This window comes from Puniceibacterium sp. IMCC21224 (assembly GCF_001038505.1).
Taxonomy (GTDB): domain Bacteria; phylum Pseudomonadota; class Alphaproteobacteria; order Rhodobacterales; family Rhodobacteraceae; genus Puniceibacterium.
In genome coordinates, this window is the sequence record NZ_LDPY01000001.1 from 3961207 (window position 1) to 4017360 (window position 56154).

The 56154-nt window shown below is 60.6% G+C and carries 52 protein-coding genes, 1 tRNA gene and 4 pseudogenes (2 of these 57 cut by a window edge); 25 read left to right on the forward strand and 32 right to left on the reverse strand.

Going from position 1 to position 56154, the window contains the following annotated elements; translation table 11 throughout:
* Window positions 1-1312, reverse strand: the 5' portion of a protein-coding gene (gene miaB, locus IMCC21224_RS18480; RefSeq protein WP_047997266.1) for a tRNA (N6-isopentenyl adenosine(37)-C2)-methylthiotransferase MiaB. The gene continues 26 nt to the left of window position 1, outside the view; 1312 of the gene's 1338 nt are visible here — the first part of the coding sequence; it begins with the start codon at window positions 1310-1312; the stop codon falls past the left edge of the window.
* Between the two features lie 112 nt (window positions 1313-1424).
* Here miaB and IMCC21224_RS18485 point away from each other — a divergent pair, with 112 nt between their 5' ends.
* Window positions 1425-2288 (forward strand): hypothetical protein, encoded by an 864-nt coding sequence (locus IMCC21224_RS18485; protein WP_047996602.1) that lies wholly within the window; start codon window positions 1425-1427, stop codon window positions 2286-2288.
* Between the two features lie 79 nt (window positions 2289-2367).
* Here the strand turns inward: IMCC21224_RS18485 and IMCC21224_RS18490 are convergent, their stop codons facing one another.
* The 3 genes from IMCC21224_RS18490 to fabA all read right to left on the reverse strand — a co-directional run bounded on the left by IMCC21224_RS18490 (window position 2368) and on the right by fabA (window position 5168).
* Complete coding sequence (locus IMCC21224_RS18490; RefSeq protein WP_047996603.1) at window positions 2368-3159, reverse strand: enoyl-ACP reductase; 792 nt, start codon at window positions 3157-3159, stop codon at window positions 2368-2370.
* A 7-nt stretch (window positions 3160-3166) separates the two neighbouring features.
* A complete protein-coding gene (fabB, locus tag IMCC21224_RS18495) occupies window positions 3167-4393 on the reverse strand; it encodes a beta-ketoacyl-ACP synthase I (RefSeq protein ID WP_047996604.1) in 1227 nt (408 codons plus the stop codon).
* A 265-nt stretch (window positions 4394-4658) separates the two neighbouring features.
* Window positions 4659-5168 (reverse strand): bifunctional 3-hydroxydecanoyl-ACP dehydratase/trans-2-decenoyl-ACP isomerase, encoded by a 510-nt coding sequence (fabA, locus tag IMCC21224_RS18500; protein WP_047996605.1) that lies wholly within the window; start codon window positions 5166-5168, stop codon window positions 4659-4661.
* Window positions 5169-5344: 176 nt separating this feature from the next.
* Between fabA and irrA the strand changes: the two genes are divergently transcribed.
* Window positions 5345-5764 carry an iron response transcriptional regulator IrrA gene (gene irrA / locus IMCC21224_RS18505; RefSeq protein WP_047996606.1) on the forward strand — a complete coding sequence of 140 codons (420 nt, stop codon included), beginning with the start codon at window positions 5345-5347 and terminating at the stop codon, window positions 5762-5764.
* Between the two features lie 6 nt (window positions 5765-5770).
* Here irrA and nagA read toward each other — a convergent pair whose 3' ends face one another.
* The 5 genes from nagA to IMCC21224_RS18530 all read right to left on the reverse strand — a co-directional run bounded on the left by nagA (window position 5771) and on the right by IMCC21224_RS18530 (window position 9072).
* Window positions 5771-6922, reverse strand: coding sequence for an N-acetylglucosamine-6-phosphate deacetylase (gene nagA / locus IMCC21224_RS18510; protein WP_047996607.1), 1152 nt, complete (start codon window positions 6920-6922; stop codon window positions 5771-5773).
* The gene (locus tag IMCC21224_RS18515; protein ID WP_082135340.1) at window positions 6885-7781 is read right to left on the reverse strand and encodes a BadF/BadG/BcrA/BcrD ATPase family protein; all 897 of its coding nucleotides are present in this window, start codon (window positions 7779-7781) and stop codon (window positions 6885-6887) included. Before IMCC21224_RS18515 ends, nagA begins: the two co-directional genes overlap by 38 nt.
* A gap of 56 nt (window positions 7782-7837) precedes the next feature.
* A tRNA-Leu gene (locus tag IMCC21224_RS18520) sits at window positions 7838-7921 on the reverse strand.
* Between the two features lie 86 nt (window positions 7922-8007).
* Window positions 8008-8565 (reverse strand): tetratricopeptide repeat protein, encoded by a 558-nt coding sequence (locus IMCC21224_RS18525; RefSeq protein ID WP_047996609.1) that lies wholly within the window; start codon window positions 8563-8565, stop codon window positions 8008-8010.
* A gap of 30 nt (window positions 8566-8595) precedes the next feature.
* Window positions 8596-9072, reverse strand: coding sequence for an Lrp/AsnC family transcriptional regulator (locus IMCC21224_RS18530; protein ID WP_082135266.1), 477 nt, complete (start codon window positions 9070-9072; stop codon window positions 8596-8598).
* Window positions 9073-9177: 105 nt separating this feature from the next.
* Here IMCC21224_RS18530 and putA point away from each other — a divergent pair, with 105 nt between their 5' ends.
* The 3 genes from putA (at window position 9178) to IMCC21224_RS18545 (ending at window position 13934) form a co-directional block, all read left to right on the forward strand.
* Window positions 9178-12603, forward strand: coding sequence for a bifunctional proline dehydrogenase/L-glutamate gamma-semialdehyde dehydrogenase PutA (putA, locus tag IMCC21224_RS18535; protein ID WP_047996611.1), 3426 nt, complete (start codon window positions 9178-9180; stop codon window positions 12601-12603).
* A 213-nt stretch (window positions 12604-12816) separates the two neighbouring features.
* A complete protein-coding gene (locus IMCC21224_RS18540) occupies window positions 12817-13563 on the forward strand; it encodes a rhomboid family intramembrane serine protease (protein ID WP_047996612.1) in 747 nt (248 codons plus the stop codon).
* Window positions 13560-13934: a GFA family protein gene (locus tag IMCC21224_RS18545; RefSeq protein WP_047996613.1), complete on the forward strand. Its 375-nt coding sequence runs from the start codon at window positions 13560-13562 to the stop codon at window positions 13932-13934. The genes IMCC21224_RS18540 and IMCC21224_RS18545 overlap by 4 nt, the downstream gene beginning before the upstream one ends.
* Window positions 13935-13960: 26 nt before the next feature.
* Here IMCC21224_RS18545 and IMCC21224_RS18550 read toward each other — a convergent pair.
* Together IMCC21224_RS18550 and IMCC21224_RS18555 are read right to left on the reverse strand one after the other, a co-directional pair.
* Window positions 13961-14751, reverse strand: a pseudogene (locus tag IMCC21224_RS18550) (inositol monophosphatase).
* An 85-nt stretch (window positions 14752-14836) separates the two neighbouring features.
* Window positions 14837-15163 carry a hypothetical protein gene (locus IMCC21224_RS18555; protein WP_047997267.1) on the reverse strand — a complete coding sequence of 109 codons (327 nt, stop codon included), beginning with the start codon at window positions 15161-15163 and terminating at the stop codon, window positions 14837-14839.
* A 394-nt stretch (window positions 15164-15557) separates the two neighbouring features.
* Here IMCC21224_RS18555 and IMCC21224_RS18560 point away from each other — a divergent pair, with 394 nt between their 5' ends.
* Entirely contained in the window at window positions 15558-16016 is a 459-nt protein-coding gene (locus IMCC21224_RS18560; protein ID WP_047996614.1) for a YHS domain-containing (seleno)protein, read from the forward strand.
* Between the two features lie 510 nt (window positions 16017-16526).
* Here the strand turns inward: IMCC21224_RS18560 and IMCC21224_RS18570 are convergent.
* Both IMCC21224_RS18570 and thyX read right to left on the reverse strand, forming a co-directional pair.
* Window positions 16527-17123 (reverse strand): DUF6338 family protein, encoded by a 597-nt coding sequence (locus IMCC21224_RS18570; protein ID WP_047996616.1) that lies wholly within the window; start codon window positions 17121-17123, stop codon window positions 16527-16529.
* Entirely contained in the window at window positions 17120-18037 is a 918-nt protein-coding gene (gene thyX / locus IMCC21224_RS18575) for an FAD-dependent thymidylate synthase (protein ID WP_047996617.1), read from the reverse strand. The genes IMCC21224_RS18570 and thyX overlap by 4 nt, the downstream gene beginning before the upstream one ends.
* 206 nt (window positions 18038-18243) lie before the next feature.
* Here thyX and IMCC21224_RS18580 point away from each other — a divergent pair, with 206 nt between their 5' ends.
* The 7 genes and pseudogenes from IMCC21224_RS18580 to IMCC21224_RS18610 form a co-directional block, all read left to right on the forward strand.
* Window positions 18244-18477 (forward strand): hypothetical protein, encoded by a 234-nt coding sequence (locus IMCC21224_RS18580; RefSeq protein WP_047996618.1) that lies wholly within the window; start codon window positions 18244-18246, stop codon window positions 18475-18477.
* Between the two features lie 134 nt (window positions 18478-18611).
* Entirely contained in the window at window positions 18612-19265 is a 654-nt protein-coding gene (locus IMCC21224_RS18585) for a hypothetical protein (RefSeq protein ID WP_047996619.1), read from the forward strand.
* Between the two features lie 3 nt (window positions 19266-19268).
* Window positions 19269-20666, forward strand: a complete 1398-nt coding sequence (locus IMCC21224_RS18590; protein ID WP_047996620.1) for a hypothetical protein — start codon at window positions 19269-19271, stop codon at window positions 20664-20666.
* 96 nt (window positions 20667-20762) lie between these two features.
* Window positions 20763-21197 (forward strand): VOC family protein, encoded by a 435-nt coding sequence (locus tag IMCC21224_RS18595; protein WP_047996621.1) that lies wholly within the window; start codon window positions 20763-20765, stop codon window positions 21195-21197.
* A 19-nt stretch (window positions 21198-21216) separates the two neighbouring features.
* The gene (locus IMCC21224_RS18600) at window positions 21217-21936 is read left to right on the forward strand and encodes a DUF1194 domain-containing protein (RefSeq protein ID WP_369796035.1); all 720 of its coding nucleotides are present in this window, start codon (window positions 21217-21219) and stop codon (window positions 21934-21936) included.
* Window positions 21933-22631, forward strand: a complete 699-nt coding sequence (locus IMCC21224_RS18605) for a DUF1194 domain-containing protein (protein ID WP_047996623.1) — start codon at window positions 21933-21935, stop codon at window positions 22629-22631. The genes IMCC21224_RS18600 and IMCC21224_RS18605 overlap by 4 nt, the downstream gene beginning before the upstream one ends.
* Window positions 22632-22880: 249 nt before the next feature.
* A pseudogene (locus tag IMCC21224_RS18610) lies at window positions 22881-23383 on the forward strand (transposase); the annotation flags it as partial.
* 71 nt (window positions 23384-23454) lie between these two features.
* Here the strand turns inward: IMCC21224_RS18610 and IMCC21224_RS18615 are convergent.
* From IMCC21224_RS18615 to IMCC21224_RS18625, 3 genes are all read right to left on the reverse strand, one after another.
* Window positions 23455-23952, reverse strand: a complete 498-nt coding sequence (locus tag IMCC21224_RS18615; protein ID WP_047996624.1) for a MarR family winged helix-turn-helix transcriptional regulator — start codon at window positions 23950-23952, stop codon at window positions 23455-23457.
* A gap of 89 nt (window positions 23953-24041) precedes the next feature.
* Complete coding sequence (locus IMCC21224_RS18620; RefSeq protein WP_047996625.1) at window positions 24042-24308, reverse strand: succinate dehydrogenase assembly factor 2; 267 nt, start codon at window positions 24306-24308, stop codon at window positions 24042-24044.
* Complete coding sequence (locus IMCC21224_RS18625) at window positions 24305-24706, reverse strand: helix-turn-helix domain-containing protein (RefSeq protein WP_047996626.1); 402 nt, start codon at window positions 24704-24706, stop codon at window positions 24305-24307. Before IMCC21224_RS18625 ends, IMCC21224_RS18620 begins: the two co-directional genes overlap by 4 nt.
* 95 nt (window positions 24707-24801) lie before the next feature.
* Here IMCC21224_RS18625 and IMCC21224_RS18630 point away from each other — a divergent pair, with 95 nt between their 5' ends.
* On the forward strand, window positions 24802-26007 hold the full coding sequence (locus IMCC21224_RS18630; protein WP_047996627.1) for a pyridoxal phosphate-dependent aminotransferase: 1206 nt from the start codon (window positions 24802-24804) through the stop codon (window positions 26005-26007).
* A gap of 18 nt (window positions 26008-26025) precedes the next feature.
* The gene (locus IMCC21224_RS18635) at window positions 26026-26427 is read left to right on the forward strand and encodes a hypothetical protein (protein WP_047996628.1); all 402 of its coding nucleotides are present in this window, start codon (window positions 26026-26028) and stop codon (window positions 26425-26427) included.
* Window positions 26428-26651: 224 nt separating this feature from the next.
* On the opposite strand, the gene IMCC21224_RS18640 is transcribed toward IMCC21224_RS18635, so the two are convergent.
* Window positions 26652-27266 (reverse strand): TetR/AcrR family transcriptional regulator, encoded by a 615-nt coding sequence (locus IMCC21224_RS18640; protein ID WP_047996629.1) that lies wholly within the window; start codon window positions 27264-27266, stop codon window positions 26652-26654.
* Window positions 27267-27362: 96 nt separating this feature from the next.
* On the opposite strand from IMCC21224_RS18640, the gene IMCC21224_RS18645 reads away from it, so the two are divergent.
* Window positions 27363-29408, forward strand: a complete 2046-nt coding sequence (locus IMCC21224_RS18645) for an NADH:flavin oxidoreductase (protein WP_047996630.1) — start codon at window positions 27363-27365, stop codon at window positions 29406-29408.
* Window positions 29409-29739: 331 nt separating this feature from the next.
* Here IMCC21224_RS18645 and IMCC21224_RS18650 read toward each other — a convergent pair whose 3' ends face one another.
* From IMCC21224_RS18650 to IMCC21224_RS18660, 3 genes are read right to left on the reverse strand one after another with little or no spacing between them, the layout of a single operon-like run.
* The gene (locus IMCC21224_RS18650; protein ID WP_047996631.1) at window positions 29740-30537 is read right to left on the reverse strand and encodes a metal ABC transporter permease; all 798 of its coding nucleotides are present in this window, start codon (window positions 30535-30537) and stop codon (window positions 29740-29742) included.
* Window positions 30537-31295 carry a metal ABC transporter ATP-binding protein gene (locus IMCC21224_RS18655; RefSeq protein WP_047996632.1) on the reverse strand — a complete coding sequence of 253 codons (759 nt, stop codon included), beginning with the start codon at window positions 31293-31295 and terminating at the stop codon, window positions 30537-30539. Before IMCC21224_RS18655 ends, IMCC21224_RS18650 begins: the two co-directional genes overlap by 1 nt.
* Complete coding sequence (locus tag IMCC21224_RS18660) at window positions 31292-31804, reverse strand: transcriptional repressor (protein WP_047996633.1); 513 nt, start codon at window positions 31802-31804, stop codon at window positions 31292-31294. The genes IMCC21224_RS18655 and IMCC21224_RS18660 overlap by 4 nt, the downstream gene beginning before the upstream one ends.
* A gap of 56 nt (window positions 31805-31860) precedes the next feature.
* On the opposite strand from IMCC21224_RS18660, the gene IMCC21224_RS18665 reads away from it, so the two are divergent.
* Window positions 31861-32829 (forward strand): zinc ABC transporter substrate-binding protein, encoded by a 969-nt coding sequence (locus IMCC21224_RS18665; RefSeq protein ID WP_047996634.1) that lies wholly within the window; start codon window positions 31861-31863, stop codon window positions 32827-32829.
* Between the two features lie 161 nt (window positions 32830-32990).
* On the opposite strand, the gene IMCC21224_RS18670 is transcribed toward IMCC21224_RS18665, so the two are convergent.
* The 5 genes and pseudogenes from IMCC21224_RS18670 to IMCC21224_RS27260 form a co-directional block, all read right to left on the reverse strand.
* Window positions 32991-33692: a FadR/GntR family transcriptional regulator gene (locus tag IMCC21224_RS18670; RefSeq protein WP_053079083.1), complete on the reverse strand. Its 702-nt coding sequence runs from the start codon at window positions 33690-33692 to the stop codon at window positions 32991-32993.
* 140 nt (window positions 33693-33832) lie between these two features.
* Window positions 33833-35359 (reverse strand): tripartite tricarboxylate transporter permease, encoded by a 1527-nt coding sequence (locus tag IMCC21224_RS18675; RefSeq protein WP_047996636.1) that lies wholly within the window; start codon window positions 35357-35359, stop codon window positions 33833-33835.
* Between the two features lie 3 nt (window positions 35360-35362).
* The gene (locus IMCC21224_RS18680; protein WP_047996637.1) at window positions 35363-35812 is read right to left on the reverse strand and encodes a tripartite tricarboxylate transporter TctB family protein; all 450 of its coding nucleotides are present in this window, start codon (window positions 35810-35812) and stop codon (window positions 35363-35365) included.
* Window positions 35813-35993: 181 nt separating this feature from the next.
* Window positions 35994-36959: a tripartite tricarboxylate transporter substrate binding protein gene (locus IMCC21224_RS18685; RefSeq protein ID WP_047996638.1), complete on the reverse strand. Its 966-nt coding sequence runs from the start codon at window positions 36957-36959 to the stop codon at window positions 35994-35996.
* 574 nt (window positions 36960-37533) lie between these two features.
* Window positions 37534-38709: pseudogene (locus IMCC21224_RS27260) on the reverse strand (aldehyde dehydrogenase (NADP(+))); the annotation flags it as partial.
* Between the two features lie 404 nt (window positions 38710-39113).
* Between IMCC21224_RS27260 and parE the strand changes: the two are divergent.
* Window positions 39114-41072, forward strand: a complete 1959-nt coding sequence (parE, locus tag IMCC21224_RS18705; RefSeq protein ID WP_047996641.1) for a DNA topoisomerase IV subunit B — start codon at window positions 39114-39116, stop codon at window positions 41070-41072.
* A 45-nt stretch (window positions 41073-41117) separates the two neighbouring features.
* On the opposite strand, the pseudogene IMCC21224_RS18710 reads toward parE, so the two are convergent.
* Window positions 41118-41453 (reverse strand): annotated as a pseudogene (locus tag IMCC21224_RS18710) (integrase core domain-containing protein); the annotation flags it as partial.
* A gap of 382 nt (window positions 41454-41835) precedes the next feature.
* On the opposite strand from IMCC21224_RS18710, the gene IMCC21224_RS18720 reads away from it, so the two are divergent.
* Window positions 41836-42923 (forward strand): IS3 family transposase gene (locus tag IMCC21224_RS18720; RefSeq protein WP_156178101.1). Its coding sequence is split into 2 segments (ribosomal slippage): window positions 41836-42097 and window positions 42097-42923, totalling 1089 coding nucleotides; the frame shifts between segments, so codons are not numbered across the junction.
* Between the two features lie 313 nt (window positions 42924-43236).
* Here IMCC21224_RS18720 and IMCC21224_RS18725 read toward each other — a convergent pair.
* The 3 genes from IMCC21224_RS18725 to IMCC21224_RS18740 all read right to left on the reverse strand — a co-directional run bounded on the left by IMCC21224_RS18725 (window position 43237) and on the right by IMCC21224_RS18740 (window position 46271).
* Complete coding sequence (locus tag IMCC21224_RS18725) at window positions 43237-44754, reverse strand: tripartite tricarboxylate transporter permease (protein ID WP_047996642.1); 1518 nt, start codon at window positions 44752-44754, stop codon at window positions 43237-43239.
* Complete coding sequence (locus IMCC21224_RS26670) at window positions 44754-45233, reverse strand: tripartite tricarboxylate transporter TctB family protein (protein ID WP_053079039.1); 480 nt, start codon at window positions 45231-45233, stop codon at window positions 44754-44756. The genes IMCC21224_RS18725 and IMCC21224_RS26670 overlap by 1 nt, the downstream gene beginning before the upstream one ends.
* A 66-nt stretch (window positions 45234-45299) precedes the next feature.
* Window positions 45300-46271: a tripartite tricarboxylate transporter substrate binding protein gene (locus IMCC21224_RS18740; protein WP_047996643.1), complete on the reverse strand. Its 972-nt coding sequence runs from the start codon at window positions 46269-46271 to the stop codon at window positions 45300-45302.
* A 203-nt stretch (window positions 46272-46474) separates the two neighbouring features.
* Between IMCC21224_RS18740 and IMCC21224_RS18745 the strand changes: the two genes are divergently transcribed.
* Window positions 46475-46792, forward strand: coding sequence for an NIPSNAP family protein (locus IMCC21224_RS18745; RefSeq protein ID WP_047996644.1), 318 nt, complete (start codon window positions 46475-46477; stop codon window positions 46790-46792).
* A 4-nt stretch (window positions 46793-46796) separates the two neighbouring features.
* On the opposite strand, the gene IMCC21224_RS18750 is transcribed toward IMCC21224_RS18745, so the two are convergent.
* Complete coding sequence (locus IMCC21224_RS18750) at window positions 46797-47693, reverse strand: dihydrodipicolinate synthase family protein (protein ID WP_047996645.1); 897 nt, start codon at window positions 47691-47693, stop codon at window positions 46797-46799.
* 74 nt (window positions 47694-47767) lie between these two features.
* Window positions 47768-48481 (reverse strand): GntR family transcriptional regulator, encoded by a 714-nt coding sequence (locus IMCC21224_RS18755; protein ID WP_082135267.1) that lies wholly within the window; start codon window positions 48479-48481, stop codon window positions 47768-47770.
* 153 nt (window positions 48482-48634) lie between these two features.
* Here IMCC21224_RS18755 and IMCC21224_RS18760 point away from each other — a divergent pair, with 153 nt between their 5' ends.
* From IMCC21224_RS18760 to IMCC21224_RS18780, 5 genes are read left to right on the forward strand one after another with little or no spacing between them, the layout of a single operon-like run.
* A complete protein-coding gene (locus IMCC21224_RS18760) occupies window positions 48635-50167 on the forward strand; it encodes an aldehyde dehydrogenase (NADP(+)) (RefSeq protein WP_047996647.1) in 1533 nt (510 codons plus the stop codon).
* A gap of 39 nt (window positions 50168-50206) precedes the next feature.
* On the forward strand, window positions 50207-51109 hold the full coding sequence (locus tag IMCC21224_RS18765; protein WP_369796051.1) for a 5-dehydro-4-deoxyglucarate dehydratase: 903 nt from the start codon (window positions 50207-50209) through the stop codon (window positions 51107-51109).
* Window positions 51109-52065, forward strand: coding sequence for a 2-hydroxyacid dehydrogenase (locus tag IMCC21224_RS18770; protein ID WP_053079040.1), 957 nt, complete (start codon window positions 51109-51111; stop codon window positions 52063-52065). The genes IMCC21224_RS18765 and IMCC21224_RS18770 overlap by 1 nt, the downstream gene beginning before the upstream one ends.
* A gap of 30 nt (window positions 52066-52095) precedes the next feature.
* Window positions 52096-53766 carry a thiamine pyrophosphate-dependent enzyme gene (locus tag IMCC21224_RS18775; RefSeq protein ID WP_047996649.1) on the forward strand — a complete coding sequence of 557 codons (1671 nt, stop codon included), beginning with the start codon at window positions 52096-52098 and terminating at the stop codon, window positions 53764-53766.
* A 3-nt stretch (window positions 53767-53769) separates the two neighbouring features.
* Window positions 53770-54762: an aldo/keto reductase gene (locus IMCC21224_RS18780; RefSeq protein WP_047996650.1), complete on the forward strand. Its 993-nt coding sequence runs from the start codon at window positions 53770-53772 to the stop codon at window positions 54760-54762.
* A 10-nt stretch (window positions 54763-54772) separates the two neighbouring features.
* Here IMCC21224_RS18780 and araD read toward each other — a convergent pair whose 3' ends face one another.
* Window positions 54773-56154, reverse strand: partial view of an L-arabinonate dehydratase gene (araD, locus tag IMCC21224_RS18785; RefSeq protein ID WP_047996651.1) — the 3' portion only. The gene runs 361 nt beyond the window's last position; 1382 of the gene's 1743 nt are visible here — the last part of the coding sequence; its start codon lies off the right edge, out of view; the stop codon is at window positions 54773-54775.

Consider the following 56154-nt stretch of genomic DNA (forward strand, 5'->3'; position numbering starts at 1 on the left):
CCGTCCCGGCCAGAGAATTTGTGCTGCTTTCGGTAATTCTGACCCGTGCCAGACGACCGGGAGAGAGGTCCGCGCCGGTCACATGTACCGCATGAAGGTATTCCGACTTGCCCACCATCTGCCCCGGCTGCCGCCCTGCACGCTCAAACAACACTGTAACGTCGCGCCCGATCATCGAGTCCTGCGTGGCCCGCTGCTGCCGCGCAACCAGAGCCTGCAACCGTTGCAGGCGCTCATCCTTGACGGCCTCATCGACTTGCGGACGTTCTGCCGCCGGGGTGCCGGGTCTGGTCGAATATTTGAAGGTGTAGGCAGAACCATAGCCCACCGCGTCGATCAAATCGAGTGTGGCCTGAAAATCGGTCTCGGTCTCTTCGGGAAAGCCGACGATAAAGTCGCCGGACATGATGATATCGGGCCGCGCCGCGCGCAGCCTGTCGATCAGCCGCAGGTAGCTGTCGGCGGTGTGTGCGCGATTCATCCGCTTGAGGATGCGGTCGCTGCCAGACTGAACCGGCAGATGCAGATACGGCATCAGCTTGGGGCAGTCGGCATGCGCCTCGATCAGATCGTCGGCCATGTCGTTGGGGTGACTGGTGGTAAAGCGGATACGCTCCAACCCGTCGACGTCGTTCAGCGCCCAGATCAGCCGCGCCAGTGACCAGTCGCCCCCCTCGCCCGCGCCATGATAGGCGTTGACGTTCTGTCCCAGCAGGGTGATCTCGCGGACACCGCGCTCGACCAGATTGCGCGCCTCTTCCAGCACCCGATTGGCCGGGCGGGACATCTCTGCACCACGGGTATAGGGTACCACGCAAAACGCGCAGAACTTGTCGCATCCCTCTTGTACTGTCAGAAAAGCGGTCGGGCCACGTTTCGACTTGGGGCGCTGACGCAGAACCTCGAATTTGTCCTCGGTCGGAAAATCGGTATCAAGCGCCCGCTTGCCGCTGCGCGCCTTGGCCTCAAGCTCGGGCAGGCGATGGTAGCTCTGCGGTCCGACCACCAGATCGACAATCGGCTGGCGGCGCATGATCTCGGCCCCCTCGGCCTGAGCGACGCAGCCTGCGACGCCGATCCTGAGATCGGGATTGGCCGCCTTTAGCACTTTGTAGCGACCCAGTTCGGAATAGATCTTTTCCGCCGCGCGTTCGCGGATATGGCAGGTGTTCAGCAGGATCATGTCAGCATCGTCGGGCGTGTCGGTTGCAACATACCCCTGCCCGCCCAAGGATTCGGCCATACGTTCGCTGTCATAGACATTCATCTGGCAGCCATACGTCTTGATGAACAGCTTTTTGGGGGCGGTCATTGGCAGCATCTCCGGCGCGGGCTTTGAATGCGGCACATAGCGCAAAAATAGCCTGTCTTGCAATGCACACAAAATTCGCCGACTCTGCACGGAACGCAGCGCAGGGAGTGATATGCGATACGCGGGACTAAGTGATTTCCTGACCAGAGGGCGTGCAGCACTGACCACGGGGCCGGTGGCGCTGATCTTTGCAGAAGATACGGTCGAGCTGGACACAACGTTGCGCCATCATCAGCAATGCGGTTTTGCCTCGGTCGTCGCCTTCCTGCACCCGGCGTTTGAACTGCCGCCGGACCTTGGCGAAACAGTGCACCGTGTCGATTATGAAATGGCTCAGGATGCCGCGCTGGAAACGGCGGTCAACGCGGTAATCGCTTCGGCATCCGGGGTTTGGTTCTATTACGGCTTTAACGCGGAATATCTGTTCTACCCGTTTTGCGAAACACGCGTCGTCGGAGAAATGCTGGCGTTTCACACCGAAGAGCGGCGCGACGCAATGCTGTGCTATGTGGTCGACCTTTACGCCGCCGATTTGCAACGCCACCCGAACGCCGTGTCTCTGGACGAGGCGTATCTAGACCGATCAGGGTATTATGCGCTCGCGCGTCCGAATCCTGGCGGCCGTCCGAAAGACCGGCAGCTGGATTTCTTTGGTGGTTTGCGCTGGCGGTACGAAGAACATGTACCCCAGGCGCGGCGCAAGATTGACCGCATTGCGCTGTTCCGGGCAAAATCGGGGTTAAAACTACGGGCAGACCACACCTTTAATGATGAGGAATACAATACCTACGCCTGCCCCTGGCACAACAATCTGACGGCGGCGGTCGCGTCCTTTCGCACATCAAAGGCGCTTAAACGAAACCCAGGATCAACTTTCGCCATCAACAGCTTCCAATGGCACAATTCGACGCGGTTCGAATGGAACTCGCGACAATTGCTCGATCTAGGCCTTATGGAAACGGGTCAGTGGTTTTGATTCTTCTCTCTCGGTTCGCGCCCAAGAGTTTTGTTAAAACTCTTAAAAAAACTTTTCCAAAAAGTTTTAGGCATTCGGCTCAGAGGTTATCGTACTGCGGCATACCCAGTACATGAAATCCGCCGTCAACGCGAATGATCTCTCCAGTCGTACAAGCCCCCGCATCGGAAATCAGATAGACTGCCGTCCCCCCCACGGCCTCGAGCGTGGCGTTGGATCGCATAGGCGCGTTGGTGTCAGTGTGTTTATAGGTCCTGCGCGCACCACCGATGGCGGCCCCTGCCAAAGTCTTCATCGGACCTGGGCTGATCGCGTTCACCCGAATACCTTCGGGACCCAGATCGTTTGCCAGATATCTGGTCGCGGATTCCAGCGCCGCCTTGGCCACCCCCATCACATTGTAATTCGGGGTGACACGATTTGATCCCATATAGCTGAGCGTGATCAGCGTGCCGCCATTCTCAACCATCAGCGGGTGCGCACGACGCGCCACGTCAACGAAGGAATAGGCAGATATATCCAGCGAGTTCTTGAAATTCGCCCGGCTGGTGTTCAGAAACCTGCCTGTCAGCTCGTTCTTGTCCGAGAAAGCGATGGCATGCACGACAAAGTCAATCGTCGGCCAGCGCGCGCCCAACTGTTCAAAGGCCGCGTCCATCGAGGCATCGTCGGTCACATCGACATCAACCATGAAGTTCGATCCGACCGAGGCCGCCAGAGGTTCAAGCCGCTTTCCAAACGCATCGCCCTGATAGGTAAAGGCCAGTTCGGCCCCTGCCCCGGCCAAAGCGCGCGCTATGCCCCAGGCGATAGAGCGTTCGTTGGCAACCCCCATGACAAGCCCGCGCTTGCCCTTCAACTGATCCGACATGATTTTGTTATCCGTGATATTTGCTGAGCAGCATCGAACCGTTGGTGCCGCCAAAGCCAAAGGAGTTGGTCATCACAGTATCCAGACCAGCGTTATCGACCCGCGTGGTGGCGATTTCTGCGGCCGCCAATGCCGGATCAAGTGTTTCAACATTGATCGACGGGGCAATGAAATCATCGCGAAGCATCAGCAGGCAATAAATCGCCTCTTGCGCACCGGTGGCCCCCTGACTGTGGCCGGTCATGGATTTGGTCGAGCTAACGGGCGGCGTCTGGCCTTCGCCGAATACCCGGCGCACGGCCTCGATTTCGCCAACATCGCCGACCGGGGTCGAGGTGCCGTGCGCATTGATGTAGCCGACTTTGCGGTCATGCAGGGTTTGCAGGGCAAGCCGCATCGCCCGCTCGCCGCCTTCGCCGCTTGGCGCCACCATATCGTGGCCGTCGGACGTGGCCGCGTAGCCTGTCACTTCGGCGTAGATCTTGGCGCCGCGCGCCTTGGCGTGCTCCAACTCTTCCAGAACCAGAATGCCACCGCCGCCACCGATCACAAAACCGTCGCGGCCCGCGTCGAACGCGCGCGACGCCTTTTCCGGGGTGTCGTTGTATTTGGACGACATTGCACCCATCGCGTCGAACAGGCAGGACAATGTCCAGTCCAGTTCCTCGCCACCACCGGCGAACATCACGTCCTGCTTGCCCATCATGATCTGTTCCGCCGCGTTGCCGATGCAATGCAGCGAGGTCGAGCAAGCCGAAGTGATGGAGTAGTTGATGCCCTTGATCTTGTAGGCCGTGCTAAGGTTGGCCGAGATCGTTGACGACATGCACTTGGGCACGGCGAATGGTCCGATCCGTTTTGGGGCGCCGGAATTCAGCACCACCTGATGCGCCATCAGCATGGCGCTGGTCGATGGTCCGCCGGACCCGGCCACAAGACCGGTACGCGGGTTCACGATGTCGGACTCTTCCAATCCCGCGTCTGCAATCGCCTGCGCCATCGCAATATGGGCATAGGCCGCCCCTGGCCCCATAAAGCGCAATGTGCGCTTTTCGACATGTTCGCTTACATCCAGCTTGATATCGCCGGCGATCTGACTGCGAAACCCGCGTTCAGCCATATCCGCATTTGCGGTGATACCGGATGTCCCGGCCTTCAACGAGGCTAAAACCTCGGAGGCGTTGTTCCCGATGCTTGAGACGATACCCAAGCCTGTGACGACGACACGGCGCATGCGCGCACTCCCCTGCAATTAGTGTTGACTGTGTATGGCATCGCGGGGGAGAGACGCAAGGTTGGCGGGATGCCGATGTCCGCGTTTTCGGCGCGGACAGTCAGGACGCGCCGGTTTGGGACCACATTGCGAGTACGGTCTTTTGCACGAAACCAGATTGATGGGGGTCTATCTGATCTTCTCGGGCGCACTACGCACAGACATCGAAACTACGCGCCCCAAAGAGGTACGGGACGGTGAAATCTGACGGCGTGGATCGGGTCGTTCAGCTTTCCGACAGCGCGACCTTCATGTCTTTGACCTGATAGATTACCTCGCCGTCCGCCTCGACGATACCGTCGGCGACGCCCATGGTCAGGCGGCGGGTCTGGATCGCCTTGGTAAAGTCGATCTTGTAAGTCAGCATTTTGCGGTCTGGCCGGACCATGCCTGTCAGCTTGACCTCGCCCACGCCCAGCGCATAGCCGCGCCCCAGCCAGCCGCGCCAGCCAAGATTAAAGCCGGTCAGCTGCCAAAGGCCATCCAGCCCCAGACAGCCCGGCATGATCGGGTTGCCAGGAAAGTGGCAGTCAAAAAACCAGAGGTCGGGCGTGATGTCGAATTCAGCCAAAACATGGCCCTTGCCGTGCAGGCCGCCGTCGCCAGAAATATCGGTGATGCGATCCATCATCAGCATCGGCGGCGCGGGCAGCTGCGCATTTCCGGGGCCAAACAGCTCTCCGCGTGCGCATTTCAGCAGGTCATCTTTGTCAAACTGGCTCGGATAGTCGGCCATATTGCCACGCCTCATGTGTTGGTTTTTCCGATCCGTCCCCGTCTAGCACTCGTGCAGCGCAGGGCGCAAGCCTGCGTATGCGGCTGTTCCGCGCACCAGGGTGTGGCAATTTCGTTTGAAATTCCAGTGGATGACGCTCTATATATATATCACACAGCAAGAGGACCGAACACAGCATGACACCGCAAGCCGCGCAACGGGGAACTGATTGGCTGGACCGCGCCGGGCTGCGGTCGACCAGGCAGCGTGTGACGCTGGCGGCTCTGCTTGTCGGGGACGGGCAGAACCGGCACGTCACGGCAGAAAGTCTGTTTGCCTCGGCCCGTGATCAGGGCACACGGGTATCGCTGGCGACGGTTTACAACACCCTAAAGGCATTCTGCGACGCCGGTCTGATGCAAGAGGTGACGGTGGATGGCTCAAAAAGCTATTTCGACACCAACACCCACGATCATCCGCATTTCTACTGGGAAGAGGACGGTCGACTGACCGATGCGCCGCTTGACCAGCTGGAAATCGCTCGGTTGCCCACCGCCCCGGACGGGGCCGAGATTGCCAGTGTCGACGTGGTGATCCGCCTGCGCCGCACGCGCTGAGCCGCCTTAACCAAGGCGCAGCGATGTGCCGCCTTGCCAGACTGCTTGCAATGCCATGTGGTCGTCCAGATGCACCAGATCGGCACCGCCGCCAACCTTGATATGCCCAAGGTCCGTACGCCCGATGGCCGCAGCAGGGGCTGCGGTTGCCATCGCCAGAGCATTGTCCAGCGGCACACCCAACCCGATCAGATTGCGCAACGCCTGCGGCAGATCCAGATCTGCCCCGGCGAGAGTCCCATCCGCCAGCGCCAAGCGACCGCCCTGCCGGAACACGCGCTGGCCGGTCAGAACGAATTCAGGCAACTCCACCCCGGCACAGGCCATCGCATCGCTGACCAAAAAGATCTGACCTGGACCGACCTTGGCACGCAGCGCCAGCAAGAGCGTCTGCCCATGCACATGGTGAAGGTCCGCGATCAGCCCCGCGTGCAGCGCACCCGCGCCCAGCGCCGCCCCCACCAACCCAGGTTCACGACTGCCCAGCGGGCTCATGGCGTTGAAAAGATGCGTGACCATGCTGGCCCCAGCGGCCACGGCGGCCGTTACCTGTGCATGACTGCAATCGCTGTGGCCCAGCGACACCACCGCCCCCGCCGAAACAAGCGCGGCAATCTGATCCGGGGTCACACTCTCGGGGGCCAGCGTCACCACCAGAGTCGGCAAATCCCGGGCGGCATCCTGCAACACAGCCAAATCCTCTGCGGCCATGGGCCGGATCAAATCGCCGTCATGGGCACCCTTGCGCGACCGCGCAAGATGCGGCCCTTCGAGGTGAAGCCCGCCAATCCCCGGCACCCCCTGATCCAGCGCAGCGCGCACCGCCCCGACTGCAGCCGCCACGCGATCGGGTGTGTCAGTGATCAGCGTCGGCAGAATTGTTGTCGCCCCCAGCCGCGCATGCGCGGAGGCCATGCAGCGCAATGTGTCCATGTCGGGCGAATCGTTGAACAACAGCCCGCCACCGCCATTGACCTGAACATCCACCAGACCGGGCGCGAGGATGCCACCATTCAGCCGGACTACTTGCGCGCCCACAAGCAGCGCCCCGGCATCGACCAGCGCGATGATCCGCGCGCCCTCGACGACAACGGCTTTGCCATCCTGCAACACGGCACCATCAAAGATCCGTGCGCCCGTCAGCACCTGTATTGTCACGCCGTAACCTCGGCGGCGAAACGTTCCGCCAGAACCAGCGCCCGTCCAGCGCGCGACCTTCGGGTTCCACCAAACTGGCCTGAATTTCGACGCCGAGATATCCAGCGTAGGCGTTGGCCACACCGCCCAGCAGGCAAAATGCCTCACCCGCACGCCAGCCCAACACCAGCAGCGCCCGCTCGATATAGGCCGCGCCGTCCTGCAGCAGCGCCACAGCCACCGCATCCTCGGCCTCGGCGGCCGCGACAACCATTGGCGCAAGACGGGCAAAATCCACCGGGCGCGCGGCCTGGGCATAGAGGATGATTTCAGACGCGCCGCCAAACGTGTCGATCACTTCGCGGGTCAGTTCGGTGGCGTCACACATGCCCTCGGACGCCCGCAGCGACTGGCGAAGCAGACTGCGCCCCATCCACGCCCCGGATGCATCGTCCCCCAGAACCAGCCCGTGACCGCCAACAAAAGCCATGCCACCCGCGCTCTGACGCGCGACAAACGATCCTGTCCCCAGTCCTGCCACCACGCCACGCCGCAGACCCAACGCACCCACGACGGCGGCTGGACGATCCTCTTGCACACGCAGCCGCGCCAGCGGAATAGCATCGGCCAGACGCGACCCCAACTCGGGCTTGATCATCCCGGCAAGGCCGAGATAGGTCGGCACCTCAGCCAACACATCCAGCCGCACACCCGCCTTGGCCGACAGCGCCTCTAGCCCCTCCCACAGGGCCGCAACCGCACCATCGAAATCACTGGTCAGGTTGGCACCCGGACCTTCGTGTTCGAGTCTCTGACCCTCCCATATTAATGCAAAACGGCAGCTTGTGCCGCCGCCATCTACAGCCAAAAGAGGTGTCATATCAGTCATCAGCGCGGTTATTGCCCGTGGCGGCCCGTTGAGCGGACCTTGTTCGCTGGTACCCGCGACCGGATTCGAACCGGTACGGCTTGCGCCTGGAGATTTTAAGTCTCCTGTGTCTACCATTCCACCACGCGGGCCAGCGCGGCGGAGCATAGTCCCCCGTCCAGCCGTGTAAAGCGGCCTTGGCCGGGTTTTCCACTTACGCCCATGCAGCGCTATTGGCTCACAGTTCCTGACCTGGTGGCGACCTCAGCAAATGCCGCTCGCTCAGCCACGGATTCAGGGCAACAGCATCGCGCAGCACCTTCTGCCCCTCGTCATCCCGGCCCATCCCCATCAGCGTCAGTGCCTTACCAGTCAACGCCGCCACATGCTGCGGATTGCGGTCGAGTGCGGCATCCAGGTCCCCCAAAGCTGCGGCAAAATCCTCGCGCAGGAAGTTGACGAACGCGCGCTGATTGTAGCCTTCGGCATAATCCGGGCAATATTCGACCAGCCGGTCAAACGCCTGTGTCGCGCGCAGAAAATCATACGAGGATCGCGCCGACATGCCATCTTCCAACATGTCCTGCGCCGGTTCGTCCGGAGCATCGGCCCACAACTGCCACATCTGGTTCGAAATCTGCCGCCCCAGCATTTCATTTTTCGCCGCCCGTGCCTGCGACAGCAGGTCAGCCGATTCGGCGTCGTGATCGGGGGATGGTGGGCACCCCTCGGCCAGCAGCGGCATTGCGCTCAGCGTCAGAACAACACCCAACAGGGTAGGAACAGCGTGTCTCATACCTCAGTCTTGGGCTGTGACGCGCATCGGTCAAGTCACATCGGCGAGACCGTCTTCCTTGACCGCCTGCATCGCAACATAGGTCGACGTGCCCGAAATAAACGGCAGGGTCGAGATTTTTTCGGCCAGCACCCGGCGGTACGAAGGCATGTCATGCGTGCGCACCTTGAGCAGATAGTCGAAATTGCCGGCGATCAGATGTGCCTGTTCGATCTCGGGCACCCGCGCGACGGCGGCGTTGAACGCAGCCAGCGCCTCTTCGCGCGTATCGGTCAACTTCACCTCAACAAAGGCGACGTGATCCAGCCCCAGCCGGATCGGGTCCAGGATGGCGCGATAGCCCCGAATTGCACCCACCTCTTCGAGCCTGCGCAGACGCGCCTGTGTCGGGGATTTTGACAGACCGATGCGCCGCGCCAATTCGGTGATACTGATGCGTCCATCCTCGCCCAGGATATCAAGAATCGCCTGATCAAACCGGTCGAGGTCCAAAATACCGCTTCGCATCGTCATTCCTCATAAAATCAGACCGAACGGCTAGTCATGCCGTTAAAATCAGTCTAAATGCCTTTAGGTTTCGGGATAAGATAGCGCATCATCCCGGAGGATACCATGCCAACAGACACTGCCCCCGATCTGCGCCAGACCATTGACGCCCTCACCTATGCCAGTGAAGGCGAGACCGTCGCCCAACTGCGCGAAACGGCGGCACTAGCCACCGGCGATCGCAAAGACATCAGCGCCAGCGCCGCGGAACTGGTGCGCGGTATCCGTGGCCACGCGAAACCCGGGTTGATGGAGGTGTTTCTGGCGGAATACGGCCTGTCGACCAACGAAGGCATCGCCCTGATGTGTCTGGCCGAGGCGCTGTTGCGCGTACCCGACGCCGAAACCATCGACGCGCTGATCGAAGACAAGATCGCGCCGTCGGACTGGGGCAAGCATATGGGGCATTCGACCTCGCCGCTGGTCAATGCCTCGACCTGGGCGCTGATGCTGACCGGCAAGGTGCTGCAAAAGGACAATCTGGGCCCCGTCGGCCACCTGCGTGGCGCGGTCAAGCGGTTGGGGGAACCGGTGATTCGTACCGCCGTCGCCCGCGCGATGAAGGAAATGGGCGCGCAGTTCGTACTGGGCGAAACCATCGAGGCCGCGATGAAACGCGCCTCGGCGATGGAGAAAAAGGGCTATACCTACAGCTATGACATGCTGGGCGAAGCGGCGCGGACCGAAGGCGATGCACGCCGCTATCACCTGTCCTATTCCCGCGCCATCAACGCCATCGCCGGTGCCGCCAAATCCGATGACATCCGCGACAATCCCGGCATCTCGGTCAAACTATCGGCCCTGCATCCCCGCTACGAAGAGACGCAGCACGGGTTGGTCATGGATCATCTGGTGCCGCGCCTGCGCACCCTGTGCCAACTGGCACGCAGTGCGGGCATCGGCCTGAATATCGACGCCGAAGAGGCCGACCGCCTGTCCCTGTCGCTCGACGTGATCGAGGCGGTATTGTCGGAACCGTCGCTTGAGGGGTGGGACGGCTTTGGCGTGGTGGTGCAGGCCTACGGCCTGCGCGCCGCCCCGGTGCTGGACTGGCTGTATGCATTGGCCGAACGACTGGACCGCAAGATCATGGTGCGTCTGGTCAAGGGCGCCTATTGGGACACCGAGATCAAGCGCGCGCAGGTGGCGGGTCTGGACGGTTTCCCGCTGTTTACCTCAAAGGCGGCGACCGATATTTCCTATATCGCCAATGCGCGCAAGCTGCTGGGCATGACCGACCGGGTCTATCCGCAATTCGCCACACACAACGCCCATACCACCGCCGCCGTGCTGCATATGGCGACCGACAAGTCAAAGTTCGAGTTCCAGCGCCTGCACGGCATGGGCGAGGCGCTGCACGATATCCTGATGACACAACACGGCACCCGCTGCCGAATTTACGCTCCGGTCGGCGCGCATCGTGACTTGCTGGCCTATCTGGTGCGGCGGCTACTGGAAAACGGTGCCAATTCATCCTTCGTGAACCAGATCGTAGACGACGAGGTGCCGCCCGAGGTGGTCGCCGCCGATCCATTCGATCAGATCAAACCGACCAACCTGCGCAAGGGCCCGGAACTGTTCGCACCCGAGCGGGTGAATTCGCGCGGCTGGGATCTGCGTCACCGCCCGACCCTGACCTCTATCGAAAAGGCCCGCGCCCCGTTTGAACAACACAGCTGGAGCGCCGGACCGCTTGTGACAATCGACACCGCTGTCGGCGACACAGAAAATGTGCCGAACCCGGCACGCCCGCTCGATATCGTCGGGCAAATCACCTGGGCCACCCCCGAAACAGTGAATGCCGCATGTCAGGCCGCCGCCCCCTGGGACGCAGACGCCGCGACGCGTGCCGCCGTTCTGAACCGCGCCGCCGATCTTTATGAACAGCATTACGGCGAACTCTTTGCTCTGCTGGCGCGCGAGGCAGGCAAGACGCTGGCCGACGCCATCGCGGAGCTGCGCGAAGCGGTGGATTTTCTGCGCTACTATGCCTTCCGCGCCGATGGTTCTGCGCCAGTTGGGATCTATGCCTGCATCAGTCCGTGGAACTTCCCGCTGGCGATTTTCACCGGGCAGGTCTCTGCCGCGCTGGCTGCGGGCAACGCTGTGCTGGCAAAACCCGCCGAACAGACGCCTTTGATTGCACATCGCGCGGTCGAGTTGCTGATCGAGGCCGGTGTTCCGCGCACTGCCCTGCAGTTGCTGCCCGGTGGCGGCGATGTTGGCGCAGCCCTGACCGCGAACCCGGCGGTTGGCGGCGTGGCCTTTACCGGGTCGACCGACACCGCACAGATCATCCACAAGTCGATGGCGAAACACCTTGTCCCCGGCGCGCCGTTCATCGCTGAAACCGGCGGACTGAACGCGATGATTGTCGACAGCACAGCGTTGCCCGAACAGGCGATCCAGGCCATTGTGGAAAGCGCGTTTCAATCGGCGGGTCAGCGGTGTTCCGCCCTGCGCTGCCTATACGTGCAAGAAGATATCGCCGAGCATTTCATCAAGATGCTGACCGGCGCGATGGATGCCCTGCGCATCGGTCGCCCGTGGGAAATCACAACCGATGTCGGTCCGGTGATTGACGCCGAGGCCAAGGCAGGCATCGCCACACATATCGCGCAGGCCGACCTGGAAGGTCGGGTGATCAAGACCTATGCCACCCCCGATAGCGGCCATTTCATCGCGCCGACCCTGATCCGCATCAACGGCATCGCCGACCTTGAACGCGAAATCTTTGGCCCGGTCCTGCACATCGCAACCTTCAAATCCGATGGCATCGATAAGGTGATCGACGCGATCAACGCCACTGGCTATGGCCTGACCTTTGGTTTGCAAACCCGGATCGACGACCGCGTGCAGCACGTGTCCGAACGCATCCATGCCGGCAACGTCTATGTCAACCGCAACCAGATCGGGGCAATCGTTGGCTCGCAACCCTTTGGCGGCGAGGGCCTGTCAGGCACCGGGCCCAAAGCTGGCGGGCCGGATTATCTGACCCGGTACCGTCGACACACCGCCCCGATCATCGACTCGGGCTGGGACGGGCCCGAGGATCTCGTCCGGTTGAAAAAAGCAGTGAAGTCGCTCAACCGCACCACACTGCCCGAGCGGATCGAGCTGCCCGGGCCAACGGGGGAATCCAACGTACTCTCGACGCTGCCGCGCCCTCCTTTGCTATGCATGGGGCCGGGCATTGACGCTGCCAATATACAAAAGGCGGCTGTCGAGGTACTGGGAGGCGTCGCGGTCACCTGCATCGGCACGTTAGAGCCCAAGGAGCTGACGGCGCTCACGGGGATCTCGGGTGCGATCTGGTGGGGCGATGCTGCGACGGGCCGCGCCTTGCGAACTGCGCTGGCAGCACGTCACGGACCGATCCTGCCGCTGATCACCGGCGCACCGGACCGCGGTCATGCCCGCGCAGAGCGGCATGTCTGCGTCGACACAACGGCGGCAGGTGGCAACGCAAAACTTCTGGCCGGAGTATCCTGACAGCAGGAGTTCCGATAGGACCGAAAGGGGGATGCAAATTCGCGCCGTCTTTCGGTTTCATGCCTCACGAAGACCGTCAGCCTTTAGATCGCCGCGTCACGACCGGAATCAGGGATATTGTCCAACTCGATCCGCCTGACATTTTCATCCCAACCACCCCCCTTGGCACACGGCGCGACTTGACGTCCCAAGCAAAAACGGCACTGTCGCGACATGTTCCCAATCCGCGATCACAACCCGTCCGGCGCCACGCCATTTGTCACCTACGCGCTGATTGCCGCCAATGTGGTGATTTTCCTGTCCTATTATCATCTCTTTTCGGATGATCGCGCGCTGGGGGCGTTCTGGTACGATTGGGCGCTGATCCCGTCTCGGATCAGCTCGGGTGAGGCGATCGGCGGCCTCATCACCTCGATGTTCCTGCACGGCGGAATCATGCACCTGCTGGGCAATATGCTGTTTCTCTATATCTTTGGTGACAATATCGAAGAAGAGCTGGGGCATGTGCGATTTGCCATGTTCTACCTTGCCTGCGGAATCGTAGCCGGACTGCTGCAATATTTCGCCGAACCGCTTTCGCAGGTGCCAACCGTCGGTGCCTCGGGCGCCATCGCCGGGGTCATGGGGGCCTATCTGCTGATGTACCCCAAAGCCCGCGTCGATATCCTGATTATCTTTATTGTCTTCTTCAAGGTGTTCACAATCCCGGCCTGGATCATGCTGGCGGTGTGGTTCGCGTTCCAAGTCAACGGTGGTTTCGGATCATCCGCCGCAGACGGCGGGGTCGCCTATTGGGCACATGTGGGTGGATTTGTTGCAGGTCTGGCGCTGATGCTGCCGGGCTGGTTGCGGCAAGGTGGCCCGCAATACTGGGGCCGCACCCATGGTCACCCGCCCCACCCCGAGGCGAAATATCCGCTAAGTCCGTCCAATATACCCCGAGTGAGACGCCGCAGATGACTGACCCCGTGAACATAACCTGCCATTGCGGCGCGGTCGAGCTGCGGGCAACACTATCGGACGGCCTGAACACCGCGCGACGCTGTGACTGTTCATTCTGCCGTCGTCGCGGCGCCCCTGCGGTGACGGTGCCAAAAGGCGGGATCGAAATTGTCAGAGGTGCGGATCAGCTGACGCTCTATCAATGGGGGACGGAGACCGCGAAACACTATTTCTGTTCCGTTTGTGGGATTTACACCCATCATCAGCGTCGCTCAAATCCGAATGAATTCGGCGTCAATATGGGCGCAATCCAAGGTGTAAACCCCCGTGACCACGATCCGATCGGCTGGAACGATGGCGTCAATCATCCGTCCGATCAAAAGCGCTGACCGACGGCAGCGCCAGTCTACCCGATTTAGATGCTGCGGATGATCCGGGCGAAGGGATCAAAGATCGCGTTGTTGCCGCAGATCAACGACCCGCTTTCCAGCGGATCCTGACCCTCGCGAATCCCTTCGAGCAGGGCACCAGCCTCTTGGGCGATGAGCGATCCGGCGGCCACATCCCAGATTTTCAACTCGCGTTCCCAATAGCCATCGTAGCGCCCTGCTGCCACATAGGCGAGATCCAGAGCCGCCGCCCCCAGCGCCGCACACCAGCGCATTCCGGCATCAGCCGTGCCAGATCCTTGAGCGTGGCGGGCAACGTCCGCTTGGCAGCAAAGGGCACCCCGGTGGCAAAGATCGACTCGATCATCCGCGACCGACCTGACACCCGCAAGCGTTTGGAATCGTTCAGCCAGGCACCGGCGCCCTTTTCGGCATAGAACATCTCGTCCTTGGCGGGATCATACACCACGCCCGAAACGACCTGTCCCTTATGCTCCAGCGCGACGGAAATGCCCCAATGTGGCAGGCCGTGCAGAAAATTGGTTGTCCCGTCCAGCGGATCAACGATCCAACGCCGCGTCGGGTCCTGCCCTTCGACCGGTTCGGATTCCTCGCCTACCCAGCCATAGGTTGGTCGCGCGCCCGTCAACTCGTCCCGCAGGATCTTTTCCGAGGCGAGATCTGCTTTGCTGACAAAATCCCCAGCACCCTTCATCGAGACCTGAAGATTCTCGACCTCGCGGAAATCCTTGACCAGTGACCGCCCCGCCTTGCGGGCCGCCTTGAGCATGATGTTGAGATTTGCGCTGCCCTGCATATGCCCGGTTCCTCGTTCGTGGTCAGGCCGCGCGTATACGCGGCCTCACCCGACTTGCCAAGGGCTGCAACAGCCCGATCCGGGTTTAGCGATAAATGACGCCCTTTTCGCCCACCGGCGCATAGGGCATCGCCGTGTGCGAAATCCGTTTGGGCGTATGTTTGCGCGTGCCGCCTGCACGATTGACGTATGGCCCTGCGTTGGGCACGCCGCAGCAGATCTGACCACCGGCAGTGACCGGCTGCAGACCCGGCGGACAAAAATTCTGCGCCGTCGGATAGGAATGCATCAGCGTGTTGGAATTGGGGTTGTTGGTCGCATCCCCCATATACATGTCGCCCCAGGCCAGCGCCGCCCCGGATGAAAGTACAAGCGCCGTCGCTGCGGCTGCCAGATGTGTCGAAATACCCATATCGTTCCCCAAAAAGCACCGACCCGAAAGGTCCAATGATATCAGCGTACCAGCGCAGCCGCCCATGTCAAATTCTAAGCGTAGAATCGAAGCGTTTCGAAATCGTTATGCAGCACTGCTGCCCCGGCGCAAGTCGCGCTATGTTACAAGGCGTGGCTCTGTCAGGCGGGCGTACTGACCTGCCTGGCCGGCGGGGCGTCATCGCGAAGTATCCAAAAAACTATTTAAATTCAAAAATCTACCCTGATACGCGCTTCCACCTTTGCCCTATATATTCCTCACGAAACCCCTGCCTCGTTCTCACCCACGTTCACTCCCCCTTGAACCCGGCTATCGCTGGCAAGGCTTTGGGCGCATCTTCCTGGTATCTGCAACGCAACCAAGGATCGCTGCCATGCCCCTGTCCCGTCGCCGTTTGCTGGGCCTCAGCCTTGCTGCACCTGCCCTTCTATCGCTGCCCGACGTGGCACTGGCCCGCGAGCCCGAGGTGTTTCAGTCCGGCACCATCGCCATCAACGGCACCGACCCCGTCGCCTACTTCAGCCAAAGTCGCCCGACCAAAGGCACGGCCGAACAGTCGGTGATGTGGATGGGCGCGACCTGGCGTTTTGCCACCGCCGCCAACCGCGAGAGGTTCGAGATGAGCCCGACCCGCTATGCTCCGGTCTTTGGCGGCTACTGCTCCTATGCGGCGTCCAAGGGTTATCTTGCCCCGACGATCCCCGAAGCGTGGACAGTGTTCGAGGGCCGCCTCTACCTCAACGCCAATTTGCAGGCCCGCGCGTTGTGGGTCGAGGATATCCCCGGCAACATCGCATTGGGCAAGAAGAACTGGCCGGGCATTCTGGGATAAAGCACGCCGCAGACCGCGCCATGCGGAGCCGGGACGGTGCCTGCCCGTGGGGTGGCGCTGCGACGATTGTGCGGAGCACTTTATGCTGGCCACATGCCTCGTTGCTCAGAGGTCGACGCTGCCCTGCCAAAGCGCCAGCCCGCCGGACGGGCAGGCGCTGGCCCGGCGCCTGCGGCTTGATTCCAGGCTGGGCGGCGCGGATTTTCGACGCATATGCAGGCGATCAAGGCGCGGTTTTCGATGGAGGTCCGTATGACGGGATTCGCCACGCCAAACCCGTTGACCGGCCAGTTCGGCTGGGTGAACCCCGCCATACGGGTTACTATTTCTTCTCGCTCGTCGCCGAGTCAGTGCTTGGCGGGTTCTTCGGCTCCCCAGAACTAGTCGGTCCCTGATAGCTACTTTGCGAGTTTCCCACCTTATCCCCGCCAGAGTCTGCAGAGGACGGCCTGTATACTTTTTCGATGTTCACGCGAGGGTCTGATTTATTTTCGGCCAATGTTCCCACTCCTAATCGGATATAACTTCAATATGAAGAATTTCGTCTTCTCGCAACCAAATTCCGCGTTTACGACTGTCAGATTCAAAGTATGAAAAATCCTGCCTGCGAATATCGCTGATGAATATGTCACGCCGCGAAAGGTCAGTGGAGGCCCCTGAATTACGGTCGAACCACCCCTTCACCTTTGTACCATCGGTAAGGGTGACGATAATCCACTTACTACTTTTCATTGTGCCAAACATAAAATCCCAGCCAGTTGTCGCCGGATGAATTGGATTAAGGCCAATCTTTCCGAAAACTAAATCCAGCCATCGTTTTTGACTTAAGATTCCAAGCCCCGCACCAATAATAGATGGAAGCCCAAAAAGTAGCAAAAAAGCATAACCCCAACTTAAAAGATTGAAATTAAAGAAAATAACCCCGACAGAAGCATAGTATATAGAGGATGAAACTAAAAGCTCCAGAATTCTCTCGGAAATTTTTAAATGGCGCCCCGTTATAAACGTGTTTCGAAAGTAGGAAATCAAAAAGCCTGGCGAGAGGAGTGCCACAGCTAGTAGAGCATCCTTTATTTCGGAATCAAAAAAATCTTCGAAACCGCTCACCCAATCACCCCCTCAAACTCCCGCCATTCCCCCTTGCTCATGCCAGAGGTTTCCTGCGTGACCTCTTCGCCCTTCAACATCCGGCGGACACACTCAAGCGCGGTGCCGGACAGGGTCGCGCCTCCCATGCGGTAGTCGGCAAAGGCGGCATAGGCAAAGGGCACCCAGTCGGCGACGACGTTGCAGATGGCGTCGGCGTAGACGCGGATTTCATATTGCGCGTGGGCGTCGGCGCGCAGGCGGAGGAAGTGCAGCAGGTTGTGCAGGTCCACCTTCCAGTACCACTGGGTGTAGATGTTGGCGGGCAGGTTCATCCGGGCGAGTTCGCGGGCCAGACCCTGCTGACCGTCCTGCGAGATCATCTCTTCGTAGTGGTCATAGGCCCGCATCGCGTCGTCGCGCAGATAGCGCAGGACACGCTCGGCCTCTTCGCCCGACAGCGCCTCTCCCCTGCCCTGATTGTTCACGGTGCTCTGGGCGTTCAGGGAATCGGCGGCAGGGATATAGAATTCACGATCCAGGATCGAATAGCGGGCCGAGTATTCGTTGACGTTGGCGGTGCGGTGGCGAATCCACTGGCGCGCGACGAAAACGGGGAGTTTGACGTGCAACTTGATCTCGCACATCTCGAACGGGGTCGAGTGCCAGTGCCGCATGAGGTAGCGGATCAGCCCTTCGTCGTTCTGCACCGATTTGGTGCCACGGCCATAGGACACGCGAGCGGCCTGACAGATCGCGCTGTCGTCGCCCATGTAGTCAACGACGCGCACAAAGCCATGGTCGAGCACGGGGATGGCTTTGTACAGGTGCGCCTCGATCCCTGGGGCGGTGGCGCGCAGGGTTTGCGAAGGCGTGGCGCGCAGGGCGTCGATATCCGCCTGCTGTTCGGGCGTCAGCGTCGTTGTCAGGGGCATGGCGATTCCTTTCCCACCAGATGAGTCGCTGCCGACTATATCTTGGAGAGGTGGGACAAGGAAACACCAGATGGGGTGGCGACAAATGCGCACCAGTTGCGAAACAAAGCGCAACCGGGGCAGAATCCTTACATTGACTTTCGCGCATAGCTGCCGGAATTTGTTGGCAAAAGACGTACATAAAATAAAAACCGAGGCAGCAGCACATGAACCGCATTTTGATGCTTATTCTTGCAATGGGGCTTTTGGCCTCTTGTGGCGACGGCAACCCGCTGGGCGGGGATGACGACGAAGAACCGACGGAAACCGAAGAAGAAACCGACACCGGCGGCCCGATCGAGAGCGACCGCGAACTGCCCCCGGCACGGCAAGCCCGACGGCAAACAATTCGCTGTTCCGTTCCGAAGCCGAGGACACCGCAAACGGGTCCGGCTTTCTGACTGCGCCCAGCTATGATTCCGTCAGCGACACATTCACCGTCGACAATCTGCCGTTCGACGGCGACAGCAGCTATCGTCGCGGCCAGCAGGTCAGCAGTCTTGGGCCCTTTGCCGTTTACGAGAACGAAAATATCGTGATCGACCCGCAGACCGGCAACCCGGTGACGCAGTTCCAGCACAAGGCCCTGTATGCCGTGAGCGCGAGCGGACGGACCGAGATGGCGATTGTGCGCACTGGTGCCTATGCCGATTACGGCTTTGGCGGGTTCATTTATCAGCGTAACGGGTCCGTCACCCTGCCCACCAGCGGTCAGGCGGTTTATAGCGGCGACTATTCCGCCCTGCGTGACTTTGACGGTCGCGGCGGTGTCGAATATGTCAGCGGTGATGCCGAAATCCGCGTCGACTTTGATGCCTTTGAAAACGGTGCCATTGCCGGCTCGATCAGCAACCGGGTGATCTTTGACACCAACGGGAACGACATTACTCAGTCGTTCCTGGATGCGATGGCTGACGAATACGACACGTCGTTTTCCGCTATGCCAACATTGGTGTTCGACGTGATCAGTGACGCACTGGATGCCAACGGTGAGGCGACGGGCACGCTGGACAGTCAGTACCTCGACAACGACGGCGCACTCCAAACCCTGGAAAACGGCAATTTCTATGCCGTCCTTGCAGGTCCGGGCGCGACCGAAGTGGCTGGTGTGATCGTGATTACCTCTGACGATGCGCGCTATGACGGGGTGACAGTCCGCGAAACCGGCGGCTTTATCGCGACACGGTAGATCATGAAACTGACCTTTCCCCGTCGCGCCGCCGCTCTGGCCCGCGTGACGGGGCTGGCCGCCCTTACGCTGATGTCACAACAGGTGGTGGCGCAGGAACGCGTCCTGACCGCCGCGGCCCTGCGACATGAAGCGAATATCGCGCTGAATGCCGGACAACCTGACGTCGCGGCCACATATGCCAAATCGCTGCTGTCGCGCGATACCCACGACTTTGACGCGCTGCTGATTCTGGCGCGCGCAGCACGGACGCTGGGCGAACAGGATACCGCGCTCGACGCGTCGTCCCGCGCCTGGGACGGCGCCGTGACACCTGAACAAAGCTTTGCCGCTGCGATGGTGCGGGCACAGGCGCTGTCATCGGCCGGGCGGCGCACGCAGTCCCAATTGTGGTTGCGTCGGGCGTCCGAGGTCGCCCCGACCGAGCAGCTGCGCGACGTTGCGGTCCGCGATTTTCGCTATGTGCGGGCGCGCAATCCGTTTTCGACGCAGTTGACCTTTAGTGTTGCGCCAAAGTCCAACATCAACAACGGTTCGCGGGCCGACAAGGGCACTTACGAAATTCCGGTTTTTGGTGTGATCGACGCTGAACTTGATGGTGCCGCGGTGGCGCTGTCCGGGACTGAGGTCGCGCTTGGCTTTGCCACCCGGTATCGGCTGGCGTTTTCTGAGAGCGGTCAAACCGATCTGCTATTTTCGATGAATCACAAGACGTATACGCTGTCTGACGATGCTCAGGACAAGGCCCCCGGTGTCGAGGGCAGCGATTTTGCCTTTACATCGGCGCAGATGTCGTTGGTGCAGCGCGGCTTTACCGGCGCCCAGACGCGTCCGTTTCAGCTAAGCGCCAGCGTTGGTCGTACCTGGTACGGCGGGGATGCGTATATGCAGTTCCTGTCGCTGGCCGCGACGCAAAGCTGGAATGTGTCGCCTGCGACCAGCCTGAGCCTGAGCGTTGGGCGCGGCTGGCAGGAAACCCTAAGCCTGCGCACCTCGGACGCGGACAGTTGGGATCTGGGCGGGGGCCTGAACCGTAAGTTAGAGAATGGCAATCAGCTGAATCTGGGTCTGCGCCTGCGCGAAAGCAGCTCGATCAGCGCCAACCTGGATTACCGCAGCATTGAACTTGATACGCGGCTCGCGCTGGCAAAACCAGTGTTCGGCGCACAGATCGAAATGGGGCTGTCGCTGGGGCAAAAGGATCACGACCGATCCCCGGTTGCGGGGCGGTCGCGATCGGATCTTGAGACCAGCGCGCGTCTGACAGCGGTGCTGCCACAATACGACTACTATGGTTTTGTGCCGACGGTGACGCTGAATGCGCGACAGGTGCAATCAGACTTTGGCCAGTATGACACCGAAGAGTTCGGTCTGCAGCTTGGGATTCGGTCGGCGTTCTGAACCGGCAATGACCCGCGCTGACGTTCGACAGATGCTCGACATTTGCGACGCAACCTCTAGTCTTTGCGATAACGAAATTCAGACAGGAATACCGTCATGCCCATCCGTTATTTGCACACTATGGTGAGGGTCAAGGACCTCAACGCCTCGATCGCGTTTTACAAGCTTCTTGGCCTCAAGGAACGCCGCCGCACCGAAAACGAAGGGGGACGGTTCACGCTGGTGTTTTTGTGCCCGCCGGATCAGGACGACGGCACCGCCGATGTGGAACTGACCTATAACTGGGACGGCGACGATGGATTGCCCTCGGACGGGCGGCACTTTGGCCACCTCGCCTATACCGTCGAAAATATTTACGACATGTGCCAACTTTTGATGGTCAGTGGTGTGACCATCAATCGCCCGCCACGCGATGGACACATGGCCTTTGTGCGTTCGCCCGACAACATCTCTATCGAGCTGTTGCAGCAGGGTGATGCACTTCCCAAAGCCGAGCCGTGGGCCAGCATGGAAAACACCGGCCACTGGTAAAACCGCAAAGGAACCATTGGTGACACGTCGCTGCCTTCTCGGAATGCTCTGCCTCTGGGCCGCGCCACTTGCGGCCCAGGATGCAGAGTCTGACCCGGATGGCTGTCGGCTGGCACTGTTGCTCGCGCTGGATGTGTCGTCATCCGTCGACAGCGACGAGCACAGATTGCAGCAAACCGGTGTTGCGGCCGCATTGGGCGACGCGGACATCCGGCGCGCTCTGCTTTCCGGTCCGCCGGTGGCGTTGGCGGTTTATGAATGGAGCGGGCGACGCAACAGCGTGCTGGTGCTCGACTGGTTGGTGTTGGACGGCCCTCCGGCGATTGACCGGGCCATCGCGGCGATTCTTTCCGCGCCGCGCAGCGAGACCCGGTATCCGACTGCCATGGGCTTTGCCCTGGGCTATGGCGCGACAGTGATGCGGCGGGCACCAAGTTGCGCGCGTCGGGTAATCGACCTTTCCGGCGATGGCATTTCAAATGACGGGTTCGGACCAGAACTGGCCTATCGGCATTTTCCATTCACAGGGATCACCGTCAACGGCCTGGCTGTGCTTGGTGATGATCCGCAGGTGCTGGAGTATTTCGAGGATGTCGTGCGGTTCGGTGATGGTGCCTTTGTCGAGACAACGCAGGGCTACGCCGGGTACCGTCGGGCAATGACACGCAAGCTGTTCCGCGAAATAAGCGATATGATCATCGGCGAACGGGCAACATCGGCAGAAAAGGCCCCGGGATGAGGCGATTGCTGTGTCTGGCACTGCTGCTGTGGTCGGGTGTGGCGCAGGCCGGGTGTCGGCAGGCGCTGGCACTTGGGCTGGATGTCTCGGGGTCGGTCGATAGCCGGGAATACCGGTTACAGATGGACGGGTTGGCGGCGGCACTGCTGCATCCCGAAATACGCGAGGCGCTGCTGGCTTTGCCGGATGCCCCCGTGGCGCTGGCCGTCTTCGAATGGAGCGGGCCGGAGTCTCAGATGCTGGTACTCGACTGGACCGTCATCATCGACGAGGCGGCGCTGCAAGGCGCTGCCGCCCAGCTGCGCGCGGCGCGGCGTCATGTCGGCGACCCCTCAACCGCAATCGGAGCGGCGCTGCAATTTGGCGCCGGGTTACTAGCACAGCAACCGAACTGTTGGAAACGGACGCTGGATCTGTCCGGGGACGGCCAGTCGAACACCGGACCACATCCACGGGACTTACGCGACACAACGCAAGCAGCCGGGCTGACCGTGAACGGGCTGGTGGTCGCCACGCACGGTCGCGGTGATCGCGGCAGTACCGGCATCGGCGAACTCAGCGCCTATTTCCGCGCCTATGTGATTTCGGGGCCAGATGCCTTTGTCGAAACGGCGCTAGGGTTCGATGCGTTCGAGGCCGCCATGGTGCGCAAGCTGAAACGCGAATTGCAGGGGCCGATATTTTCGGCACAGTGACCCACCTTTTGCAGACAATACATCACCGACAACTGCACCTGACTTCGGTAAATTTCGACACATTTCAACGTATGCTCGTTGCCAGAGCGAGCGTTGCGAGCGCGCCAGATCCGATCCCCCATCCCTCAATAGTTCGGCTTGAACAACTGCCATGTAGCTGAATCACCAAGATAAATCGGATATTTTTCCGGCTTCAAACTGCAGGAATCCGTAGAATCCAATTGAAAAGGCTGCAGTTTGGATCCTGCCATGAAGCACCGCTCGCGTCCTGAGGAACAGGATGATCTCCTCCGCCTCCGATTGGTCGACATGATCGACATGCGCCACGAGCTTGTAAAGCTGGCAGACTTGATCGACTGGGAGTTCTTCGAACGGGAGTGGGCCGGTTTCTTCCCGTCGGCGACAGGGCGGCCAGCGACGCCGCCACGGTTGGTGGCGGGCCTCATGTATCTGCAGCATGCCTATCGGCTCTCGGACGAGGCCGTGATCGCCCGCTGGGTGGACTCCCCGTATGTCCAGCATTTCACAGGCGAGACGTTCTTCCAGCATCAGCCGCCGATTCTCCTTCCTCGCTCAGCCGCTGGCGTGATCGCATCGGCGAAGAGGGCGCGGAGTGGCTGCTGACCAAAACGATTCAAGCGGGCCGGTCTGTCGGCCGGTCTGTCGGTATCATCGACGACGACAGCCTGGCGCGCGTCTCCGTCGACACCACCGTGATGGAAAAGAATATCGCGTATCCAACCCCCTCCCGGCAGCATCCTGCGGATGCGCCTGCCGGGCAATAGCAGTGCAAATCGCCGCGTAGGTGTTGTTCAACGTCGACTCAATAGATATATCGTATCTGGTCGGACCAGTAGCGCTCCATCCGCCGCAGGGACGATGTGATATCCTCAATCCCCTCGGGGCCGAGCACACCTTTGGCCTCAAGGCCATCAGCGTGACGTTCAAACAGACCGGCAACAACATCACGGATCTCGCGCCCCTTGGCAGTGAGCCGAACCCGGACGGAACGGCGGTCAATCTCGCATCTTTGGTGATGCATAAACCCCATTTCGACCAGCTTTTTGAGATTGTAACTGACATTGCTGCCCTGATAGTAGCCGCGCGTTTTGAGTTCGCCGGCCGTCACCTCGTTGTCGCCGATGTTGAACAACAACAGGGCTTGCACCGCGTTGATCTCAAGTACACCAACACGTTCGAATTCATCCTTGATCACGTCCAGCAGAAGGCGGTGCAACCGCTCCACCAGCGCCAGCGCCTCAAGATACCCGGTCATGAATCCCGAGTCCGGCGTTTTGCCAAGGGAGGAATGTATGCTCATCTTTATCTCCGCAACATCTGCACGCGCCGAGATTTGCTGAAAATCGCAAATATTGGGTTAAGCTGGGCCGGGACTAACTAAAATGCGCCCTATTCAGCTGATCCAGTCGCAACCATCGTGATGTCGTGGATCAGCCCGGCAAAGGGGGCTGGCGCCGGACTCTGCCCCGTCACCCATTGATACAAATCCTGATCATTCTCGTCTAGCAGCGCCTCGTAGGTATCGAGAGTGACCGCATCCAGCGCCGCAAGACGGGCCGCGCTATAGCGCATCAGAATCAGATCCATTTCCTTGATCCCGCGACGCATTGACCGCATCGACAGACGTTTCAGCCGGATCTCGTGTGGTTCGGTCATCGGTTCTGATCCCTGAGCACCTTGCGCAGCTTCTTTTCCAGCCGCCCCAGCCGTTCGGCCGAGGCGTGCAGTTCAACCTGCATCCCGCGTATTTCCGTCAGCACGGCACGCAGATCAACCTCGGGCGGGTCTTCGGGCGGCGCGCTCAGCCCCTCGCCCTCACCGTTCATCAGCCACATCATCGAGACGTTGAGCAGACCTGCCATCATCGACAGCCGATTGGCACGCGGCTCCGCCAGATCTTCCTCCCAGCTTTGCAGCGACTTAGGCTTGATCCCAAGGCGTTTCGCCAATTCTTCTTGCGTCATGCCAGCCGCATCGCGCGCGGCAGCCAGCCGGTCGCCAAAAGTCGCGGAATCCGGTCCGTACCAAGTGTCCTGGTCGCTCGTATCGTTCATTGTGCCCCCCTTGGGCCGATTAAGGCCAAAGCTGCTTGATCGGTTGCTGGTCGCACCCTATGACAGACCACGCCCAGATTCAAACCGGTGACCTCATGACCTTCCTTTCCAAGACATTGGCCCGCGTAAAACCGTCGCCGACCGTGGCGATGAACCAGCTTGCCCAAGAGCTTAAGGCGGCGGGGCGCGATGTGATCGGGCTGGCTGCCGGTGAGCCAGATTTTGACACCCCTGATAACATCAAGACGGCTGCCGTTGCGGCGATTGCAGCGGGCAAAACCAAATACACCGCCCCCGACGGCATCATCGAGCTAAAGCAGGCGATCTGCGACAAGTTCGCGCGCGAGAACGGGCTGACCTATGTGCCCGCGCAAGTTTCTGTCTCAACCGGCGGCAAGCAGGTGCTGTACAACGCTTTTATGGCTACCCTGAACCCCGGCGACGAGGTGCTGATTCCGGCGCCCTATTGGGTCAGTTACCCCGACATGGTGCTGCTGGGCGGAGGCACACCGGTGATCGTCCCGACCGCGTTGGAAACCGGCTACAAACTGACACCTGACGCTCTGGAGGCCGCAATCACACCGCAGACCAAGTGGTTCCTGTTCAACTCGCCCTCGAATCCGACAGGCGCAGGGTATACCTGGGACGAGCTTAGGGCGTTGACGGATGTGCTGATGCGGCATCCTCATGTTTGGGTGATGACCGATGATATGTATGAACACCTGGCCTACGACGGCTTCAAATTCTTCACCCCGGCGCAGGTCGAACCCGGGCTGTATGAACGGACGCTGACCTGCAATGGCGTGTCCAAGGCCTATGCCATGACCGGCTGGCGCATCGGCTATGCCGCCGGGCCCGAGCCGCTGATCGCCGCTATGCGCAAGGTGCAGTCGCAATCCACTACGAACCCTTGCACCATCAGTCAGTGGGCCGCAGTCGAGGCGCTGAATGGCCCGCAGGATTTTCTGGCGACGCGCTGCGCCGCATTCAGCGAACGCCGTGATCTGGTGGTTGGCATGCTGAACGACGCGCAGGGCATCACCTGCCCGACACCAGAAGGCGCGTTCTATGTCTACCCCTCTGTCGCGGGCTGTCTGGGCAAGACATCGGCGGCTGGCATCCTGATCGACAGCGATCAGGCCTTTGCCACCGCCCTGCTGGACGAAACCGGCGTCGCGGTGGTTTTTGGCGCGGCCTTTGGCCTCTCTCCGAATTTCCGTATCAGTTATGCAACCTCGACCGAAGCACTAACCGAGGCGTGCACCCGGATTCAGACTTTCTGCGCTGGGCTAAGCGGCTGAACAGGCAGGGAAACGCACATGTCTGATGAACTGCCCGACTATTACTTTCGCATCCGCGATAACGGCGCGTTGGTGTTCCGGATCGAGTCAGGCAATCGTCAGCGGCGGATCGAGATGGACCAGATCGCGGCGGTCAACATCCGCTCTGGCGACGTGAAGCCGCAAGGCGACCGCACCCTGGACGCGACGGATATGGCTGCGATCCACGATTGGATGGCACAGCGCAAATCCAGCCTGGCCGCGCGCGAGATTGACGACATCCACCGCACGGTCGAACATCTCAACCTCACCGCGCAATGGGCCCAATCACGCGCCAGCGGCGATCAGCTTGATGCCGTGACGGACGATCTTTTGCTGGCAATGCACGACCTGCGTACGGTACTGGTACGCAAAAAAGCCGAGCGGCTGACCAAGGAATGACACGTGGGCCCGACCCGCTATGCGGGGCGAATGCAACAGGACAACGCAATACACGGCTACAATCGCCCACGACCTGTCACGCGTTTAAGCCGCCCCCAAAGCGGTCCGCCGACAATTCGAAACGCCGCTAGTCCGATGGCACGTAATCTGTGAATGACCCTGATGAGCGGAATCACAGCGCAGGCACCGTTTCGGACAGAGCGCCGCGTCCACTGTGCAACGTATCAGCGGTGGCGATCTAAAAATGCGTCTATTTCCGATTGAGCGGGCGCTTCGCCGGCAAAAATCTCGGCATATTGACAGCCTGCAATCGCACGTTGCAAGCGTGGCTCGGCCACATGTATCGAATAGTATCCTGTCTGAGTCAGAATCACTGTCAACGCGCGGTAATGGGCCACCTCACCCGTTCTGCCAAACCGTTCAAACAGCGCCTTGACGGCCGTTAGCCGATCCCTGTCAGACTGATCGACAAGATTTTGCAGTCGCGCATCGTTGCGCGCCCAGTTTCGGATCGCGAGATCAAGTGGCGCATCAAAGAGGTCCTGATTGATCCAGCAATCAATCAAATTGAAAAGTGCGGCGCAGAGGCTTGGCGCCGGAGCCCGGCATCGCTCAATGATTATACCTGTATTCCGGGTTTGCCAGATGTCGATGATGGCATCATGAAGCTCTGACAGATCTTTGAAATGCCAATAGAAACCAGTGCGCGTAAGGTTCAGCTGTTTTGCAAGCGGCATGATTTTCACAGCCTCGATCCCTTCATTGACGAAGAGGGAATAGGCGGCCTGAATCCAGGTCTGTCGCGTGGCGCGGCTTTTTGTGGCTGTGGCGGTTTTCACCAGGCTGTTCTAACTCACTTGACAGATGTGTCAAGTCGGAGTGATATCAACATGACACCCATGTCAGGTTAGATTCGACCCGAAGAGGATTCCCCCATGTCCACCGACCCGTTGCTGCAGCCCTTTCACCTCAAACACCTGACATTGCGAAATCGGATCATGACGACAAGCCATGAGCCGGCCTATCCCCAAGATGGCATGCCCAAGGAACGCTACGCAGCCTATCACGCAGAGCGCGCCAAAGCGGGCGTGGCCCTCGCGATGACGGCTGGATCGGCGGCAGTGAGTCGCGACAGCCCGCCGGTGTTCAACAACATCCTCGCCTACAAGGACGAGGTTGTGCCGTGGATCCGGAACCTGACCGATGCAGTGCATGAACATGGCTGTGCCGTCATGATCCAGTTGACCCACCTGGGGCGGCGCACCAACTGGAACAAAGGCGATTGGCTGCCGTCGGTGTCTTCCTCCAGGCACCGCGAACCTGCGCACCATGCCTTTCCCAAACTGATCGAAGATTGGGACATTGAACGGATCATCAACGATTTTGCCGACGCCGCCGAGAGGATGAAAGCGGGCGGCATGGACGGGATTGAATTGCAAGTCTACGGCCACTTGCTGGATCAGTTCTGGTCGCCGCTCACCAATGATTTGGTGGGGCCCTACGGCGCGGATACGCTGGAAAACCGGATGCGGTTTCCGCTGGATGTGCTTGGGGCCATTCGCAAGCGCGTCGGAGCAGAATTCATCGTCGGCCTGCGCTACACAGCAGACGAGGCGCAAAAGGGCGGCATCACGCCCGAGGAAGGGCTGGAGATGTCCAAGCGCCTTGCCGCCACCGGGCAGGTCGACTTTCTCAACGTCGTCAAAGGCCGCATCCACACCGACCCCGCAATGACGGACGTGATCCCCATTCAGGGTATGAAATCTGCACCGCACCTCGATTTTGCGGGTGAAGTGCGCAAGGCCACGGGCATGCCGACCTTCCACGCCGCCCGCATTCCCGATGTGGCGACCGCGCGCCATGCGGTGCAGGCAGGCCTTCTGGATATGGTTGGCATGACTCGCGCGCATATGGCCGACCCACATATCGTGCGCAAGATCATCGAGGGCCGCGAGGATGACATCCGCCCCTGCGTCGGCGCGACCTATTGTCTGGACCGGATCTATCAGGCGGGCGACGCCCTGTGCATCCACAACGCAGCCACCGGGCGCGAGCTTTCGATGCCCCATGACATTGCCAAAGCAGAGACGACAAAGAGGGTCGTGATCATCGGCGCTGGACCTGCGGGGCTCGAGGCTGCGCGGGTCGCGGCAGAGCGCGGTCATGACGTCACCGTGTTTGAAGCCGCCGCTGAACCGGGTGGGCAAGTGCGGCTGACCGCCCAATCTCCGCGCCGCCGCGAGATGATCGGGATCATCGACTGGCGCATGGCCCAGTGCGCCGCGCGGGACGTGACGTTCAATTTCAACACATGGGCCGAAGCAGATGACATCGCCGCGCTGAGCCCAGACGTTGTCATCGTCGCAACGGGGGGGGTACCAAATCTGGAACTGTTTGAGCAGGATGGCGAACAGCCGCATGTCGTCTCGACTTGGGATATTATTTCGGGCGATGTAAAGCCTGCGTCCAACGTGCTGATCTACGACGAAAGCGGGGATCACCCCGCCTTGCAAGCTGCCGAGATTGCAGCAAATTCTGGAGCGAAGGTAGAGATCATGACACCGGATCGCACCTTTTCCCCCGATGTCATGGCGATGAATTTGGTGCCATACATGCGCTCGCTTCAGGACAAGGACGTCACCTTTACCGTCACCCGCCGACTGATGGGTGTCGTGCGCAGCGGCAATACACTCACCGCGACGATTGGTACGGATTACAGCGATCACACCCACGACGTCGACGTTGATCAGGTCGTTGTAAATTACGGTACCTTGCCGCTGGACGAGCTGTATTTCGACCTCAAACCCCTGTCATCCAATGCGGGCGAGGTCGACCATGACGCGTTGATCGCGGGCGATCCGCAGACAGCTATGCGCAATAAGAACGGCACGTTCCAACTGTTCCGCATAGGAGACGCGATATCGGCCCGCAACACCCATGCGGCAATCTATGACGCCTTGCGCCTGGTCAAAGATATCTAAGATGCGCAGGGACAAATCCATTCTTGTCCTGATCATGCCAAGGGCGGTGTCATTTCCAGCAGTGTGGCCCGCCCTGTGCGTCACTAACCGCGACATACAGTCATTAAATTACAACGGGCCATATAGGTTCCCCTATATGGATGTTGACGATGGTCGGCACCAATCTGGTCCGACGGCACGGGGTGGCGCGAGGATGAGGTGAAAGGTGACTGCATGGAGCCCGGAAATCCCGGACCCATGTTGAGGAGCCAAGGGCGCACGCCCCCGCCAGCAGAAGAATAACGCCCCCAACTGTCAATTATTTCAGCGGCCTGTTGGAGATTGAAAATGGTCATTGTGCGGAGGTACGAAGGCTCCCTGCGATGCTGAGCGCCGCAAAAAACAAGGCGGCGACGCAAACAATGGACGGTCCCGCCGGTGTATTCAGAATGTAGGCCACCCGCAGCCCGACCACTGCTGAAATACTGCCGATGGCAGCAGCCACCATTGCCATGCTTTCGGGCGTGCGGCTCAGCGGTCTCGCCGCAGCGGCCGGGATAATCAGCATCGCGGCGATCAACAACACGCCGACGACCTTGATGGCGACGGCAACAGTAATAGCGAGGGCCAGCGTCAGCACCAGCTGTTCGCGCTTGGGGTTGATCCCGCTGGCATAAGCCAGATCTTCGTTCAGCGTCGCGGTCAGCAGATCCGACCAGCGCCAGCCGATCAACGCCACGACGAGGCCCGCTCCGCCCCAGATCACCATCAAATCGGTACGTGACACAGCCAGAATGTCACCAAAAAGATAGGCCATCAGATCAATCCGGACACCCGACAGGAACGACACGGCCACCAGACCAAAGGCAAGCGCCGAATGCGCCAGGACACCCAAAAGCGTGTCCATCGCGTAACCGCGTCCCGTCAGCAGGTTGACCGTCAACGCCATGACAAGCGCGATCACCAAGGCGCCCGCGAAGACCGAAATCGACAGGGCCAACGAAAGCGCGACACCCAGAATTGCTGCATGGGCGGTTGCATCGCCGAAATAGGCCATGCGGCGCCACACGACGAAACACCCCAAAGGCGCTGCGGCAAACGCCACACCGATACCGGCAAGGGTTGCACGCATCATGAAATCGTCCAGCATTATTCGGCTGCCTCTGTGTGGGTGTGGCTACATGCGTCGTGCGAATGATGTGCGTGATCATGATCATGGTCATGACGGTAAAGCGCCAAAGCCCCCATCGTGCCAGACCCGAAGAGCGCGCGATATTCAGGCGCCGAGGCGACGACCTCGGGCGTACCTTCGCAGCACACATGACCGTTCAAACAGATGACGCGATCCGAGGCGCTCATCACTACATGCAACTCGTGGCTGATCATCAATATGGCACAACCCGTCTCGCGGCGCACTGTTTCGATCTGGCGATAGAAAGCGGCTGATCCGGGCTGGTCAAGGCCCTGTGTCGCCTCATCCAACAGAAGAAGCTGCGGCTTTCCGATAAGGGCCCGCGCCAGCAGGACCCTCTGAAACTGTCCGCCCGAGAGCCGTGACATCTGCGCCATGGCAAGATCCGGCACGCCCGCTTGATCGAGTGCGGCGTCAGTTTCGGTACTTGCCACACCGCGCGGCAACGCAAGGAAGCGGGCGACGCTCATTGGTAACGTCGGATCAATATGCAGCCGCTGCGGGACATAGCCCAAACGCACCCCGGTTCCATGCATGACTCGCCCTTTGGACGGCTTAACAGCCCCTATGATGGCGCGCAAAAGGCTGGTTTTACCGGACCCATTCGGGCCGACTATGGTTACAATCTCACCAGCCCCGATGCGCATTGAAACGTTTGCAAGCACCGTATTGGCACCGTAGCGAATGCTCAGGTCTATAACTTCGACGAGGCTCACGCGTCCGCCTTTCCAGCACAGCCGGGGCAAACGCCTTCCGCCTCGACGACCGTGCGCTCAATCCGGAAACCCGTTGCTTTTGCCGCGGATGCCAAGGCGCTGCGAGTGGTCTCCGATTGCGCTTCGGCCACAGAGTCGCACAGGCGGCAAATCATAAAAGCGGGGGCGTGGATCTGATCGGGGTGTGCGCAGGCAATAAACGCATTGAGCCGCTCGATCTTGTGGGCAAGCCCGTGTGTTACCAGGAAATCAAGCGCACGATAGGCGACGGGCGGCTGCGAGCCGAAACCGTCATCGCGCAGCCGGTCCAGAATCACATAGGCCCCAAGCGCCCTATGCTCTTGCAGCAGGATTTCCAGCACCTTCCGGCGCACGGGTGTAAACCGCAGCCCGTCATCCGCACAGCGCGTTTCGGCGGCCGACAGACCATCGGTCACACAAGCGGCATGATCATGCCGCTCAAAGCCGAGAGGAGCTTCGGTAGAAATATTCGAGGAGACACTTGTCATGTTATTACATTTCTCGTACTGGACTTGTAATGTTATACAATCACACGGAAGACATGATGTCCAGAACACTCCTGCCCGCTTCCCTCGCCGCGGCCCTGATCGGCGGTTCCGCACTAGCCCAGGCGCCAAGTGTCGCCGTCGATATTGCGCCGGTTCATTCACTGGTCGCCCGCGTGATGCAGGGCGTAGGAACCCCGGACCTGATCGTCCAACCCGGCGCCAGCCCACATCAATACGCGCTGCGGCCGTCCGAAGCGCGTGGCCTGCAAGAGGCTGATCTGGTGTTTTGGGTGAGTGCGGGCCTCACGCCTTGGCTGGACGGTGCTATAGAAACGCTGGCCGCCGATGCTTCCGTCACCGAGCTTTTGGAATCAGATGGGACGGTCACGCTGGATTTCCGCGAAGGCGCCTTATTTGAGAAGCACGTTCACAGTGGCGAAGCGCATGACGATCACGCCGAAGAGGAGCATGATGATCACACAGAGCACGATGATCACGCGGGCCACGACCATGACAAACATGATCCCCACGCGTGGCTCTCGCCGCAAAACGCCTCGAACTGGATGAATGTGGTTGCAGCACAGCTATCCGCCGCCGATCCGGAGAACGCGGGCATCTATTTCGCCAATGCCGCCGCGGGCCGTGTCGAGATTGCCACCATGATCACCGAGGTCAATACGATGCTTGAGCCGTTGCGCGGTAACCGTTTCATCGTTTTCCATGATGCCTACCAGTATTTCGAAACTGATTTCGATTTCCCCGCAGCAGGAGCCATTTCAATCAGCGATGCGTCCGATCCCAGCCCGGCCCGTATCGCCGAGATCCGCGAGAGAATTGCCGCTGAAGATATCAACTGCGTGCTGGCAGAGCCGCAATTCAACCCAGGCCTTGCTGCAACGGTTTTGGATGGATCGAATGCGGACACCGCGGTGATAGACCCTATGGGCTCCGATCTGGAAATAGGCCCTGCGCTCTATCTCCAACTCATCCGCAACCTTGCAACATCTCTTGCGAAATGCCTCTAACCCGCAAGGCTGCGTTGTATTCTTACGGCTTTGCTGCACCCATCCGATGATGGGCGGGCTTCCCCTTACTCTGGACATACCGCCTACTTCCTTGGGGGCGGGTATGCCGAGAGCGGTGTGTTGGTTGAGGGTGGCGATGACCCAGGTAATGCGCGCGGGTATCAGTCTTCCTGCGTGCCCACGAACATCCGGTCCTTCGCGGCTGTGATGTGGTGACGCATTGTCGCTTGTGCCAACTCGGGCTGCCTCCGACCGATCGCGTCGAGCACCGCACGATGCTCAGCCAAAACCAATTCCTGCCGACCGGGAATGTCGAGCAGGGTAAGCGAGCGCGACAGCTTGACACCAAAGGCTATTTGCTCGTTCAACGACTCCAGAACAGAAGAAAAGAACAGGTTTTTCGAGGCCCGTGCCACCGCCAGATGCAGCCGCTGGTCGGCATCGACGCCAAGCGCTTTCTGCTGGTACGTCTGCTCCATCACCTTGTAGGCAGCATCCATCACCGCCAGATCCTCTTCGTCACGCCGCCGGGCCGCCCAGGCTGCGGCTGCACCTTCGACATCAATGCGAAACTCGTAAGAGCGCTGGACGTCCGACACTGATTCCAGCGGCACAAAGCTGATCAACTCTCTGTCGGGACGACGCAATACATAGCTCCCCGAACCGCGCCGCGATTGCACAATGCCATCGTCGCGCAGTCGCGACAGCGCCGCGCGCACGGTGGGTCGCGATACCGCGTAGCTTGTTGCCAGAACCCCTTCGGTGGGCAACCGGCTATGCACCGGGAATTCCTCCTTCAGGATCTTGCCCAAGAGTTGGTCGTATATTTGGTCCGCCAGCGAGGGGCGCTTTGCTTCTGGCAACGTGGTCTCCTTGTCTTCGGGTCGGAAGCGCATGGAATCCCTATGTAAGCCATACATACCGATAGTGCCGCCGCCGAAAGCCATGAGATCACAAACTGCGCGGCCGCCCCTTGGGAAAGGAGCGACCAGAAAGCACAAGACTATTTCGATTTGGCCGCTGCGGGTGTCTCAGCCGGTTTGCGGATCACTAGGAAGTAGATAAAGACCAGCGTCAGCAAGACAAAAAACAGGCTGTCGGGATTGGTCAAGAAGGTGGTCGGATCGCCGTTCGACAGTGCCAGAGATCGGCGCAGGAACTCCTCAAGATTGGGGCCCAGGATGTAACCCAGCAGCATTGTGATCACCGGAAACCCGTTGCGACGCAGGTAGAAGGCCAGAACCCCCATGCCCAGGGCCATGAACATCTGGAAGGTCGAGTAGGTGGCCACAAAGCTGCCCACGACGGCCAGCAGGGCGATCACAGCATAGAGCACGTCCTTGCGGATCGACACGATGCGGATGAAATATGGTCCGATCAGGTACAGCGTCAGCGGGATGAGCACCACGGCGCTGAACAGCAGCGCAGCCAGCATCGGCGCGATCAGCCCGGCCTGGTCGGCCATCAACTGCGGGCCCGGCTGAATGCCGTTGATGACCAGAACGCCCAGCATGATCGCGGTGATCGGATCGCCAGGAATGCCAAAGGTCAGCATCGGCACCATGGCCCCGCCGCAGACCGCGTTGTTGGCGCTTTCCGAAGCGGCGATGCCCTGCGGGTTGCCCTTGCCGAACGTTTCCGGTTCGTGCGACGTGCGCACGGCCTCGGTATAGGCCAGGAACGACCCCATGGATCCCCCCGCACCTGGCAGTGTGCCGACGAAATACCCGATCAGGCACGACTTGAAATAACAGCCAAAGCCGATTTTGCGGATGTCCGCAAGCGGCGGCAGAAAGTCCCGGCGCCTGATCTTTGTCTTGCTCGCGGCCGCGGTGGCGGCGCTGATATCGCTGGATGAGTTTGCCTGCATCAGGATCTCGGCGATGGCGAAGGTACCGATGATGACCGGCATCAGCGCGATCCCGGCAGTCAGGTTGCTGTAGCCATAGGTAAAGCGGGTGATCGGCTCCATCGCGTCCAGGCCGACGGTGGCCAGCATCAACCCGATACAGGCAGCCAGCCCGGCCTGCGGAATGCGGCCTCTCTGGGCGATCACAACGACGATGATCGCGAAAGCCAGAAGGGAAAACTTGCCCGTGGTCTTCACCATGAGCGACAACTGCGCCACGAACGGCGCAAGCGCGATCAGCAACAGCGCACCAACAGCGCCGCCAAACATCGAGGCCAGCGCGGCGTGGCCCAGAGCCAGGGCGCCTTTGCCCTGCTGTTGCATGGGATAGCCGTCCAGCGCCGTCATCATGGAGGAAGGCGCGCCGGGAATGTTGATTGTCGTCGCCGTGATCGAGCCGCCGCACATGCCCGCCATATAGATGCTGGCGCAGGCCATCAGCGCGGTTTCGACGCTAAGCGTGTAGGTCACCGGCAGCAGCAGGGCCATCGCCAGCGTCGCGGTCAGGCCGGGGATGGCGGCGAAGATCGTGCCGATCACGAAGCCCAAGATCACATAGGTCAGGTTGACCGGGTCTAGCAGCAGACTGAAGCTGCTGAATACTTGTATAATGAAATCCATGAGTTAACCCCAAATCGTCGGCAGGCGGACGCCGAACAACAGCTGGAACATCAGATAGGCCAGCCCAACGATCACCGCCGATATGACGGCCTTTTGCACGAACTTTTCGAAGGCCGAGAACAGCAAGATGAGCACAAAGACGAAAAGCCACGAAGAAATGAAGTACCCCGCGGTCCTGAACACCGAGATATAGACGAACATCGCCACGGTGACCCACAGGTGGGTGTAGGTGCTGGGGCCATCCTCGGTTTGCTCCGCAGGAGCCTCGCGCAGTTTTTGCACGATCAGGGTGCTGGCAAAGAGAATGGCTGCGGCGCCTACGAGGAGGGGAAAGAAAGAGGGCGTCAGGCCTCCGGCAGAAAACGGGTCACCCAAGCTCATGGCCGAGATGAAATACCCAACTGACACGGCAAGCGTGACATAGAGGAACAACAGGTGCTTGTTCATGAACATCGACGTCTCCCGCGATGATGATGTGGGTGGTGGTGGTGAGAGGCCCGACCGCCGGGGGATCAGAACCATGCAGCCCGCCCCGTTAGCTTTTCGTCGCAGCGACCGTCTGTGTGCAACGGGGCGCGATTGGTGCCCCGGTGACTGCCCCCGGCCAAAACCGGAGGCATGATTTCATCGGGAATTACAGGCCCAGATCGTCCATCAGCTTGAACGTCTTGGTCTGCAACCCGTCGACCCACTCGTCGACCCCGTCCGAGCCCAGCCAGTCGGCGGTCACGCCGACCTGGGCCAGCCAGTTCTGGAAGTCCTCAGTGTCGTACGCTGCCTTGAAGGTGGTCTCGAGCGTCTCGACCGCCTCGTCCGGGGTGTTTGCCGGGGCGGCCAGGATCAGGAAGCTGCCGGTTTGCAGGTCGTGGCCCTTGGACTTGATCGTCGGCACGTCGGTATAGGTTTCGTTCTGCACCGAGGACAGTTCGATCACGCCCTTGGCATCGCCGGATTCAATGATGCCGCTGAAATCGCCCAAGCTGGAGATCGCTGCATCCAGTTCCCCAGAAAGCAGCGCCTCGGCTTCGGCGCTGGACGAGCCCGCATAGGTGATGACGTTGAAATCGACGCCAAGCAGCTCTTCGAGCTGGATGACCGAAAGGTAGGGGCCTGAACCCTTGGGTGCCACGCCAACGCGCACTTCGCCCGGATTTTCCTTGGCCCGTTCGACCAGTTCCTCGAATGTTTCGATGCCGGTGTGCTTGGATACGACGATGGCGTCCGCTTCGGTGGTGATGCGGGCAATCAGCTTCATGTTGTCCAGCGCGTAGCCGGGCACCATCTGACCGCGCGGCAAGGTGATGACGCTGTCATAGGTCAGTACGCCGACCGTGTGCCCGTCGGGACGCGCGTTGGTCATCTGGATCAGGCCGGTTGCAGTCACGGCACCGGCGATGTTCTCGACGTAGATGGATTTCGGCAGCTCCTGTTCGGCGATATTGCTGATCTTACGCGAAATGGCGTCGGCGCCGCCGCCCGCCGGCCACGGAACGATCAGGCGAATATCCCGAGTCGGGAAATCAGCCGCAGCGACCGTCGCACCGATGACCCAGGCGCCAAGCGCCAGCACCATTGTGCTTTTCAGATTTCTTGAAAACATAGATCTGTTCCTCCTTTACAGATGTCGTGGCCAGACATGTCTGGCAATTCGTATGGACTTTTCGCAGGGCACATGCCCCGCGCGGCGTCACGCTTGCACTTTCCGGGATGAACAACGTCGGACGCGCGATCGCGCCCCGATTTTGCGTCATGGCAGAAACCCTGCGCGAATTGACTGTGCAGGCCGCAATCAATTGACCCTTTCACCCCCGCATCACGACGCACCCGCGCTCCGAATGCGATTGGCACACCCCTCCCAATATTCCCGAGCTACCCGCTGAAGCGCTCCGCCTTGCGGGCGGGCCTTCGGTGGCGTTCGAGTTATCGTACTTTATTAATTCTTACAAATCAACATTTCAGTTTACCAATATGCACTATTTTCGGCCAATATCGTCGATATATTAGCTTTCAACATGACTAATTTTGCAACTTTCAGGACTTAATGTCGAGATCCCCGCAGGATATGATAGTATTTGTAAAATTCCTTCGGCGTCGACACTGCGCTGTGGGCCGACACAGGGGCCCGCAGCCCGGACACCTGTGTCGGCGGGCCTTTCAGCCCTCTTGTAGCGACGTCACGTACAAACGAGATCCGTCGGCAAAAGCGCCTCGGGCAGGTTCTGATAGCAGACCGGGCGCAGGAATCGGCGGATAGACAGCGTACCGACCGAGGTGGTGCCAAAGTTGGTGCTGGCTGGATACGGTCCGCCATGCACCATGGAATCGCAGACATCGACCCCGGCTGGGAATCCATTGGCCAGCACCCGGCCGACCATGCGCTCGAGCACGGGCAGCACGTCGCGGCCAAGATCGGTGTCGCCATCGTCCAGCTGGAGCGTCGCAGTCAGCTGACCTTTGAAGCTGGCTGCGATTTCGACCATCTGCACCGCATCCTTGACGCGGATCACCAGGCCAAGTGGGCCAAAAACCTCTTCGGACAGTTCCCCATTGGACAGCCAGTCGTCGGCCACACCTCGAATAGGTACGGCGCAGCCGAGCGGCCTTCGCAAGAAGTGGTCAGCAGGGATTTCACCCCCGCCCTTTCGGACACCCGGCGGGCACCGTCGCGGTAAGCGTCCGCCATGCCATCGGTCAACATGGTCTGCGCTGCAACGGTCGTCAGTACCTCGGTCGCCGCGGCGACAAAGGCATTAGCCTCGGGTCCGTCGATCACAATCGCAATGCCGGGATTGGTGCAGAACTGCCCGGCGCCCATGGTCAGGCTGCCAGCCAGCCGGCTCCAAGCGCGGAACCGCGCGCGGCGGCGGCCTGCGACAGGACCAACATCGGGTTGACGCTGCCAAGCTCACCGTAGAACGGGATTTGCTCGGAACGTGCGGCGCACAGATCATAGAGCGCGCGCCCTCCGCCGAGGCTGCCGGTGAACCCGACCTCCTTGATACGCGGAGCCGTCACCAGCGCCGCACCCACGGTACGGTCGCCGCCCTGCACCAGGCTAAAGATGCCAGCATCCATGCCCGGCTTGTCCAGTGCCGCAACGATCACATCGCCCACGACTTCGCTGGCGCCCGGATGGGCGCCGTGCCCCTTAACGACGACTGGACAACCTGCAGCCAGCGCCGCGGCGGTATCCCCCCGGCAACCGAAAAGGCGAGCGGGAAGTTCGAGGCGCCAAATACGGCCACCGGACCCGCCGGGCGCTGCATCATTCGCAGATCGGGGCGCGGCAGCAGCTGGCGGTCGGGCAACAGTTTGTCATGACGACGGTCGAGGTAATCACCGTCGCGGATAGAGCAGCAAGGCAAAGCTGCGTAGCCTGATCTTTCGCAAGTCGCACTCGGCCGTTCCTACGGGGGTTATATGATTTACCCTGGCCGCGACCCCGTGAGCCACACCTATGCCAGCCAGTAGGTGACGACGAGCAGTGAGCTCACGTTCAACATCGCATCAAACCTGCTGGACCGAGACTTTACCGCAAAGGCGCTGAAACGGAAATGAGCGGCTGACATCCGCTATGCATGGGGTACATGCGAACAATGCCCACAGAAAAGCAGTACGAAACCACGAACGGTCCGGTCGACGCATGATCGGAGCCCCGCGAAACCTGTTTCTTACCTCATGATCTGGCCCTTCCACCGCGCGCGCCCCTCTGCCATACTCCAATCCAACCAAGAGCAACAAAAGAGCAGCAGCCATGGCCCAAGACCTTCTCTCGGGGCAGCAGCCCGATACCTATGACGCCTCGTCGATTCAGGTGCTCGAGGACATGGAGCACGTGCGCCTGCGCCCCGGCATGTATATCGGCGGTAAGGATGACCGCGCGCTGCACCACATGGTCGCCGAAATCATCGACAACTCGATGGACGAGGCCGTCGCCGGTCACGCCACTTGGATCGAGGTTGAGTTGCATGAAAACGGCCATGTTACCATACGTGACAACGGTCGTGGCATCCCCACCGGGCCGCACCCCAAGGACCCGTCCAAATCCGCGCTGGAGATCATCTTCTGTACTCTGAATGCGGGCGGTAAGTTCAGTGGTGACAGCTACGAGACGTCGGGCGGTTTGCATGGCGTCGGCTCATCCGTTGTCAACGCGCTGTCCGATCATCTGCGGGTCGAAGTGGCGCGCAACAAGGAACTCTTTGCCATGGAGTTCTCGCGCGGGATTCCACAGGGCAAGCTGGAAAAGATCGGAGCCGCCCCCAACCGACGCGGCACAGCCGTCACCTTTCACCCCGACCCCGAGATCTTTGGCACGCTGAAACTAAAACCCGCGCGGCTCTTTGCCATGGCGCGGTCCAAGGCCTACCTGTTTTCCGGCGTCAAAATCCGCTGGAAGACCGCGATCACCGATGGCGACACGCCGACAGAGGCTGAATTCCACTTTCCCGGCGGTCTGGCGGACTATCTGGCCGACACCATGGGCAGCGCCACAACCTATGCCGACAAACCGTTTGCCGGCAAAGTCGAGTTCCGCGAAAAATACGGACAACCCGGCAAGGTAGAGTGGGCAATCAACTGGACCCCATCGCGCGACGGCTTTATCCAGTCCTATTGCAACACCGTCCCCACGCCCGAGGGCGGCACCCACGAGGCCGGATTCTGGGCCGCGATCCTCAAGGGGATCAAGGCCTATGGCGAGTTGGTGAGCAACAAGAAAGCTGCCACCATCACGCGCGATGACCTGATCACGGGGGCCGGGGCGCTGGTGTCCTGCTTTATTCGCGAGCCGGAGTTCGTTGGCCAGACCAAGGACCGGCTGGCGACAACCGAAGCATCGCGCATGGTCGAAGGCGCCGTGCGCGACCATTTCGATAATTGGTTGGCGGCGGATACCAAATCGGCGGGCGCGATCCTAGATTTCCTCGTCCTGCGCGCAGAAGAGCGGATGCGGCGGCGCCAAGAGAAAGAGACCGCCCGCAAAACCGCGACCAAAAAACTGCGCCTGCCCGGCAAACTGACCGACTGCACCGCCAAGAACCGCCAGGGCACCGAACTGTTCATCGTCGAGGGCGATTCGGCCGGCGGGTCCGCCAAGGGCGCGCGCAACCGCGAGAATCAGGCGCTGCTGCCGCTCAAGGGCAAGATCCTTAACGTGCTCGGCGCGGCCTCGTCCAAGCTGGGGTCAAATGCCGAGATTTCAGACCTCTGCGAAGCGCTGGGGGTCGGCATGGGCTCACGCTTTGTTCTCGACGATCTGCGCTATGACAAGATCATCATCATGACCGACGCGGACGTGGATGGCGCGCATATCGCGGCGCTGCTGATGACGTTCTTTTTCACCCAGATGCGACCGCTGATCGACAACGGCCACCTCTATCTGGCCTGCCCGCCGCTCTATCGGCTAACGCAGGGCGCGACGCGGCTCTATGTGGCGGACGATGCCGAGAAAGATTTGTGGATGGAAAAGGGTCTGGGCGGCAAAGGCAAAATCGACGTGCAACGGTTCAAAGGTCTGGGTGAGATGGACGCCAAGGACCTCAAGGACACCACGATGCACCCCGCCACGCGCAAGCTGATCCGGGTGACAATCGACGAAGACGAACCGGGCGAGACCGGAGATCTGGTCGAGCGCCTGATGGGGAAGAAGCCGGAGTTGCGGTATCAGTATATCCAAGAGAACGCGCGGTTTGTGGAGGAGTTGGATGTTTGATCGAAACTCTAATTCAAAATGGTCCAGTTTTTAGGGGGCAGAGCAGTAATCGTATCGCCAGAGCGCCAATCTTCTTCGGGCGTGATCTAACGTATCGAAGATCTCCTCAGTCAACAGCTCGTCTCGCAGGCTGCCATTGAAGCTTTCGATGAAGCCATTCTGCTGGGATTTTCCGGGGTCGATATAATGCCGATCCACGTCGTTATCCCCGGCCCATTTCAAGATCGCGCGACTGGTAAACTCCGTTCCATTATCACTGACAATACCAGCTGGCTTTCCATAAAGGCGCACAAATGCATCAAGCTCCCGTGCAACCCGAGCGCCAGAGATACTGGTGTCAGCCATCAAGCACAGGTTCTCGCGGCAGCAATCGTCGTTGACCTGCTCCCCTGAAAAGTCCGGCGTTTTTGGTTAGCCTGTTCTCCAACTGAGGAGACAGAAGATTAAGAGAAGCCGTTTCAGCGAAGAACAGATCATTGGGATATTGAAAGAGCATCAAGCTGGGCTTGGTGTAGCGCGACAATCTGGATTAGAAGAGCGCGTCAATCAGGATGAGAATCCTTGGTTGCGACGTTGGAGAAGATGCCGCCCTTTTCTGTCGCGATCAAGGTGTTTGTGATTTTGATTGTCGCGGCGCGTCGATCAGTTTTGACGTTGGCTGGAGTTGCCTTTTGAGCGGGCCGCCCTGGCCCGGGTAATCCCCCCCGAAAGTAAGGGGCTGCGGAAGTAGAATTTTCTCGGCAAGATGCATGAGGAGATTCAGATGAAGATGACGAGATACAGTGAGCCGCAGATCCTTGCGATCCTGCGCCAGGCCGAAGGCGGTGTTCCGGTGGCCGAGCTTTGCCGCGAACATGGTATGAGCACAGCGTCCTTTTACAAATGGCGGGCGAAGTATGGCGGGATGGATGCTTCAATGATCGCGCAGACCAAGGCGCTTGAAGACGAGAACCGACGCCTGAAGAAGATGTTCGCAGAGTTGAGCATGCAGAACGAGTTGCTGAAGGAAGCCCTTGGAAAAAAGTGACTGGGCCATCTCAGCGACGAGAGATGGCCGCAACGGCGGTAGAGCGACGCGGGGTCAGTGTCGCCGTGGCGTGCCGCACCTTTGGGGTTAGCGAGACCTGCTATCGCTACAGCCCGCTTCTGAGCGATGAGAACGAACAGATTGCCGATTTGCTTGTCGGGCTGACGGATACGAGGAAGACTTGGGGCTTCGGACTTTGCTATCTGCACCTGCGCAACGTCAAAGGTCATCCGTGGAACCATAAGCGGGTCTATCGCATCTATTGCGCGCTGGAACTGAACCTGCGGATTAAGCCCCGCAAACGGCTAAAGCGGGATAAACCCGACGCGCTGGCGGTACCCGAGGCCCCCAACATGACCTGGTCGATGGACTTTATGGCCGACAGGCTGAGCGACGGTCGTCAGTTTCGACTGCTGAACGTGCTGGACGACTTCAACCGCGAAGGGCTTGGCATTGAGGTCGACTTTTCATTGCCTGCTGAACGCGTGATCCGGAGCCTCGATCGCATCATCGAATGGCGTGGCAAGCCCGGCACGATCCGGGTCGATAATGGCCCTGAATACATCAGCATCAAGCTGCTGGAATGGGCTGAGAAACAAGGTGTTACCCTCCAGCACATCCAACCAGGACAGCCCCAGCAGAACGCCTACATCGAACGTTACAACCGCACCGTCAGGAATGAATGGCTGGACCAACACATCATCGAAAACATCGAGGAGGCCCAAGACTTCGCCACGCAATGGCTCTGGACTTACAACAACGACCGCCCGAACATGGGCATCGGCGGCATCACACCCGCACAGAAACTGAAAATGGCCGCGTAAGTTCTACGGCTGCACCCCATTAAAAATGGGGGGATTACCCCCCACCCTCCGCTCATCGGCATCAGGTGTCTGAATGCGGAATTTTGCTCCGCGACGGTCAGATCATCAGACCGTGTCTGGGGTCATTTTGTCTCCGGGATTCACAGCCAGAGAAGGCAGCGAGTTTTGGGTCAGGCTTCCTGTCGAACGTTGACGTTGTCACGGACCCGGTTCAACAATTTGGACGCTGATGCGCCTTATATTTGGGACGACAGGCGCCGAGTTTTCCTCTTCAGCCGGGGGCATTGCCAGCTGAACAACTTGGCAATGCCGGTCAGGCTACTGCCGACTTCTTGCGACCGCGAAACACGATCATGTAAGCGAACAGTGCCGTCAGTAGCAGGAAAAAGAGACTGTCGGGGCTGGTCAGGAACACCAAGGGATTGCCGTCACTCAACGATAAGGCTCTTCGCAGGTACTGCTCCAGATCGGGACCAAGGATGAACCCCAGGAGCATGGAGACTGTTGAGTAGTTTTGGCGGCGCATCACATAGGCCAGCAGACCGAAGCCCACCGCCAGCGACATCTGGAAGATCGAGTATGTCGCCACGTAGCTGCCCACCAGCGCGACCACAGCGATAGCACTGTAAAGAAGTCCCTTGGGAATCGAGACGATACGCACAAAATATGGACCGAACAGGAACAGTGTCAGCGGGATGAGGACCAGCGCGCTAAGAAACAGCGAGGCGAACATAGGTGCGATGAGATCGGCCTGATGTTCGAGCAGGCGCGGTCCGGGCTGAAGCCCGTTGATGACCAGAACGCCCAGCACGATGGCCGTCGTCGGATCGCCCGGAATGCCGAACATGAGCATCGGCACAAAGGCCCCGCCACACATGGAGTTGTTTGCCGATTCCGCCGCGGCGATGCCTTCGCGCGATCCTTTGCCATATTCTTCGGGATAGCGGGAAGCACCGCGCGCAGTGGCGTAGGACACAAAGGCCGCCATCGAGCCGCCGGCGCCGGGCAGGATGCCGATGCCGTAACCGATGAAAGCGCTCTTCACATAAGTGACGAACCCGATACGACGGATTTCGGACATAGGCGGGATGAAGTCGCGGCGCCGGATCTTCATGCCTTTGGTCTCGGGGTCTGCCACGCCGCTTGCGGCGTTCCAGTTCTGCGCCTGAATCAGCACTTCGCTGATGGCGAACGCCCCAATCACGAGCGGCATGATATCGATGCCCTGGATCAACGTTTCGGTGCCGAAGTTGAACCTCGGGATGGGCAGCAGCACGTCGATGCCGACGGTGGCGAACATGATGCCCAGAAGCGTAGCCACCACCCCTTTGGCTATGGCGCCGCGGTCCACGATGATGATGACCACCAGTGCAAATAGAACGAGCGAAAACTTTCCAGGCGTGCGGATAAGAAGCGAAATCTCTGCCGCGAGCGGCATGAACGCCATGAGAAGCACTGCGCCGATGCTGCCGCCGATCATCGAGGCCAGCGCGGCATGGCCAAGCGCGTTCGCTCCAAAGCCCTTCTTCATCAGCTGATGGCCCTCGATGGCCGTCATCATGGAGGAGGGGGCACCGGGGATGTTGATGGTGGTGGCGGTGATTGAGCCCGAATACATGCCAGCCATGAAGATCGATGCGCACATGACCAGAGCCGGTACCACGTCGATCGTATAGGTGATGGGCAGCAGCAGCGCGATAGCCAGAACCGAGGTCAGGCCCGGCATTGCGCCGAAGAACGTGCCGATGAGAAATCCGCCAAGCATGAAGCCGAGGACGGTCCAGTCGGCCAGCGCGCCGAAGCCGCCGACAAGGGTGAGAAAAGTATCCATCAGATTGCAAGCCCCGGGAATGCAGGAAGGCGTACGCCAAAAATGAAGGCAAAGAGACCATAGAATACGACGGTCACCGTAATCGCATAGAGTGTGAAGCGGAGCGGTCGGCGGGTCTCGAAGCCGAAGACAAGAAACAGCGCCCCGACAAACAGCAGGGTCGACAGGCTGTAGCCCAGAGGGCGGAAGAGCAGGATGTAGGCCGCCGTCGCCCCGAGCACGAGGGCGGGTCGCAGGAAGGCTCCGCCGCTTGTTTCGACAGTTTCGTCGGGGCCAGAGCGGAGTTCCTGGATGAGAACGACCATAAGCGCCAGATACATCATCCCAGCCGTGAGCATCGGGATCGCCCGCGGGCTGATCTCACCCGCAGTGCTGAACTGTGATCGGATACCGAACGCGGCACCCATATAGATCGTCGTCACGACGATCAGCACCAGCGGAAACAGGATCCCCGCGCGCATGAAGCGATTTACGGCCATTGGATTCTCCCTCAAAAACGGTGCCGGAGAGCAATCCCCGGCACCTTGGTCATGCGTCGTGCCGGATCACTTTGAGTCGGTATTCTCGAGCGCGTCCATCTCGGTAAAGAGACTTTGTGCTGTCTCATCTGCCCACTGGGTCACCTCGTCACTGCCCAGCCAGTTCGGCGTCACGCCAATCTTAGAGACCCAGGTCTGGAATTCTTCGCTGTCGTAGGCCGCCTTGTAGGCCGTCTCGATTTTCGAGATAGCTTCTGGCGGCGTATCGACGGGGGCTGCGATCACGATAAAGCTGCCGTTCTGCAGGTCGATCCCGGCCTCTTCGGAGGTGGGCACGTCGTAGGTGGGGTTCTTCGCGTTCGAAAATTCGAGGATGCCGCGCACAGTCCCGTCGTCGATAAGGTTGGCAAAGTCACCCAGGCTGGTCAGGGCCACGTCCACCTCGTCGGACAGGATCGCTTCCTTTTGCGGGGCCGCGCCGCCGGGGTAGGATACGATCTTGAACTCGGCGCCGGTCAGATCCTGCAGTTGCAGAAGTGTCAGGTGCACCCGGCCGCCGAGGTTCTGAACCGCGACGCGGATCTGGCCCGGGTCGGCCTTTGCTGCATCCACGAGATCCTGGATCGTCTTGTAGTCGGACGTGGCGTCGACGATGATCGCGTCAGGTTCGCTGGTGATGCGCGCAATAAGCTTGAGCTTGTCCATGCTGTAGGTGGGCAGCATGTTCTGGTAGGGCACGGTGACGACGCTGTCATAGGTCAGCGCACCGATAGTGTAGCCGTCAGGACGCGCGCTCATGACTTGGCCTATGCCGGTGGCGCTGACGCCACCCTCGACATTCTCTACATACATGGATGCATCGCCCAGGTTGTCTTCGGCAAGGTTGGTAATCTTGCGGACGATCCCGTCGGTGCCGCCACCGGCGCCCCAGGGCACGATGACACGGATGTCGTTTTCGGGAAATTCAGCAAGCGCCGCCATAGGGACGAGCGTGCTGGCCGCCAGTGCGGCTACGGTGAACAATGTGCGTCTATGCATGGTATCTTCCTCCTCAGGATACTGCGGTGCCCCGCCGGTCTTTAGTCCGGCAATCTCTGGGTCCGTAATAACGGTCAGGAAAAGGCCGGGTTGCGCTCTCATCAACTAATACATTACTATATGAGCTTAAGAGCGGCTGGCAATACATCATTGCGGAAGAGTTGCCTCTCTGGATCAACATTCTGATAATTAAGGGAAAACACATGATATATGATCACAGGACCTATTGCTGCACGCCCGGAACCATTGCGAAACACATGAAGCTATACGCTGATCATGGCTGGGAGACTCAGCGTCGGCATCTTGGCGATCCGGTCGTCTACGGCGCGGTCGAGACAGGCGACGTGAATTCTTATGTTCATATCTGGGTGTTCGAGGATGCCGCTGACCGCGCGCGCAAGCGCGAGGCTATGAAGAACGACCCCGACTGGCAGGCTTATCTCGCCAAAAGCGCCGAGGCCGGTTACCTCGTGCATCAAGTGAACAAGATCCTCGTGCCGGCGCCGTTCTTCACGGGCTGACGCCTTACGCCGGAAGATCCATGTGCGATACGATCGAATCGAGCTCGGCGATGTCCGCATCGCCCAGTTCGCCGCCCGCCGCGCGCATCGTAGCCGTGGCCAGTGCCCCGCGGCGACGCATGGTTTCCTTGCGAAGCGCAATGCCGAGCGCGCCCTGCGCCTCGTGCTTCAGAAGGGGCAGGTAGCGGTTGAAAAGCGCGTGCGCACCAGCCGTGTCTCCGTCCTCACGCATGAGTTTATCCACACCTGACAACATCTCGGGATAGGAAAAACCGGCCATCGGCCCGTCTGCCCCGCGCGCAAGCTCTTGCGGGAGATAGAGCCCGTTGTTGCCGGTGAGGATCTGCACGTGATCTGGCAGCGCCTTGCGGAGTGCGGCCACCTTGCGCGCGCTTGGCATATCCTCCTCCTTGATCACGGTGATTTGCGGAAAAAGCTCGACCAGTCGCGCCATGGCAGGCACTGACATCTGTACGCCTGTGGCGGCCGGAAAATCCTGTAGCACCGTTGGCACGTCGCCTATCCGCGAGAACACAGCGTCGAAATAGGAGAAAAGCGATTCGTCGGTGCGGGCCATGGCCGAGGGCGCGATCATCACGCCGCTGGCACCCTCGGCCATCACCTGGCCCGCGACCTCGGCCAGAATCGCAAGGTTGGGCGCGGAAACGCCGGCAAAGATCGCATGCCCATCGCTGGCTGCAACGTAGGAGGCGGCTACGGCGACGGCCTCGTCGGGCGTCAGCGTCTGCGCCTCTCCACTGAAGCCAAGCACGGTAAGTCCGCGTGCACCGTGGCGATAGTAAAACTCGGAAAGCGTGGCGATACTTTCATGATCAATTGCGCCGTCGGTATGGAATGGAGTCTGCGCGACAACGTGAAGGCCTTGGGTGATTTCAGACATGATCTCTCCTTCGCGCGGCCCAGACCGCGCGTTATTTGTGGATTTCGGTTGGCGGTAAAGGCGGCAGGGGCCGCTTAGGCGAAATAGTCCCTGTGCTGGTTGCGGAATTCGTCAACCCAGTCGGGGTCCTTGTGCAGATGCTCGCGGATCGCCGCATCGGCCGCATTGACGTCCCGAGCTTCGATTGCGTCAAGTATCTGCAGATGCCCCTCGATGATCGCGTGGATCTTTTCCGGCGAATGGCGCTGAAGCCGCCGGACCCGGTCGAGATGGCCTGCGCGCGATCGGATCAGGTCGTGCATGGCAATTTGACCGATGCCATCGAACAGCGTCCGGTGAAAATGCTCGTCGAGCTCCTGAAACAGGCGCAACTGGGTATCATCGTTCCCGATAAGCTTCTGCACTCCGATGATTAACCGGGCCCGCTCAATCGTCTCAGGGGCACCATCGGTGGCAAGGCGGCGCACGACCTCAGTTTCGAGAGCGCGACGCAGGAAGTGACCATCGTGGACCAGATCCGTATCTATCCGCGTCACTACGGTGCGCGATTGCGGGTAGATCTTGACCAGCCCGTCCGCCTCGAGCTTTTGCAGGGCGTCGCGCAGGGGGGTCACACTTACATCGAACTGTTTGGCAAGTTCGGCACGCAACAAGTTTGTACCCGGCGGCAGCTCAAGCGACAGTATGCGCTGACGCAGCTCATCGTAGATCCCCGATGACGCCGAAGCCCGGCCCCCTGACGCGCCGCGCCGCCCGACTTCGAGCATCTCCTTAAGCGGTATGTCCATGCCTCGCCTCCCGTCCCAGCTGCTGCCTGACCTAGATCGTTGCATATTTCAACGGTTGACCCAATGTGTAAACTAAAATATTAGTACATATCAAGAGAAGGTCTTGTTACAGGATCATACCCCCGAACACGAACGGCAGGAGGACTGTCCACCATGGACGGCGCAAACCGCAACTTTACCCCCCACGGCAAACACCTGATAGCGGGAGAGTGGATCGCCGGAGAGCAGACCTTTCGCTCTTCGCCCGCATATGGCGAAGCGCATGACTTTGCGATTGGCACACCCGAGCTGGTGAATCGCGCCGCCGAGGCCGCAGAGCAGGCGTTTCTAAGCTATGGCTATACGACCCGCGAGGACCGCGCCGCATTTCTCGATGCCATAGCCGAAGAGATGGAGGTCCGCGTCGACGCGATCACAGAGATAGCCATGTCCGAAACCGGCCTGCCAGAGCCGCGCATTCGCAACGTCGAGCTGCCGCGCACGGCCAATCAACTGCGTCTTTTCGCCAGCCACATCCGCGCGGGCGACTATCTTGACCGTCGCCACGACGCGGCGCTGCCAGACCGCAAGCCGATGCCGCGTCCGGATCTCAAGATGGTCCAACGGCCCATCGGCCCGGTCGCCGTCTTTGGTGCGTCGAATTTCCCGCTGGCCTTTTCCACAGCAGGCGGTGACACCGCCGCTGCGCTGGCCGCAGGCTGCCCTGTCGTGGTCAAAGGTCACGGCGCCCACCCCGGAACGGGCGAGATTGTGGCCGAAGCCATTGCTGCGGCGATCGACCGCTGCGGCATGCCAGGGGGCGTCTTCTCGCTCGTGCAGGGTGGCAAACGCGATGTGGGGCAGGCGCTCGTCCAGCATCCGCTTATCAAGGCAGTGGGCTTTACCGGGTCGCTTTACGGTGGGCGCGCGCTGTTCGATCTGGCCGTGTCACGCCCCGAGCCGATCCCCTTCTTTGGCGAGCTGGGTTCGGTAAACCCGATGTTTCTGTTGCCGGAGGCAATGAGCGCACGCGGGGCGGAGTTAGGTAAGAGCTGGGCCGCATCATTGGTGATGGGCGCAGGCCAGTTTTGCACCAACCCGGGCATTGCGGTGATCGAAAACGGTGCAGCGGGCGACGCCTTTGTCGCGGCGGCCCGCGACACCCTCGTGGAGACTGGCCCACAGACCATGCTGACGGACGGCATCGCCGCGGCCTATCGCGACGGCAAATCTCGCTTCAACGGGCGTAACGCAGTGACCGCAGTCCTCGAGACCGAGAGCGAGGGGCGGATGATAAGGCCAAACCTCTACGAAACAGACGCCTCGAGCTATCTGCAGGACGCGGACCTTGGCGAAGAAGTCTTCGGCCCCTTAGGCCTTGTGGTGCGGGTGTCGGGTGCGGACGAGATGGAGACGCTTGCACGCGGTCTGCGCGGCCAATTGACCGTGACGCTACACATGGACGATGGCGATACTGACGCTGCGCGCAGGCTCGTGCCGATCCTCGAACGCAAGGCTGGCCGTCTTCTTGTCAACGGCTTTCCCACCGGCGTCGAAGTGGCTGATAGCATGGTCCATGGCGGCCCATTCCCGGCGTCGACCAATTTCGGACATACCTCGGTCGGCACGCTGTCGATCCGCAGGTTCCTGCGCCCGGTCTGCTACCAGAACATGCCCGATGCCCTACTGCCCAGCGATCTGGCCTGAAAGCCAGCCGCCAGAATCTACTCGGAGAATACCAACATGATTTCCCCTTCGGACCTGCGTGACATTATCCGTCACGGTCTTCTATCCTTTCCGGTCACGCCGTTCGATGCGCAGGACCGTTTTGCCCCGGATCCTTTCAAGGCCCATCTGGAATGGCTATCGCAATACCCCGTGGCAGGCCTGATCGTGGCGGGCGGCACAGGCGAGATGTTTTCTCTGGCGCCCTCCGAGATTGTCGCGGTGGTGCGTGCCGCGCGCGAGGTATCGGGTGACGCACCGGTAATCGCGGGCTGCGGCTATGGAACAAAGATGGCCTGTGATCTCGCGCGCGAGATTGAGGCCGCAGGCGGCGACGGCATCCTTCTGCTGCCGCATTACCTGACCGAGGCCACGCAGGAGGGTGTCGCGAATCGCATCCGCGCGGTCTGCGCCGCCACATCCATGGGCGTCATCGTCTACAACCGTGGACAGGCACGCATCAGCGCCGAGACGCTGGCGCAACTGTGCGACGAATGCCCCAACCTCATCGGGTTCAAGGACGGCACCGGCGACATCGACACAGTGCGTCGCGTGACGATCAAGCTGGGCGAACGGCTGTCCTATATCGGCGGGATGCCCACGCACGAGCTTTTCGCGCAGGCCTATCGCGGTGCGGGAATGCCGACCTATTCCTCGGCCGTGTTCAACTTTGTCCCCGAGACCGCGCTTGCCTTCCACAAGGCGTTCAGTGAAGGCGACGATGCCACATGCGCGACGCTGTTGCGTGACTTCTACTACCCCTTCGCGGCAATTCGTGACCGCTGTGCCGGTTATGCTGTGTCGGCCGTCAAGGCGGGCGTGCGGTTGCGCGGCTTTGACGCCGGTCCCGTGCGCGCGCCGCTGACAGATCTGTCCGAGGAAGAAGTCGATATGATGCGGGCCCTGATCGCAGGGCGAAGCTGATGGGAACGCTGACTGTCGCGATACTCGAACCCTCGAGCGATGAGATGCGGGCACGGATGGAAATGCTCTGTCCCGATCTTGACCTGCGTTTCGCGGCAAGCGGCGATCCCGTCGACTTTGCAGAGGTCCTGGCCGATGCGCGCTATGCGGTGACGCGCGGCCTGCGTTTTCCCGCCGAAGCGCTGGGTGACGCCCCAAACCTCGTGCTGATCCATCAATGGGGCACGGGCATCGACGGAATCCCGGTTGATGCCGCGCGGGCGCGGGGCATCACCGTCGCTCGCAGCCCCGGCGTCAACGCGCCGACGGTGGCTGAGGCGACGCTCGCGCTGATGCTTGCCACTCTCAGGCGGTTACCGCAGGTCCATGCGGCGCTACGGGCAGGCCAGTGGGAACAGCCCGACCTGTGGCGCGAAGCTCGTGATTTGGGCAGCGCCACCGTAGGGCTTGTCGGAATGGGCGCCATCGGGGCCGAAGTCGCGCGGCGCCTTTCCGGGTTCGGCTGTGAGGTAATCTATACCCGCGCCTCGGGCCCGCTGCCAGACTGCTCCCTGCGGTTCGTACCGATGGAGGTGCTGCTGGCGGAAAGTGATGTCCTTAGCCTGCACCTGCCGCTGACCAATGCGACCCGCGGGCTGATGGATGCCGGGACTCTGGCTCGGATGAAGCCCGACTCCGTGCTCATCAACACCTCGCGCGGGGGGCTGGTGGACGAGGTGGCGCTTGTCGCGGCCCTTGCCTCTGGTCATCTTTCCGGCGCGGGCCTCGACGTTTTCGCGACCGAACCAGTGTCGCCCGACAATCCCCTGTTGTCGATGCCACAGGTGGTGACGCTGCCCCACGTCGCGGGCCGCACCGTGGACAATTTCGACCGGATGGTATCTCACTGGGCAAACAATATCCGGGCACATGCCGCGGGCCGCGCGATAGATGCAGCCTGCCTCGTAACGGGCTGAAGGCGCACGGGAAGAAGGGAAGGAACCACCATGGATGGATCGCACACGAGAACGAGAACCGGCGGACAGGTGCTGGTGGACCAGCTTCTTCTGCACGGCGCGGACTGCGCCTATTGCGTGCCGGGCGAAAGCTATCTTGAGGTGCTCGACGCGCTGCATGACGTGCGCGACCGCTTTACGCTTTATAATGCACGCCATGAGGCCGGCGCCGCCGACATGGCCGAGGCCTATGGCAAGCTGACTGGGCGTCCCGGGATCTGCATGGTCACCCGCGGGCCCGGTGCCTGTCAGGCTGCGGTGGGTGTGCATATCGCGTTCCAGGATTCCACCCCGATGATCCTGTTGGTGGGCCAGGTGGGCCGCGATACGATGGATCGTGAAAGTTTTCAGGAAATCGACTATCGCCAGATGTTCGGCCCCGTTGCCAAGTGGGCCGCGCAGATCGACGACGCGGCACGGGTGCCGGAATACATGGCCCGGGCGTTTCGCGTGGCCACATCGGGCCGTCCCGGTCCCGTAGTCCTGGCCCTGCCCGAGGACATGCTTACCGACAGGGTCGATGTGCCTGATGCACAACCTTACGTTCCCACTCAGGCCGAGCTGTCCAATACGCAGATTGATGCAGTGATTGCGGCGATGCGCGGCGCGCAGCGGCCACTAATCCTCGCCGGCGGGCCGGGCTGGACCGACGAAGGTGCCGACGCGCTGCGCCGGTTCGCTGAGGAAAACGATTTGCCGGTTGCCACCTCGTTCCGGCGCCAGGACGTGATCAACAACCGTTCGGACGTATATGTCGGCGATTTTGGCACCGGAGTGGCGCCGAGTCTTGTGAGGCGTCTTACCGAGGTGGACACGTTGTTGGTCATCGGCGCGCGGCTGGGAGAGATCACGACAAAGACCTATGCCACGCTTTCCGTGCCAACCCCGGCACAACGCGTGATCCACATCCATTGCGATCCCGATGAAATCGGACGCGTCTACAGCCCATATCTGGGCGTCGCCGCGGATGCCACGCGGGCGGCACTGGCGCTCGTGGGGCGCAAGGTGGACAGCGGAGCCGGACCCGATTGGCGACGCGGGCTGCGCGAAGAATATATCACCGATATCGCGCCGCCGCCTCACGATCACCCGCTCGACATGGGGCAGGCGATGGCCGATGTGCGTGACCTGCTGCCTGCCGATTGCGTCATCACTCTGGATGCGGGCAACCATACCGGCTGGGCGCAGCGATTCCTGCCCTTCGGGCGCCCGGGTCGGCAGATCGGTTCCACCTGTGGCTCCATGGGCTATGCGGTTCCTGCCGCCGTCGCTGCATCACTGCAGAACCCGGCGCGACAGGCCATCGCCTTTGTGGGCGACGGCGGCTTTATGATGAGTGGTGCCGAGCTTACCACAGCCGTTCAGCACGGCGGGCGGCCAATCGTCCTGCTGTTCAACAACAGCACCTACGGCACGATCCGCATGCACCAGGAGCGCGAGCATCCGCGCCGCATCTCGGGCACCGATATCGTCAATCCCGATTTTGGGTTGCTGGCGCAGGGCTACGGTGCGAGCTATGCGCGCGTGACCGAAACTGCGCAGTTTCGCCCCGCCCTTGAGTCCGCCTTTGCCCATGATGGGCCCAGCGTCATCGAACTGGTGACTGACCCAGAGCGGATTTCGACGCGCACGACGGTTGCCAAGCTGCGCGGAGAGGGCTGAACCATGAAGTCACGTACCCTTGGTGCCGGAGGGAGCGAGGTTTCCGCAGTCGGCCTTGGCGCCATGAATATCTCGGGCTTTTACGGTGCGGCAACCGAAGGACAGGCCTTTGCCCTGTTCGACCGGGCGCAGGAGTTGGGGGTCGATCATCTTGACACCTCGAACGCCTACGGGAATGGCCATTCGGAAGAGACCATCGGGCGCTATTTCAAGGATCGTGGCGCGGTGTTCCGCATCGCGACCAAGGCAGGCATCTGCCGCGACCCGAATACCGGCGCGCGGTACTTTGACAACAGCGCCAAGCACCTTACCGATTCTCTGGAGGCGAGCCTTGTCCGGCTGGGGGTCGAGTGCGTCGACCTGTTCTATGTCCATCGCCGCGATGCCAGCCGCCCGATCGAAGAGGTTACAGAGACGCTTGCGGGGCTGGTACGTACAGGCAAGGCCCGCGCCTTTGGCTTTTCCGAGATCGCGCCCGCCTCGCTGCGGCGCGCCGCAGCGATCCATCCGGTTGCTGCCGTGCAGTCGGAATATTCCCTTGCCACGCGCGCTCCGGATCTGGGGCTGGTGCAGGCCTGTGCTGCGCTTGGAACCACGCTTGTCGCCTTCAGCCCAGTCGGTCGGGGGCTTTTGACTGATACACCGCCGAACCGGGCGCGGGCCATGGAATCGGGGTTTCTCAAGGATAATCCTCGTTTTATCGAGCCTAACATGACGGCCAACCTTGCCGCGACAGACCGGCTTCGGAGGTTGGCGGCTGAAATGGGACTGCCCGCCGCCACGCTTTCTATCGCGTGGCTGCTGGCGCAGGGCGGGCATATCCTGCCGATCCCCGGCACACGCAATCCCGACCATCTGGCCGAAGCCGTTCGTGGCGCCACGCTCGACCTCAGCGCCACGGACCTTGCCCGGATCGAAGAGGCCCTTCCTGTCGGCTGGGCCCATGGCGACCGCTACAGCGAGTCGCAATGGAACGGGCCCGAATGCTACTGCTGAGGCGCCGGCATCAGTAGATGTCCGGCTCGCCAGCGGCGGGGCCAAAGCCGCGTTCGAGGAAGTCGAAATCGCAGCCCTTGTCCGCCTGCCCCACGTGGCGCGAAAATATCCAGCCCCAACCGCGTTGAAAGCGGGGTTCGGGCGGGGTCCATGCCGCGCGGCGGCGGTCAAGCTCTTTGTCGTCCACCAGCATATCGAGCCGCCGTGCCTCGAGGTCCATGCGAATGATGTCGCCGGTCCGGAGCAGCGCCAAAGGACCACCCACATAGCTTTCGGGCGCCACATGCAGGACACATGCGCCGTAGGATGTCCCCGACATCCGCGCGTCGGAAATCCGCAGCATGTCGCGGTGGCCCTGCTTGATCAGCGCCTTGGGGATCGGCAGCATACCCCATTCAGGCATCCCCGGCCCGCCCTGTGGCCCTACGTTGCGCAGCACCATGACATGGTCGGGTGTGATATCGAGATCCTCGTCATCCACGGCCTTTTTCATTTCGGGGTAGCTGTCAAAAACCAGCGCAGGGCCTTCGTGGACGTGATATTTCGGATCGCAGGCGGCGGGTTTGATAACCGCACCATCGGGGCAGAGATTGCCCCGCAAAAGCGCCAGGGAGCCTTCCTTGTAGACCGGGTTTGACAGGGGACGGATCACGTCGTCGTTGAAAACTTCGGCGCCTTCTAGGTTTTCGCCCACGGTACGCCCGGTTACGGTCAGGCAGGAAGTGTCGAGCCTGTCCTCCATCTGCTTCATCAGCGCGCGCAGCCCGCCCGCATAAAAGAAATCCTCCATCAGATAGTCCTTGCCCGAAGGGCGGACATTCGCAATCAGCGGCGTGATCCGTCCCAGATCATCCAGATCGTCAAGCGTCAGATCCACCCCTGCGCGTCGTGCCATGGCGATCAGATGCACGACCGCGTTGGTGGAACAGCCTGTGGCCATCGCCACGATTGCGGCGTTGCGAAAGGCTGCATTGGTCAGGATACGGTCGGGGGTCAGATCCTCCCAGACCATGTCAACGATGCGCCGTCCGCAATCGGCCGACATGCGTTGGTGGCCCGCATCGGGCGCGGGGATTGACGATGCCCCGGGCAGCGTCAGCCCCAGCGCGTCGGTGATCGCTGTCATCGTGCTGGCGGTGCCCATCGTCATGCAGGTTCCGACCGAGCGGGCGATCCCGCCCTGGATACCCAGCCATTCCGCATCCGAGATGTTGCCCGCGCGCCGTTCGTCCCAGTATTTCCACGCATCCGAACCCGAACCGAGGATCCGTCCTGCGTAATGGCCGCGCAGCATCGGGCCTGCGGGCAGATAGATGCAGGGCACCCCCGCCGAAATTGCCCCCATCACGAGACCCGGCGTGGTCTTGTCACAGCCCCCCATGAGCACGACAC

What these genes read in the sequence shown, in the direction of transcription:
- IMCC21224_RS18485 (WP_047996602.1), top strand. Translation starts at nt 1,425, where the DNA reads ATGCGATACGCGGGACTAAGTGATTTCCTGACCAGAGGGCGTGCAGCA.
- IMCC21224_RS18490 (WP_047996603.1), bottom strand. Translation starts at nt 3,159, where the DNA reads ATGTCGGATCAGTTGAAGGGCAAGCGCGGGCTTGTCATGGGGGTTGCC.
- fabB (WP_047996604.1), bottom strand. Translation starts at nt 4,393, where the DNA reads ATGCGCCGTGTCGTCGTCACAGGCTTGGGTATCGTCTCAAGCATCGGG.
- fabA (WP_047996605.1), bottom strand. Translation starts at nt 5,168, where the DNA reads ATGGCCGACTATCCGAGCCAGTTTGACAAAGATGACCTGCTGAAATGC.
- irrA (WP_047996606.1), top strand. Translation starts at nt 5,345, where the DNA reads ATGACACCGCAAGCCGCGCAACGGGGAACTGATTGGCTGGACCGCGCC.
- IMCC21224_RS18515 (WP_082135340.1), bottom strand. Translation starts at nt 7,781, where the DNA reads ATGACACCTCTTTTGGCTGTAGATGGCGGCGGCACAAGCTGCCGTTTT.
- IMCC21224_RS18525 (WP_047996609.1), bottom strand. Translation starts at nt 8,565, where the DNA reads ATGAGACACGCTGTTCCTACCCTGTTGGGTGTTGTTCTGACGCTGAGC.
- IMCC21224_RS18530 (WP_082135266.1), bottom strand. Translation starts at nt 9,072, where the DNA reads ATGCGAAGCGGTATTTTGGACCTCGACCGGTTTGATCAGGCGATTCTT.
- putA (WP_047996611.1), top strand. Translation starts at nt 9,178, where the DNA reads ATGCCAACAGACACTGCCCCCGATCTGCGCCAGACCATTGACGCCCTC.
- IMCC21224_RS18540 (WP_047996612.1), top strand. Translation starts at nt 12,817, where the DNA reads ATGTTCCCAATCCGCGATCACAACCCGTCCGGCGCCACGCCATTTGTC.
- IMCC21224_RS18545 (WP_047996613.1), top strand. Translation starts at nt 13,560, where the DNA reads ATGACTGACCCCGTGAACATAACCTGCCATTGCGGCGCGGTCGAGCTG.
- IMCC21224_RS18555 (WP_047997267.1), bottom strand. Translation starts at nt 15,163, where the DNA reads ATGGGTATTTCGACACATCTGGCAGCCGCAGCGACGGCGCTTGTACTT.
- IMCC21224_RS18560 (WP_047996614.1), top strand. Translation starts at nt 15,558, where the DNA reads ATGCCCCTGTCCCGTCGCCGTTTGCTGGGCCTCAGCCTTGCTGCACCT.
- thyX (WP_047996617.1), bottom strand. Translation starts at nt 18,037, where the DNA reads ATGCCCCTGACAACGACGCTGACGCCCGAACAGCAGGCGGATATCGAC.
- IMCC21224_RS18580 (WP_047996618.1), top strand. Translation starts at nt 18,244, where the DNA reads ATGAACCGCATTTTGATGCTTATTCTTGCAATGGGGCTTTTGGCCTCT.
- IMCC21224_RS18590 (WP_047996620.1), top strand. Translation starts at nt 19,269, where the DNA reads ATGAAACTGACCTTTCCCCGTCGCGCCGCCGCTCTGGCCCGCGTGACG.
- IMCC21224_RS18595 (WP_047996621.1), top strand. Translation starts at nt 20,763, where the DNA reads ATGCCCATCCGTTATTTGCACACTATGGTGAGGGTCAAGGACCTCAAC.
- IMCC21224_RS18605 (WP_047996623.1), top strand. Translation starts at nt 21,933, where the DNA reads ATGAGGCGATTGCTGTGTCTGGCACTGCTGCTGTGGTCGGGTGTGGCG.
- IMCC21224_RS18615 (WP_047996624.1), bottom strand. Translation starts at nt 23,952, where the DNA reads ATGAGCATACATTCCTCCCTTGGCAAAACGCCGGACTCGGGATTCATG.
- IMCC21224_RS18620 (WP_047996625.1), bottom strand. Translation starts at nt 24,308, where the DNA reads ATGACCGAACCACACGAGATCCGGCTGAAACGTCTGTCGATGCGGTCA.
- IMCC21224_RS18625 (WP_047996626.1), bottom strand. Translation starts at nt 24,706, where the DNA reads ATGAACGATACGAGCGACCAGGACACTTGGTACGGACCGGATTCCGCG.
- IMCC21224_RS18630 (WP_047996627.1), top strand. Translation starts at nt 24,802, where the DNA reads ATGACCTTCCTTTCCAAGACATTGGCCCGCGTAAAACCGTCGCCGACC.
- IMCC21224_RS18635 (WP_047996628.1), top strand. Translation starts at nt 26,026, where the DNA reads ATGTCTGATGAACTGCCCGACTATTACTTTCGCATCCGCGATAACGGC.
- IMCC21224_RS18645 (WP_047996630.1), top strand. Translation starts at nt 27,363, where the DNA reads ATGTCCACCGACCCGTTGCTGCAGCCCTTTCACCTCAAACACCTGACA.
- IMCC21224_RS18650 (WP_047996631.1), bottom strand. Translation starts at nt 30,537, where the DNA reads ATGCTGGACGATTTCATGATGCGTGCAACCCTTGCCGGTATCGGTGTG.
- IMCC21224_RS18660 (WP_047996633.1), bottom strand. Translation starts at nt 31,804, where the DNA reads ATGACAAGTGTCTCCTCGAATATTTCTACCGAAGCTCCTCTCGGCTTT.
- IMCC21224_RS18665 (WP_047996634.1), top strand. Translation starts at nt 31,861, where the DNA reads ATGTCCAGAACACTCCTGCCCGCTTCCCTCGCCGCGGCCCTGATCGGC.
- IMCC21224_RS18675 (WP_047996636.1), bottom strand. Translation starts at nt 35,359, where the DNA reads ATGGATTTCATTATACAAGTATTCAGCAGCTTCAGTCTGCTGCTAGAC.
- IMCC21224_RS18680 (WP_047996637.1), bottom strand. Translation starts at nt 35,812, where the DNA reads ATGTTCATGAACAAGCACCTGTTGTTCCTCTATGTCACGCTTGCCGTG.
- IMCC21224_RS18685 (WP_047996638.1), bottom strand. Translation starts at nt 36,959, where the DNA reads ATGTTTTCAAGAAATCTGAAAAGCACAATGGTGCTGGCGCTTGGCGCC.
- parE (WP_047996641.1), top strand. Translation starts at nt 39,114, where the DNA reads ATGGCCCAAGACCTTCTCTCGGGGCAGCAGCCCGATACCTATGACGCC.
- IMCC21224_RS18725 (WP_047996642.1), bottom strand. Translation starts at nt 44,754, where the DNA reads ATGGATACTTTTCTCACCCTTGTCGGCGGCTTCGGCGCGCTGGCCGAC.
- IMCC21224_RS26670 (WP_053079039.1), bottom strand. Translation starts at nt 45,233, where the DNA reads ATGGCCGTAAATCGCTTCATGCGCGCGGGGATCCTGTTTCCGCTGGTG.
- IMCC21224_RS18740 (WP_047996643.1), bottom strand. Translation starts at nt 46,271, where the DNA reads ATGCATAGACGCACATTGTTCACCGTAGCCGCACTGGCGGCCAGCACG.
- IMCC21224_RS18745 (WP_047996644.1), top strand. Translation starts at nt 46,475, where the DNA reads ATGATATATGATCACAGGACCTATTGCTGCACGCCCGGAACCATTGCG.
- IMCC21224_RS18750 (WP_047996645.1), bottom strand. Translation starts at nt 47,693, where the DNA reads ATGTCTGAAATCACCCAAGGCCTTCACGTTGTCGCGCAGACTCCATTC.
- IMCC21224_RS18755 (WP_082135267.1), bottom strand. Translation starts at nt 48,481, where the DNA reads ATGGACATACCGCTTAAGGAGATGCTCGAAGTCGGGCGGCGCGGCGCG.
- IMCC21224_RS18760 (WP_047996647.1), top strand. Translation starts at nt 48,635, where the DNA reads ATGGACGGCGCAAACCGCAACTTTACCCCCCACGGCAAACACCTGATA.
- IMCC21224_RS18770 (WP_053079040.1), top strand. Translation starts at nt 51,109, where the DNA reads ATGGGAACGCTGACTGTCGCGATACTCGAACCCTCGAGCGATGAGATG.
- IMCC21224_RS18775 (WP_047996649.1), top strand. Translation starts at nt 52,096, where the DNA reads ATGGATGGATCGCACACGAGAACGAGAACCGGCGGACAGGTGCTGGTG.
- IMCC21224_RS18780 (WP_047996650.1), top strand. Translation starts at nt 53,770, where the DNA reads ATGAAGTCACGTACCCTTGGTGCCGGAGGGAGCGAGGTTTCCGCAGTC.